Below are 55,775 nucleotides of genomic sequence, written 5' to 3' on the forward strand. Positions count from 1 at the left end.
GGGCGGCGTTGGTGTATTTGGCCGAGTTGCGGATGCCGATCAGTATCGAACTGCCCACGATGAACCGGGACATGACCCAACCACACCGCTGACCCCGGGCGAGCGCGAGGCCGTTCCCGGACGAGTCTCCGGGCCGGTCCTCGGCCGGTCGGCGAGGAAGCGCACGCCGGCGGGCGCCGACGCGCTCTCGAATCGCCTCTCGAGCGCGCCGGCGGTAGCGATGAGGAGTCCCGCGCCATAAGCGCCGGTAGCGCGGCTGGGCACTGCGGGATGTGAGCAGTGCATTCCGTCCTGAGTGATGAGGAGTTCGGCAAGCATGAGCCATAGGACGCTCGGTCCGCCGCATGGCTCGACCGCGAAGCGATCGATGTCCGGAACTGGAGCGGGGTACGCCGTGTCGATGCCGCCCACGGATCGAACAGTGCTGTCGATATGACAACCCCCCAGCACTTCCGGCATATCCACATCGAATCGGGAGCCTTGGTCCTGGACTACCAAGCGTGCGCGGAACAGGCCAGGAGCGTAGCCGCCAACTTGGCACAGAGCCATCCGGAGCTGATCGTCACCATCGATGACGACGTCCACGTCGGGTTGCCGACGCTGCCCTGCGGCGATTTGTGGAAGTGAATCCCGCCGGCGCGGACTCGCCCGAGCAGGCCATCGAGGCAGCGGCGAGACAGCGGAGCCGATCGCGCCCGGGCGGTCGGTCCGAGGATCGTCGCGGCCGGAGTCGCTGTCTACGTGAATACGCGTAGGTAAACGGCGATCGGCTGCGTCGGTCGTCGTAGCCGATCGCGCGCTCGCGCGGGAGCGCGCGAACTCGGGGATGCCGTACCCTCACGGCATGGTTCTGCGGGCGGTGTCGCGACGGTTGTCTGCCTGGATTTCGCGTCGGCCCGCCTGGTTCCCGGATGTCCTGCTGGCGCTGTTCGTCACCGTGATCCAGGTGCAGAGCGCCGCGATCCCGGTGCCGCTCGAGCCGGCCTACACACCGGTGTCGAGTTTCGGATACGCCCTGCTGATCGTCAGCGGCCTGGCCGTCGCCGCGCGTCGCAGCCAGCCGGTCGCGGTGTTCGTGATCACGGGGCTGGCGAGTGTCGTCTATTTCGGTCTCGGCTTCCCCGACCGGCTTTCCTATCTGGGCCTCTTCGTCGCCCTGTACACCCTCGCCGCGTATGGCGACGGGCGGCGATCGCTGCTGGTCGCCGGTGCGGGCATCACGGTGCTGGCCCTCGGCTGGCTGATCGCCGCGGCGGACATCCAGCCGCTGGTGGCCATCGGGTGGGTGTTCTTCCGGATCGGCGCGTCGGTGATCAGCACGATCCTCGGCGAGTCGGTCCGATCCCGCCGGGTCATCGCCGCCGATGCGCAACAGCGCGCAGAATTGGCCGAAAGGTCCCGCGACGAGGAAGCCAGGGCGCGGGTCGACGCCGAGCGGCTGCGGATCGCACGCGAAGTCCACGACACCGTCGCGCACGCGATCGCCATCATCAACGTGCAGTCCGGCGTCACCGCCCATGTGCTCGACAAGCGACCGGAACAGGCCCGCGAAGCACTGCGCACCATCGAACAGACCAGTTCGCGGGCGCTGCGGGAGATGCGAGCCATTCTCGGCGTCCTGCGCGACGGCGACGAACGTGAGCCCTACCCCGGTCTCGGCCAGATCGATGAACTGGTCGGCAAGGCCCGCGACGCCGGGCTCGACATCGCGTTCGAGCAGACCACCCCGGTGACGCCGCTCCCCAGCGCCGTGGGCAGCGCCGCGTACCGCATCGTGCAGGAATCGATCACCAACGTGATCCGGCACGTCGGCCCGACCAGGGTGACGGTGGCGCTCGAACCCGCCATCGACGCCTTGCGGATACGAGTGATCGACGAAGGCCGCGGCGACGCGGCGCGCGTCCCGGCGCACGCGGGCGGCTCGGACCCGACCGGCCGCGGCATCCTCGGGATGCGGGAACGCTGCCGGTTGCTCGGCGGTGAACTCGACGCGACGCCGCGTCCCGGCGGCGGGTTCGAGGTCACGGCCCGATTGCCGCTGACTCCGGTCGGATCGCGCTTGTGAACTCGACGCCTCCGATCAAGGTTCTGCTCGCCGACGACGAACGCCTGGTCCGCTCCGGTTTCAAGGTCCTGCTCGACCTGGAGGACGACATCATGGTGGTCGGTGAAGCCACCACCGGCGCGGAAGCTGTCGAACTCGCCCGTGCCACTCGCCCCGACGTCGTCCTGATGGACATCCGCATGCCCCGACTGGACGGGATCCGCGCCACCGCCCAGATCGCGCAGGCCACCGGGATGGAGCGGGTCAAGGTGCTCATCCTCACCACCTACGACACCGACGAGAACGTCTTCGACGCCTTGCAGGCGGGCGCGAGCGGATTCTTGCTCAAGGACGCGGGCCCCGCCGAGCTCTTGCACGCCATCCGAGTGATCGCCGCCGGTGACGCGTTGCTCGCACCGCGGATCACCCGCCGCCTGATCGGCCAGTTCACCGCGCAGCGCAGGGCTGCGAAGTCCGCGCAGGACCGGCTCGCCGTGCTGACCGACCGTGAGCGCGAAGTGCTGGCCCTGGTGGGGCAGGGCATGAGCAACGACGAGATCGGCGCCGCGCTGTTTCTCAGTCCCGCCACCGCGCGCACCCATGTCAGCCGCGCGATGGTGAAACTGGGTGCGCGCGACCGCGCGCAGCTGGTCGTGATCGCCTACCAGACCGGGCTGAGCGGTCCCACCTCTTAGGGATCGGGTTCCTCCGCGTCCGAGTGCCGGCGCGGCCCACGGGCAACGAGCGGTGCGTGCATGAGATCCCCGCGATTCGTCGGGTGGTTGTCGCGGTACATCGTGGCCGCGGTGAGTGATTCGTGAACCGGATGCGCGCTCGGCTACGACGACCGACGCAGCCGATCGCTATTCGTATACGCGCATTCACGTAGACAGCGACTCCCGTCGCCGGAAGCCGAGCATGCCCGGCGAGCGCGACGATCGACGGCATGATCTTGGATCCCGAACTCGAAGCAGCTGTCTCGTTCTTCCCCCCGGCCGACCTGAGCGACCCCGTCACCGCCCGCAAACGCCTCGCTGAACTGGCCGCCGCGATCCCGGTACCGGCCACCGCGCACCTGCGGATCGAAGATCGCACGGTGCCCGGCGACGTCGATGTGCCGATACGGATCTATCGGCCACGCGGGGCGCGAGGCGCGATGATCTGGCTGCACGGCGGCGGATTCGTGATGGGTGATCTGGACACCGAACATCCGTGGGCCACGATGCTCGCCGAGAATTCCGGCGCGACGGTGATCTCGGTGGGCTTCCGCTTGGCGCCGGAACATCCGTTCCCCGCCGCCCATGACGACGTCTACGCGGTGCTGGCCTGGACGGCCGAGCACGCGGCCGAACTCGGCATCGACCCGGCGCGGATCGCGATCGGAGGCCACAGCGCCGGCGCGGGACTCGCGACCGCGGTCGCGTTGCGGGCGCGTGACCAGCAAGGGCCGCCGATCCGGTTCCAGCTGCTCAACCAACCCGTCCTCGATGACCGCCAGCAGGCGTGGTCGGCGCGTAATTTCACCGATACGCCCTTCGTGACTCGGGCGAAGGTGGCTCAGATGTGGCAGCACTACCTGGGTTGCACGCCTGCCACACCGTACGCCGCGCCCGCGCGGGCCACGGATCTATCCGGTCTGCCACCCGCCTACATCGCCACCGCCGAGTTCTGCCCGAATCGCGACGAAGACATCGACTACGCGCTGCGCCTGCTGCGGGCGGGCGTGCCGGTCGAGCTGCATCAGTGGCCCGGCACATTCCACGGGTCGCAGGCGATCCTGTCCGCCGAGGTGTCCCAGCGCCAGAGCGCCGAACTCGCCGCTGTCCTGCGCCGCGCCCTGGCCGATGCCTCGACCGGCTCGCAAAAGCATTCAGCCGCACAGTGATCGATGAAGGCCGGAGAACGATGAGCACCATCGACCTCGCCGAGGCGAGGAAGCAGTCCATCCCACCCCCATCGGCTGCCGAACCCTCGGCGCAGCGGAGCGCGACGGAGTTGCTGCGCCCATACCTCGGGGGTTTCGCCGCCGTCGTCGTCCTCCAGATCGTCGGCGCCGTCGCTGGTCTGGCGCCGTTGCTCGCGGTGGTCGAACTGGGCCGAACGCTGTTGTCGCCGCACCCGATCGATCACGGACATATCCGGATGATCGTGCTCGCGGGTGCGGCCGGACTGTTCGTCCGGCTGCTGTGCACGGCCGCGTCGTCCGGACTCGGGCATCTTCTCGACAGCCGGGTGCAGCTGTCGTTGCGCAGGCAACTGGCCGCACGACTGGGCCGGGTCCCGATCGGATGGTTCTCCCGCCGCCGCACCGGCGAGCTGGCGACCATCGTGGGCAAGGACGTCGACGCCGTGCACCCGCTCATCGCCCACACCCCTGGCGATCTGGTCGCGGCCTTCGTCGTGCCGCTGGTGTCTCTGATCTACTTGTTCACCGTCGACTGGCGCCTGACGTTGATCACGCTGATACCGGTGGTGCTGGCAGTCGCGCTGGTCCCCCTCATGATGACCCCCGCCCGGCTGCACGCACAGAAGGAGTTCGACGCGGGGATGGGCCGGATCGCGAATGCGACCGTCGAGTTCGTGCAGGGCATCTCGGTGGTCAAGGCGTTCGGCTCCGGCGAGCGTGCCCACCGGAGATTCCGCACGGCCACAGACGATTTCGCGGACTCCTTTCTGCGCATGGTGCACGGTCTCGCCGGCATCGGCGCGGCGATGCAGGTGGTGCTGTCGCCGCCGTTCGTGCTGCTGGTCGTGCTGATCGGCGGCACGGTCCTGATCCAGGGCGGCTCCCTGGCTCCGGCGGATCTCCTGCCGTTCCTGCTGCTGGGGCTCGGCCTGACCGCTCCGGTCGCGGCACTGGGTCACGGCTTCGACGATCTACAGGCCGCGCGGCGCGCGGTCGGCCGGATCCGGGACGTGCTCGCGGTGCCGTCGCTACCGGAGCCCGCGCTCCCGGTCGCACCGCAAGGGAACCGGGTGGAACTGCGTGACGTCCGATTCGGCTACGACGCCGATCACGAGGTGCTGCGCGGGATCGACCTGGTGCTCGAGCCGGGTACGGTCACCGCCATCGTCGGGCCGTCGGGAAGCGGGAAATCCACCCTGGTGCGGCTGTTGCCCCGATTCTTCGACCCGACCCACGGTTCGGTCCTGCTGGGCGGTGTCGACCTGCGCCGACTCGGCAGCCGGGAGCTCTACCGGATGGTCTCCTTCGTCTTCCAGGACGTTCGCCTGCTGCGCGCGTCGGTCGCGGACAACATCGCGCTGGCGGTACCGCGGGCCGACCTCGACGACGTGGTGCGCGCGGCCCGGCTGGCGAACATCCACGACCGGATTCTCGAGCTGCCGCACGGCTACGACACGGTGCTCGGCGCCGATGCCGGTTTGTCCGGCGGTGAGGCGCAGCGGATCTCGATCGCCCGCGCGCTACTGGCCGACGCACCCGTTCTCGTGCTCGACGAGGCGACCGCCTTCGCCGACCCGCAGACCGAACAGGCCGTGCGCCGAGCCATGACGACACTGAAGGGCGATCGCACGATCCTGGTCATCGCGCATCGTCTCGAGACCATCGCCGACGCCGACACCGTCGTGATGGTGGAGAACGGATCGATCGTCGAACGCGGCACGCCCGCCGAACTGCTGGCACAGAACGGGAAGTTCGCCGAATTCCGGCGATCGCACCGAGCCGCGCGCACCGATGTGGTCGAAACCCTCGGCGGCGTGCTACGGCGCGAGCTCGGGCCACGGAGCGGGCAGTGGAACGCGACCACGCGGCGGCCCGCGGACGTCGCCGATCAGACATCGCAAGGAGGCGAGCCCCGATGATTCGCATGCTGCTGCGCGTGCTGGGACGCGAGTACGCGCGGCCCGTACGTCGCACCGTGGTCATGATGACGGCCACCTCGATAGCGGAAGGCCTGTCCTACGCACTTCTGGTTCCGCTGTTGCGGGCGCTGTTCGGCGACACGCCCACGGACGCCTGGCCCTGGCTGATCGCCTTCGGCGCGGCGATCGCGGGCTACGCGGCGCTGCGCTATCGCAGCGATCTGTCCGGATTCCTCGTCGGGACCACGCTGCTGCGCGGTGTCTATCGCCGATTCGGCGATCACCTGGCTCGATTGCCCCTCGGCTGGTTCACCGCCCGCCGCGTCGGGGAGGTCTCGGTGCTCGCGAGCGAGGGTGTGCTGCAGGCGATGAGCGTGATCGCGCATCTGCTCGCACCGATGATCTCCGCGAGTGTGACGCCGCTGACGATCGTCGCCGTGATGCTCGCCTACGACTGGCGCATGGGGCTGGCCGCGCTGGCCGCCGTACCGGTCGTGGCGGTGATCCAGCTCTGGACGGGACGCTCGATGGCCGCCGCGGACGCGGACCGGAGCGAACGCGTGAAGGAGGCGACGGGGAGAGTCATCGAATTCCTTCAGGCGCAGCCGGTCCTGCGTGCCGGCGGCCGGACCGCCGAACGATTCCGGATGCTCGACGATTCGTTGTCGGCGCTCGAACGCGCCTCCCGCCGCGCCATGCTGTCGGCGCTGCCCGGCATCGTCGGCCTGACGCTCACGGTCCAAGCGATGTTCACCGCGCTGCTGGCCCTCGGCGCCTACCTGGCGCTCGGCGGGCACATCGGTGCGGCGGAGATCCTGACCCTCCTGGTGCTGGCCGCCCGCTGCGCGGATCCGCTGCTGTCGCTGTCGGAGATCGGCGGCAAACTCCGCGGCGCGCGTTCCGTGCTGGCCGGTCTCGACACGGTGTTGCGCACCGAGCCGCTGCCGGAACCTCGCAGGCCGATCCCGCCGACCGGTCACGACTTGGCGTTCGAGTCCGTCGTCTTCCGGCACGGCGGCCGCACCGTGATCGACGACGTGTCGCTGTCGGTACCCGAGGGACAGCGGGTCGCGATCGTCGGACCGTCCGGTGCGGGGAAGAGCACACTGCTGCAACTGCTCGCACGGTTCTACGACGTGGACGACGGCACGGTGCGTGTGGGAGGCGTCGACGTGCGCGCGATCGGCACGGATGTGTTGATGCGGCGGTTCGCCATCGTCTTTCAGGACGTCTATCTCTTCGACGGCACCATCGAGGAGAACGTGCGCCTCGGCCGTCCCGATGCCGACGACGCCGAGGTGCGGGCCGCGGCGGCCGCCGCCCGGCTGGACGAGGTGATCGAGCGGCTGCCCGGCGGCTGGGCGACGAATGTCGGCGAGGGCGGAGCGCTGCTGTCCGGCGGTGAGCGGCAACGGGTTTCGATCGCACGCGCGTTGCTGAAGAACGCGCCCATCGTGCTGCTGGACGAGGTGACCTCCGCGCTGGACCCGGTGAACGAGGCGGCTGTGCACGACGGTATCGAACGCCTGATGGCGGGCCGGACGGTGGTGCTGGTCGCGCACCGGCTGCGGACCGTCCAGCGCGCCGATCACATCGTCTTTCTGGACAACGGCCGGATCGTCGAAGAGGGCAGTCACGACCAGTTGGTGCGCCGGGGTGGCCGGTACGCCGATTTCTGGGCGATGTCCATGGCAACGGCAGCGAGCGAATGAGCCGGGATGTCGTCACCGCGGCCGGGATCAGCGGCGGTGACGAGATCCCGGCTCCACCCCGGGCGGCCCGGTCACGCGGTCGGCGGTGCGGCCGGGCCACGCGTGCGCTTCGTCCAGCGGTGCAATCCGCCCGGCCTGCGCAGCATCAGGACACCGATGGCGGCGATGGCGATGCCGCGCGGCGCCTCGTAGATGAATCCGGACAGCCCCTGGGTGGCGGGGATGGGAAGGAAGAAGCCGGCCATGCCGAGCAGCGTGAGCACCGCGATCCATCGCGGAACGGTGTGGTGGCGCAGCAAACTCGCGCCCAGCAGGCCCATTCCGGCCAGCATGACCAGACCGCCGATCGAGTTGAACAGCGCGAACGCGGTCGTGTCGATCATGTTGTCGTTGCCCGCGATCAGGTGCGCGGTCGCGGGATCGGACGCGAAAGGGTAGGCGACGAACAATTCGACGGTGAGATGTCCGGTCGCCGTGACGATATTGCCGAGCAGATAGGCGACCGTGCCGACGAACCCGGCCGCGCCCAGTCGCGGGCGCAGCCACGCGTACATGCCAGGCAGTCCGCACACCAGCAGGACGGTTCCGATGCCGAGCAGGATCTGCGCGATCGGCGTACCCGGACTGGTGAGCGCTTCGACCGAATGGCCCTTGCCCGCGACGATCGGGTGCAGTGAGCCGCCCGCGATGCACAGGGCGCCGCCGATGGTCAGCGCGGCGCCGCACATCCGCGTTACAGTCTCGCGAGAGGGGCCGGCGACGGTCCCATCGTCGCCGGTGGCCGGGGTTGGCAGGAGTGCTTGCGTGTGTGTCATGAGCCAAGAGTCGACGAGGGCGCTGGTGTGACGCTGGTGCGCGGCGGGTCCGGCGACGACTCACCCGCCATCGCGGTGCTCGGTCCGCTGGAGGTGCGCGGCCCGGACGGCGACCGCATCGCCATCCCGGCGCGCAAACACGCCGATCTCCTGGTCATCCTCGCGGCCGAGCGCACCGCCCGCAGCGCGCACTATCTGTGCGAATTGCTCTGGCGCGGAAAACCGCCCGACAGCGCCCTGGTCACCCTCCAGGGTTATGTGTCACGGTTGCGCCGGGCGCTGCGGACACTCCCCGACGTCCGGATCGAGACGGGCCCCAACGGCTACGCGCTGCGGTGCGGCGGTTCGGGCACCGACCTCGACCTGCTCGACGTGCTGTCCAGGGACGCGAGGGCGGCGCACGCCGATGGTGACATCGAACGCGCCGTGGCTCTACTCGAGCGCGCGTTGCGCCTGTGGCGCGGCGACGCGCTGCCGGATGTCGGCGACATCGCCGAACTCGCTCCCGAGCGCACGCGTCTGGACGAGTTGCGATCGGAACTGGTCGAGTTGTGCGCCGAGGGATTGATCGTGCTGGGCCGGGCCCGGCACGCGGTCACCCTGCTCACCGATGAGCGCGAGCGGCATCCGCATCGGGAAGGCACGGCACGGCTGCTGGCGCTGGCGCTGCGCGACTGCGGACGGATCCCGGAGGCGCTCGACGTGCTCACCCGGTTGCGGCGCTCGCTGCGCGAAGAGTTGGGGCTCGATCCCGCGCCCGACACCACCCGGATCGAGCACGAGATCCGCAACCCGCCGACGCTCTCGCCGCCGGGGCGCTCGGCACTCGTCGGACGTGACGACATCGCCGCAGTCCTCGACCGCGCCCGCGAGCGGTCACAGCGGGGATTGACCGTCGTAACCGTGCGCGGCGCACCCGGCATCGGCAAGACAGCCGTCATCGAGGACACCGTGCGACGCCACGGCGACGCGGCCTTCTTCACCGCGGGCAGCAGCGGGATGGGTTCCCCGGCTCTGGCGACGCTCACGCCGTGGCTGGATCAGGCGGCGCTGGCCGGGCGCGCGGTTCCCGAGATCCCGACACCGCGGGCGCTCGCCGCGCTCTTCGCGGAGGTGATACGGGAGACCGGCCGGATCGTCGCGATCATCGACGACGTGCAATGGGCCGATCCCGACTCGGTGCGGATGATCGCGGCGGCCATGCGCGTACTGCGCGGCCATCCGGTCCTGCTGTTGCTCACGGTGCGGCCCGAGCCGCTCCCGGCCGAGGTGGACGCCGCGGTGCGGTTGCTGCACTCCGCGGGCGCCCATGTCGCGGTGGACCTGCCGCCGTTGTCGGACGCCGCGGTGGACGAATTGGTGCGCGCCGAGGTGAGTTCGGCCGGTCGGCGGGTGCGTGCCCAGATCGTCCAGGTGAGTGGCGGCAGTCCGTTCGTCGCGGCGCAACTGTGCGACCTCGTCCGAACCGGTCGCCGGTTGGATGTCGGTGGGGCGGCAACCGAGATCACGGCGGCGAAGCTGGGCGCCGTTTCGCCTGCGGCGCGGGCGCTCGCCGAGGTGTTGGCCGTCATCGGCCCGGACGCCCCGGTCGGATTGGCCGCCGCCGCCGACGGCGCGCCGCGTTTCGATGAACGGATCGGCGAGCTCGTCGCCGCGCGAGTCGTGTCGGTCGAGGGCGGCGCCGTCGCCTTCGGGCATGAACTCGTGCGCGCCGCCGTGCTGGCCACGATCGGTGAGGTACGCACCGCACTGTTGCACAAACGGATCGCGGACGCGCTGGCCGACCTGCGGCCCGACGCGCTCGCGGCGCGGGCATTGCATCGCAGCGCCGCCGCGCTCGATTCGCTGGATCCCGCCGCGGCGCAGGTTTGTGCCGCCGCGGCGCGGGACGCACTGCGGCGCGACGCGGCTACCGAATGCGCCGAACTCGCCGCACGCGGGATCCGGCACGCGGGATCCGGCGACGTGGAGTTGTCCATCGAATTGGATCGGCTCGCCGGACAGGCGCACAACCGCCTCGGCCACTTCGACGCGGCCGCCGCGTGTTTCGACCGGGCCGGGTGGCGATGCGGTGAGCACGGCGACTGGGCCGGGCTGGCGCGAACCGCGCTGCTGGCCGCGCCCCGCGGCGTCGCCGGGTATTTCTCCGGCTACGGCGTGGTGCAAGCCGGTTCGTCGGGGCTGCGAGCACAGGCATTGGCCCATCGCCTCGATCTCGACGCCGATCTGGTCGCCGAGGTGGAGGCGATCGAGGCCGCCGACCGTGCGATTCACGGTCTCGCGGGCGATCGCGACGTCTTGGCCGACGCGCGGGCGCGCAGCGCACCGGGCAGCCGGTCGTGGCCACAGGTGTTGCTGGCCGAGTTCGTGTGTACCTGGGACCCGACGACCGTCGCCGACCGTCGCAAGATCGCCGAGGAATTGGAAGAACTCGCGGGCCACGACCGCGCCGCGCGGGCGACGGCGGTCCATCTGCGCCGTGTCTGTGCCCTCGAAGCGGGCGATATGCGACTGGTCCGCAGGCTGTCGGCCGAATTCGCCCGGCTCGCTTCCGGCGGCGGCACCGACCTCGCGGCGACCCAGTTGTGGTGGCAGGTGATGCTCGCCGTGCTGCGTGGCGACTACCAGCGGTCCCGGGCGCTGATGACGAAATTCGCCGCCGATCTCGGGACGGTCGACGATCAGGCCCGGTTGCTCGCCGAGGCCTCGGTGCTGACCAGCAGTTCGATCGAACTGTGGCACCGGGGACGCCTCGCCGAGGTGCTGGCCGACGCCGACCGCATGGCCGAGGACTTCGACGAGGACTTCGCGCTGGTGGTCGCGATGGCCGCGGCGGAGATGGGTGACCACGACCGGGCGATGTCGTCGATCGAGTCGGTTGTCGCCCTGCCGGGGAGGTGGCACGGCCCGCGGGTCGTGGTGCGGGTGCCGCTGCTGCTCGAGGCGCTGCTCGCGGTGGGGCAGCGCGCGCCGCGGTGGCGCGGCCGGGTGGCCGAGCTCACCGCCGAACTCGAGCCGCTGACCCAGGGGTGGGGTGAGACGCTGCTCGTGCAATGGCCCGGACTGGTGTGCCTCGGGCCGTCCGGGCTCTATCGCGGTACCGCGCGTGGAATCCTCGGTCTGCCCGGCGCGCACGACGAGGTGGTCGCGGCGCGGCACCGGGCGCGCGCACTCGGTGCGCGGCCCTACGAGTCGCGCGCCGAGGACCGGCTGACCCGCTGGCCGTTCGCCTGAGCGCCACGACTCTTGCGCGACGCGCCGTTCGGTGGGGTAACGGGATTCAGTGCGCTTCGCGGATCCAATCCCGGTAATGCGTCGATGCCAGGTGTGCGTCCGGCCCCGCGGTGAGCACATCTCCGGTGACGGCGGCGAACATGCCCGCGGTGTCGTCGGTGACGACGGTCCGATCGTCGTGCTGGGCGGCCAGGGTGAGCCTGCCGAGTTCGTCGAGGGTGAAGACATCCGGACCCGCGAAGTTACGAACCCCCAGCAAAGGCTCGCCGGTGGCGACCTCGACGACCGCGTCGACGACGTCCGCGGCGGCGATCGGCTGGATCGGGGTGGCGGGCAGGCGGACGGTGTCGCCATCGGCGGTCCAGGACAGCACCGCGTCCATGAACTCGAAGAACTGGGTGACGCGAACGATGGAGTACGGCGTCGGCCCCTGCCGGAGCAGCTCCTCCTGGAGGGTCTTGGCCCGGTAGTAGTCCAGCTGAGGCACCTGGTCGACCCCCACGATCGAGAGGACGACCTGGTGGCGGACACCTGCGGTCTTGCCGGCGGCGAGCAGGTTGTCCATGGAGGTGCGGAAGAAGTCCAGGGACGCCTCGTCGAAGGTCGGCGAGTTCGCCAGGTCGATCACGACTTCGGCGCCTTCCAGTGCCTGGTCCAGGCCTTTCCCGGTGATCAGGTCTACACCGGTGGACATCGCCGCGGGGACGGCCTCGTGCCCGGCAGCGGTCAGCTTCCGAACCACCTGCGAGCCGATCCGCCCGGTTCCGCCGAGCACTGTGAGCCGCATGGTTCCCGCCTTTCCCGTTGTGCCACCGGCCATTCCGGCGGTTCATGGCGGGTGGCCGTGCGCCACGAGCAGTCGACCGACCGTCCGCGGTCGAAGCATTCCACCGGCGACCGGCGGCAGGGCGGCTTTGCCGACCCACACGACAGAACCGTTATCGGTTCGTTCCGGCCGAGAGACCGGAGAGGTGGCAGCTCACCGATCGTCGAGCCGCCCGGGGCAGGTGCGACGGCGCCGGATCATTCCTCGGTTTCCATGTGCGAATCGATCCGCGAGAGGATCTCCTCGATGCTGTCACGCACCCACAGGGCCAGCCGGTCGCTGTTCATGGCGGTGGCGACCGAGGCCGGGTCATCCAGGGGTAATCACAGGCCGGGAGCGGCATGCTGTCCTTCTGTTACTGGTGCGATCGCGGGCGGTGGTGCCACGGGGCGTCGCCGGTGACGTCGCGGCGGCCGTACCCGGAGTGTGGAGCGGGGAGAGTGCGGCCGCCATCGTGGCCGCGCTGGTAGGGGGCGGATCCGGCGCCCCGGTCCGCGAGGCGGCGCTCGCCCTGGTGCGCGCCGCGGAGCGCGGAGAGGCCGGACGCGCCGCGCTCGCAGATGCCTACCTCCAGTTGATCATGGCGGAAGTGGCCGTCGGCGAGTGAGCGGCGCGGGGCGGAGAGCTGCCTCGGCGGCATCTCGCGACTCCTGTCATCAGCGGGAGAGAGCGGTTTCGCGCTGCATACGGGAGAGCTTCTCGGGATTGCGCACGGCGTAGAGCCCGGTGACGAGTCCGTCATCGACGCGCAGCGCCAGGACCGTGTCGATCTCGCCGTTCACCCGGACGATCAGCGCCGGGTAGCCGTTGACCTGTACCGGTTGCCTTGCTGCCGCGGCGAGCCTGCCGAGTCCGGCAGCCAGCACCCGGGCCACATTGTCGGCTCCCATGACGGGCGACAGCGTGGCCTGCACGACGCCGCCGCCGTCTCCGAGCAGGACCACATCCGGTGCGAGGATGTCGAGCAGGTTCTGCAGATCGCCTGTTTCGATCGCTCGCTGGAATGCCTGGAGTGCGTTGCGGGTCTCGGCTGCTGATACGACTCCGCGCGGACGGCGTGCGGCGACGTGCGCGCGCGCCCGGTACGCGAGCTGGCGGACCGCGGCCGGGCTCTTGTCGACGGCCTCGGCGATCTCCTCGTACGCCAGATCGAACACTTCGCGCAGGACGAACACCGCCCGCTCGATCGGCGTCAAAGTCTCCAGTACCAGCAGCATCGCCATCGACACGCTTTCGGCCAGTTCGGCGTCCTCGGCCACATCGGGCGCGGTGAGCAGCGGCTCGGGCAGCCACGGCCCGACATAGGACTCCTTGCGCCTGCCGAGCGCGCGCAGCCGGTCGAGCGCTTGGCGGGTGACGATCCGGACCAGGTACGCGCGCTGATCCTGGACGATGCCGAGATCGACGCCCGCCCACCGCAACCAGGTCTCCTGGAGGACGTCCTCGGCGTCGGCGGCGGAGCCCAGCATCTCGTAGGCGACGGTGAACAGCAGGTTCCGATGGGCGACGAACGCCTCGGTCGCGGGGGCGGGGCGTTCGTCGGTCTCGCCGGGCGTGCGCCGCGATGTACCGGCCATGGTGTGGCTCCTGTTCCGTCTCGACTGACTCACCCACTAGACGCCGGGCCGCGCCGCTTCGTAACAGGGGGAGGCGGTGGCGCACGTCACATCGGTGCGTTGTCGCGAGTTCTGCGGCAGCCTACGTCTCGGCGTCCTCCGGGGCGGCGATCGTGAGGACCGCGTCGGCGATGTGCGGGTTGCGTTCGAGTTCGCGTTCGAGCGCGCGCAGGGTGAGGGCGATGCTGGACTCTGCCGGGTCGCCCACCAGATCGACACTGGCGACCAGGAAGACTTGGCGCGGGCCGACGTATTCCAGACGTACGAAGCGCACCGCGGCGACATCGGGCATGGCCTCGATGCGGGCGGCCGCGGCGGCGCGTAGTCCGGGCGAAGCCGGTTCGCCCGTCAGGAAGCGCCGGTTGCGGTCGATGAGCACCACGGCGATCACCCCGAGAAGCACACCGACGAGCACCGATCCGAGTGCGTCCCAGACCGCCGCGCCGGTGAGCTGGTGCAGTCCCATCCCCGCGAAGGCGATGACGATGCCGATCAGCGCCGCGCTGTCCTCGGCGAAGACCGCGCGCAATGTCGGGTCGGAGGTCTCGAGCACGTATTCGAGGATGTCTCGATCGAGACTCTCGGCCTCGCCGCCGAGCTGGCGGGTGGCCTGTAGCCACGAGGTTCCCTCCAAGACGAACGCGATCCCGAGGACCAGGTAGGCGATCGCATAGTCCTGCTCGCCCTGTCCTTCGTGCAGCAGTTCTGTGATGCCGTGCCACACGGACACCGCGGCACCCGCGACGAAGAGCCCGACCGCCGCGAGCAACGACCAGACGTACGCCTCCCGCCCATACCCGAGGGGCCGCTTCGCATCGGCAGTACGCGCACTTCGACGGTTGGCGACCAGGAGAAAGATCTGATTGCCGGTGTCGGCCCACGAATGAGCGGCCTCGGCGACCATCGACGCCGAGCCGGAGAGGGTCGCGGCGACCGTTTTGGCCACCGCCACCGCGAGATTGGCGCCGAAGGCGACGATCACGGTGCGTGTGCTCTCCCCGCCGGAGGCGGGCGAGGGTTTCTCGTCGTGGAAAGCGTTGGCTCGCTCCATCTACGCCAGTGTGACATGAACCGCGCCGGATCATCGCGAGCGCGCATTGCGGTGGCGGGATCCACGAAGTGTGGAGCGCTCGGCTCCCTGATTCGGTGTGTCGGTGCGTCCGGTTAATCTGCCGACATGGTCGAACCGGACGCGGCGCTGCGCCGACTGACACGCGACGCGCGAAAGCTCGTGCAGCCGTACGGCTTCGAGGGATCGGAGGCCAAGTGGGTGCGGGTGGCGGCGGGCGGCGTGGCCTCGGTCGGCCGCAGCCGGACACTGCGTACCTGGACCGATGGCCGCCAGGAGTTGAGGTTCGGCTTGACTCTGAGTGCCACACCCACCGCTTGGTGGGAGTTCTGTAACTGGCGCAACGCGCAGCGGAGCCTCCCCTCCGCGCCGCTCGAGCAGGCGAGCGGCCCCGGCCTGATCGACGAGCACGGTATGGCGGACGACCTGACCGAATTGTGGTCGCTGCGAGTCGACCCGGCACACCCGGGCCAGGCGCGGCAAGCGGACGTCGACGCCGTCCGCGCCGCACTGCCCCGGCGCGTACACGCCTACGCGCGCCGTGCGCTGCGGCTGCTGGAACCCGGTCGCTACCTGGAGGAACTTCTGGCCTTGCCGGACCCGCGAATCCGAACGTGGGAGGCGATCGTCGTCCTGCTCGCCGACGGCGACCCCGGACCGCGACTGGAAGAAGCGCTCATCCGATTCCGGGCGTGCTTCGCGGAAGGAGACGAGGCAGCCTACGCGGAGGACGTCATCGCATACGCGCGGGGCCGCGCGGCCCGGGTTCGAGCAGGCACGACCATGGTCGGTCCCTTCGGCTGATCGGCGTGGCCCGTCGGCGAGTCCGGCGCTCATAGTCGCTCGTGAGATCGATTCGGCGGCGGGCGTTTCGCCGGGAAATGTCCTGGCACCCACCGTGGATGCCGGCGAACTGTCCGGCGGAAGCGGCACGGACGGCCGGTCGCGGGCCAACTTGGAGCGAACCCTGGTCGGTGGCCGGTGAAGGGATTTAGAGTTATCGGCTATGGGTGGTAGGCATCGGAAAGATCGGGGGCGGAGCAGCATGGACTTCGCGGCGGTCGCCCGTGACGTCGCCGCGGCGTGGCGTGATCCGGAAAGCCCGACCGCGCGCGAAGGATTCGCTGTTCGTGCGCTGGCAGCGCAGCCGCAGGTACCGGGATGGATCGTGTGGCTGTACGAGCACGCGGGCGAGCAGTTGGCGCGGCTGGAGTACCAGATGCATTACCCGCTGGACTACGGCGGTCCGGGAGTTCGCACGAGCGAGGAGTGGCTGATCACCCAGCGCGCCTATCTCGCCGAGCGCTCGGCTCGCGCGGTCGAACGCGCCCGCCGCTTCCACGGTGACCGTCCCGGTGTGGTCTACGCCCACGGCCCGGAGTTGCCCGATGACGAGGATTTCTACGACGCCCTCGAATCGGGCAGGGAATGGACCGGGCATTGGTATTCCCGCGACCCGATCGAGGCGTGGGACTGTCCGGGAGTGCCGGCCTGACCTGATCGGTGCAGGCCGAGCCCACATGAGCCCCTTGCGGGGCCCCGGGGGGTGGAGGGCGCCCACCCCCCGGGTGGGTGGGGCGCCCTCAGGGGGTGGACACCCGCATCCCAATGGGACCGTAGCGGCTTGCGGGCCGGCTCCGTGGTAATTCGACGGCGGCGTCGAGCGGCCACCAGGTTGTCCGCTGCCCACAACGATCAGGAATCGAGAAGCGCCGGTCGCCGAGCGGTAATTAGCGTTATCGCCATGGATACCACCACCGAGCAGCCCACTATCGACTCCGTCATTCTCGAGATGCCCGATCCCGCGGCCGGCGCGAGCTTCTACGCCGCCGCGTTCGAGCTCGGCGACAAGGTGCGCGTGCGCGCCTCGGAGGCGCCGACGAACGGGTTCCGCGGCTTCATCCTCTCGCTCGTGGTGTCGCAGCCGAGCACCGTCGACAGCCTCGTCGGCACCGCGCTCGACGCGGGAGCGACGACGCTGAAGCCGGCCAAGAAGAGCTTCTGGGGGTACGGCGGCGTCGTCCAGGCTCCGGACGGGGCGATCTGGAAAATCGCGACGTCGGCGAAGAAGGACACCGGCCCGGCCACCCGGGAGATCGACGATTTCGTGATTCTGCTCGGGGTGGACAACGTCAAGGCGACCAAGCAGTTCTACGTCGATCGCGGCCTGACCGTGGCGAAGAGTTTCGGCAGCAAATACGTCGAGTTCGATGCCTCGTCGTCGTCGGTCAAGCTGGCGCTCTACGGGCGTCGTGCCGCCGCCAAGGATGCCGGCGTCTCGCCGGAGGGCGCCGGCTCGCACCGGCTCGCCATCGGCAGCGATGTCGGGCCCTTCGCCGACCCCGACGGGTTCGCGTGGGAGGCCGTGGCCTGAGCCCGAGCGAGGCTGTGCGCGCATTTCGGAAGGACGTCGAGAACACTTACCGGAAAAATGTTCCCCACGCCCGGTAGCGGTGCGCGGAGATGGCGGTGAGCGGTTCCGCGGCCAGCGCCCCGGGGGTGACCTGCGCGAAGCTCGACACGTCCCGCGATAGATGGGACTGGTCGGTGTAGCCGCAGGTCGCGGCGACCTCGGCGGCGGGGCGGCCGGCCACCAGCCCTTCCACGGCGTGACGGAATCGGACCAGCATGGCGGCACGCTTGGGCGTCAGCCCGATCTGGGACTCGAACCGCGCCCACAGCCGCTTGCGGCTCCATCCGCACGATGCGGCGAGTTCGCCGACCGTGACCTGTCCGCGGTCGGCGAGGATGCGATTCCAGCCGGCGACTACTTCCGGGTCCGGTGTCCGTGCCGGGTCGGCACATCGCAGCAGAAAAGATCGCGTCAGCGCGAATCGCTGTTCCCATGTCGCCGCATCCGCGAGTTGCTCGCGCAGCCACTGCGCCCGACGTCCGAAGAGGTCTTCCACGCCGACGACCGCCGCGCGGCCCAGCTCCGCCGGTGCGATATCCAGCAACGAATAGGCCCGCGCTGGTGTCAACCGCACCTCGACACACTCGACCCGCTCACCGCGGATACGCATCGTTCCGGGCGGATATCCCGAAACGAACCCGGCGAATGCCCGTCTGCCGCCATTGCTCTCGACGACCAGTTCGCTGCCGCCGAACTCGAACAGCACCGTGACCGCCGGTATCCCGGTGACCCGCAGGTCCAGCTCGCCGCCCCCGCGATCACGGAACCCGATCATCGCCGCCCCACCCGCGTGCTCGCCCGCGGTCGCACGCCCGAAATCCCAACCCGCACCGCGATCCCGCTCGAACCCGACCACTCCCACCCATCCAGGCTAACCGGAGGGGTCGATGAAGATCGGAGTCGGTGAGATCGGGAACCGCAGCGCGCCATGCTCGATCTCGAGCGGCACCTCCGGGCCGAGGACATCCACCGCGTGCGCGCTCGCCTGCCTCAGGTCCGGCCAGTCGGACCGAGGTCGCATCCACCAAAGATCGGACCGTCCCCAACCGGCGTAGGGCGCGACGCCGAGCCGGGTGTTTGTTCCCGTTTGCGGGGTATACGCGGGCTGGGTGAACGGAGGTGGCTCATGCCTGAGATCAATAGCCGTGAGGACCGAGAATGGTCTGCGACGGAGTGGGCGCGTGCGCGGTTCGCGCGACAGATGTTGCAGTCGGTTGCTCGTCCGGACCGGGTCGCGGAGGTCATCGCGGAGATCGTCGGTGAGCGTATCGAGGTGGGCCCGGTTCATGCCGGTCCCGGCGGGCTGGTCGGTGTCGCCGCGACGGGTCGGCCCGGGAAGGTCCGGGCCGAAGTGTGTGACGACGAGGGTTGGGACGTCGCCGTGGAGGTGCCGATCACGCTTCGGCTGCGGACGGACTTCGCCGGAGTCATCGGGTGGTTCGCCGCGGCGGTGCGGGTACGCATGCGAGTGGAGCTGGTGCTGGAGGACCCGTGCGCGGTGTTCGTCCGTACCGAGGAGGTGAGCGAGGAGCAGGTGGACATCAGGGTCCGCGCAGTGGATGCCCCCGCCCGTCTCCTCGGTCGGCTCGGGGATGTGCGTTCCCTGCTCGCCGAGCATGTCGTCGCCTATATCGAGGATCTCCTGGCGAGCCCGGAAATCCGCGCGGTGCGGCGCATCGACGTCGCGCGAGTCATCGAGCGTGCGTGGGAGGCGGGACTGATCGTCGACCCGGTAGCTCGGCCGATGCCCCGCAGCGCCTGAGGCGCGGCACCTGTCGGCAGCGGTCAGCGTCGCCAGAAGACGTGGTGCACCACTCCGCTCGGGCTCGGGATCCGCTCCAGGTGAAACCGGTCGACGAGTTCGTCGGGGCTCGCCCACAGCCTTTCGCCGCGACCGAGTTCTACCGGCGCGACAGCGATATGCATCGTGTCGATGAGATCGGCGTCGAGGAATTCCCGGACGACGGCGACACCTCCGCCGATGCGCACGTCCTTTCCCTCGGCGGCATCGAACGCCTGGGCCAGCGCGTCCTTCGGAGTCGCGTCGAGGAAATGGAACGTGGTGTCTCCCAGCGTGATCGACGGTCGCGGATAATGGGTGAGGACGAACACCGGCGTATGGAACGGTGGTTCGTCCCCCCACCATCCTTGCCAGTCGTAGTTCTCTCATGGTCCGCGCTGCGGGCCGAATTTGTTGCGCCCCATGATCTCGGCGCCGATGTTGTTGTGGTAATCGCGGGTGAAGTAGTCGTCGAGACCGTAGCTGCCGCCCGGATCGGTGCGGTTGGGCCAGTGCGCGGTGGCGCCCGCCCATGACCAGAGCGGCCCCGGATCGGCGTGGCCGAACGGGCGATCCAGGCTTTGCCCTTCCCCTGATCCGTAGCCATCGCTGGACACGTTGAAGTTGTGAACGCGGACCAACTGTGCCATTGGCGCTCCCATCTGGTTGCAATCTGCAATCAGGAGAATCTAGCCGCACTGATCTCATATTGCAATCAGTCGCTCGGTGTTGCGAGTTCCAGGGGCGTGGAGAGGCCGCTGGCAGCGGTCGATACCGGCGCTCGACGACCTTCCGGGAAAGACTCTGCGACACAGCCGATCCGGCGTGCCGGAGGCGAAGAACGCCAGGCCCCGTTTCCATCTCGTTCACGTGGGTAGCTCGGACTGGGAACGCGCGTAAGTTTGCGTGGGTCCTGGACTTCGGTGGTGGGAGGCGATGCGTATGCCGGGTTCGCCGGCTGCGGGTGCGGATCGGGCCGGGTCGTGGGGATTCCGCTCGGCTCGGTTGGAGGAACAATGACTCGTTCACTGCTGAAAGTCGTCGCCGCGGCGGCGCTGGCGTGCGGCCCGGTCTCGGTGGGCGCCGGCGCGGCGGCCGGTGTTCCACAGTTGCCGCTGCCGCCGATCGGGGGTGGATCGGGCATCGCGATCGATGACGAAGCCGAATGCACGCTCACCACCATCGGGCACGACGCGGCCGGCCGGTTGGTCGGTCTGACGGCGGGACATTGCGGCGAACCCGGGGCGCGCGTCACGTCCGTGACCTATCCCAGCTACGGGGTGCTGGGTCGATTCGTCTACGCCGATCACGAACTGGATTACGCGGTCATCGAATTCGATGCCGCACGGGTGGTTCCCGCTCGGGAGGTCGGAGGGTTCCTCATCGACGGGCTCGGCGCTCCCGCGCGGTTTCCCGACGTCGTCTGTAAAAAGGGCCGGACCACCGGCCAGACCTGCGGTGTCGCCTGGGGTGACATGACGGGCGACAGCAGTGACACCTGGACTCAGATGTGTGTGCTCAAAGGCGACTCCGGCGCGCCGGTGGTGATCGGTTCGACTTTGGTCGGGATGGTCAACGCCTACTTGGGCATGGGGTGTCTCGGGCCGGAGGTGGGAACCGACATCAACGCCATTCTCACCGACATCGATTCCCGTAATGACGTAGGCGCCGGTTTCCGGCCCATCTGAGCCGTGGAGGCCGTCGCCGCCCCGACCCGGGGCATGGCGGTGCGCGGCCCGCTCGACGGTGCCGCCAGCGGGCGGGGGGGTCGAGCTCGAAACTGCTGGTGATCGACACCGGGGCCCGCCTCCGAGCGGCTAAAATCCACATATCATGGGGCAACGCAGGCCCACACGCGGAGTCGGTAATCTGCCGTCGTCGGTCACGAGTTTCGTGGGCCGGCAGCGGGAGATCCGCGAGGTCCGGGCACTGCTGGCGACCGCGCGCCTGGTCACCCTGACCGGAGTGGGCGGGGTGGGGAAGACCCGCTTGGCCACCGAGGTCGCCGCTGCGTCCGGCCGCTCGTTTCCGGATGGGTCGTGGCTGGTGGACCTGGCCGCCGTCGATGATCCGCAACTGGTGGCGCGGGCGGTAGGGGCCAGTCTCGGGATCCCGGATCTGTCGCACCGGACCGCGGAGGAGCAGATCGTGGAGCGCCTCGCCGACCGGCGGGTGCTGATCGTGCTGGACAACTGTGAGCACCTGCTGGACGCGTGCCGCGTGCTGTGCCACCAGTTGCTGCGCGCCTGCGCCGGGCTGCGGATCCTCACCACCAGCCGTGCGCTGCTGGGCGAGCCGGGCGAGCATGTCTACCCGGTCCGTCCGCTGTCGATGCCTGCTTCGGACGAGTCCGTGACACCCGTGGCGGTGGCCGGTTTCGACGCGCCCACGCTGTTGGTGGAGCGTGCCAGGGCGGTGCGTCCCGACTTCACGGTCACCGAGCGCAATGCGGACGCGGTGGTGCGGGCCTGTGAGCGGCTGGACGGGATTCCGCTCGCGATCGAACTGGCCGCCTCCCGGCTGCGATCACTGTCCTTACAGACGATTCTGGACCGGCTCGAGGATCGGTTCGCGCTGCTGACGGGAGGCGCCCGCGCCGCGCTGCCACGACAGCGGACGCTGCGCGCTTTGATCGACTGGAGCTACGAGCTGTGCACACCGGCGGAACAGTTGCTGTGGACGCGACTGTCGGTCTTCGCCGGAGTTTTCACCCTGCACGCCGCCGAGGGCGTCTGCGCAGGCCCTGACCTGCCCCGCGAGCAGGTGCTCGACCTGATCGATCACCTCGTCGCGCAATCGGTCGTCGTCCTCGTCGCGGCGGACGACCAGACGCGGTATCGACTGCTGGAAACGATCCGCGAGTACGGATGGCAGCGGCTGACCGAGCGCGACGAGGCCACCGCGCTGCGCGACCGGCACCGCGACTACTACCGCACGCTCGCGGAGCGGATCGCCGGGCAGTGGAACGGGCCCGGCCAGGAGACCGGCCTGGCGGTGTTGCGCGCCGACCGCGCGAACGTCCGGGCCGCGCTGGAGTGGGCGACCAGCACTCCGGCGAGTTCGCGCGAGGCGCTGGCTCTGGTGACGGCGCTGCGCTATCACTGGTGCGCCGATGGGTTCCTCGGCTCGGGACGGCGCTGGGTGGACCGCGCGCTGCGGGTTGCCGTCGACGCCGACCCCGAGCGGATCCACGCGCTCTGGGTAGCGGGGTGGGTGCGGGTTCTGCAAGGTGACCTCGACGCCGCCGACGCGGCGCTCGACGAGTGCGTGGCCCGCGCCACGGAAGCCGGAGATCGCCGCGCGCTCGGCTGGGCGAGTAGCCTGCGCGCTTCCGCCGCGGGCTTCCGCGGCGACCTCGCCGCTGCCGTGACCGGCTTCGAGCGAGTGGTCGCGAGCTTCTCCGAGGATGACGAGCTGGTCCGGCTGACGCTGTTCCAGCTTGCGGTCGCCTACGGCCATGGACGCGATCCGAGGGCGGGCGCGACGGCTCGGCGCGCGATCGAGCTGGCCGACCGGCGCGGCGAGCAGTGGACCAAGTCGTACGCGGTGTGGGCACTCGGCTACGACCAACTCGTTCGCGGCGACTACGACCAGGCGATGGCCTCCGCTCACGCGGCCCTGGAGATTCAGCGCGAGTTCAACGACCATGTGGGGACCGCGCTGATGATCGAGCTGCTGGCCTGGACGGCGGCCGCGCGCGGTGAGCACCGCCATGCGGCCCGGCTGCTGGGCGCGATCCATGCGATGTGGCGGCGAATCGGGACGTCGATCGCCGCGTTCGGGCCGTACATGCCCGAACAGCACACCGCGTGTGAGCGCAGGGTGATGGACGCGCTGCCGGAGACGGTGGTGCGTGCGGAACGGGTGCGTGGCGAAGGGCTCGATCACGACCAGGCGATCACCTACGCGCTCGACCGGAGCGCGAGCGGCCCGCAACCCGCGCAGCTGCGAGCCGGTGTGCTGACGGCACGCGAGCGGCAGGTGGCCGAGCTGGTCGCGCAAGGTTTCAGCAACCGGCAGATCGCCGAGCGGCTCGTCGTATCGCCTCGCACCGTCGACCGGCACGTCGAGAATATCCTCGGCAAACTCGGCTTCTCGTCTCGTACGCAGGTCGCGGCATGGACGGCACGCCCGCGCTGAATCCCGGCTCCGGCGGGCACGGCTCATGCCGCTTCGGGTGCAGCGAACTGCGGAGATGGGTGTAGAAGTGGGTATTTTCACCCATGACCGCGCGGTGCCGGGTCTGTGATGCTCGTCAGATCGGGACGAGCAGGAGGTCGGTTTTGACAGCGGTTGACAGCGGCGTGAACGCCCTCGGCGGTCAGGCGAGTGGTATCACGGGCGGGGAACGACGGGAGCGTGGCAAACGATCAGCCGACCGCGCGGCGCCGGTCGGCGTCCGGTCGATCGACGGTGATCGCCGACCGCGCGTGCGATGGGGGGCCACCGATGGATGAGGTCCGGACCGAAGCCGACGGCCTCGGCGTCACCTGGCGGGTATTGCAGGATCATCTGATCTCCATCGTCGCGGTGCACAGCGCGTCCGATCCCGCGCCGATCGTCTCCTTCGGCCCCGACTCCTATCCGGATCTCGTGCAAGCACGAGAACTGCTTCCGGAGCTGACCAGGTTGTGGGACGCGGTGCGGCACGATTTCTGGGCGAAGCTCATTCCGCCGCCACCCGGATCATCGAGATCACGGCGATGGGCGTGACCGCGGCAGCTCGCGCCGCACGGGCGCTGTCCTACGACGTACCCAGGCGACCGTAGAGCCCTATCGCCGTGTCCAGGCGCCGCGGGCCTCGGCCTCTCGCCCCGAAGCGGCGAGCAGCACGGCGGCGTTCTCGTTGTGCCCACAGCGCTTCGCACCGGGTACGGGGTTGACTCTCCCGCCACGGGAGAGTCCACCATGTCGGCAACGCTCCCTTCGTCGCCCGCCACACGCGCGGCCGCGCCCGTCCGCGCGGCACGTCCCGTCGGGTAGGGAGGAGCCGCGAGATGACCTGATGATCTGCGCTCGGGAAGGCATGGCATGGCATGGCCACGGTGATGAACGTCGACGCGCGCGGTACGCAGCACTGCGAGACGACGGCCCTGGGAGTGCTGCTACGGCATCAGGGAATCGATCTGTCCGAGCCCATGCTGTTCGGCCTCGGCTCCGGTCTGTCCTTCGTCTACTGGGACAGCAAGAACATGGGCTTCCCCTTCCTCGGGGGACGGGTCAAGCCTTTCGACCTCACCAGGAACCTGGCCGCCGCGCTAGGACTGGAACTCTCGGTCGAGGAGACCACGTCCGCCCGCCGCGCTTGGGAGAACGTGGTGGCCCCCATTGATGCCGGCCTCCCCGTAGGACTGCAACTCGACAGCTACTACCTGGACTACTTCAGCTCGAAGGTGCACTTCGGTGGTCACGTCGTCGCTGTGTACGGCTACGACGACCATGACGCCTACCTGGTGGACACCGACCAGCAAGGCGGAGCGGTATCCACCAGCCTGACCGGCCTCGCCCGGGCCAGGGCCGCGCGCGGCCCGATGACCGCCAGGCACCGGTCCTTCACCCTCACCGCTGGGCGGAACCCGCCCTCCCCGCGCAGCCGTATCGTTCCCGCCATCACCGCCTGCGCCGAGGCTTTCCTCAACCCGCCGATCGCCAACCTCGGTCACCGAGGCATCGAGAAGGCGGGCAAGCTGGTGCCCACGTGGCTCCGGCGCACCGACGACCCGCAGCGGGACCTCGCCCAGGCCGCCCGCTTGATGGAGAAGGCCGGCACCGGCGGCGCGCTGTTCCGTAACTTCTACCGCGACTTCCTCGCCGAATGCATCCAGACCCTCGACAGCCGCCACCTGCGCACCGGCCACGGGCTGTACGCCGAGGCAGCCACCCTCTGGACGGAAGTCGCGGCACTGATCGCACAAGCCGGTGAATCGGGCGATGAGCGGCGCCTCGTACAGGCGGGCTCCGTTCTCCGGGATCTTTCGCGGGTCGAGTACGAGGCCATGCAGGCGCTGAACCGCCTGGGACGGTAGCGCTTCGAACGCCGCCCCTGCCTGTCGGCGCCTGACGCGGAGTATCGCTGGTCAGGTGGCTGAGCGGAGTTCTACGCAGCATTCCCCGGCCTTGGGCGCGAGCACCGCGTCGATCGTGTCGGCCTCGAGTCCGGCGAGCACGCCTGTCAGATAGGCGTGGTTGAGCCCGCACACCAGCTCGGGTTCGGCGGCGGCGAGCGGATGGAACGGGCAGTTGCGCAAGCGCAGGCAATCCGGTGCCGCACGGGTGGGTTCGAAGCCCTGTTCGGCGAGCAGCGATCGAAGGACCGTGAGCGCGCGTTCGGCGCCGAGCCGTCCGGGCCGTACCTGCTCTCGGGTGGCCCGGCCGAGAGCCGTGCCACGGTCGGTCGCCACGCGGCGCGCGGCGTCGCGCGCGGTCTCACCGGAGTCATGAGTGAGCACCGCGCCCATCAGTATCTCGGCCAGGACTTCGTGGCGGCGTTCGGGGATGCTCACCCGCACCTCGGTGCCGGAGGGCTCGTACACCTTCGGTGCGCGCCCGACTTTCCGGAGGCCGTCGAGCTGCTGGTAACTCGCCCGCAGCAGTCCGGCGGCGACGAGCTTGTCCAGATGGAAGGCCGCGAGTTTGCGCGAGATGCCGACCTGCTCGGCGGCCTCGTCACGAGTGACCGGACGACCCGCGCGGCGGATGAACCAGTACATGCCCCGCCGCAACTCGTCGTCGAGCGCGGCGACGGCGCCGATCGCCGATTCACTGGTCACCCGGCCATGATAGCGCCCATTGTGTTCGCCGGAACTTCGCAGACACCCTCGTGAGGTGGGTGACTTGACCCACAGCCCAAATAACGCCAATAATCTTTGGTGTAAATAAAGCCAGGGTGGAGGTTGCTATGAGCAGCGACATGCGGCAGGCCAAACGTCCGGTGAGCGCGATGCTCGCCGGGCCCTACGGTCATCCGTTCCATCCGATCCTGGTGACCGTGCCCATCGGAGCCTGGGTGGCGAGTTCGGTGTTCGACATCGCCTCGCACATGGTCGAGGACCCGGCCTTCCTCGCCCGCGGCGCGGTATGGCTGATCGCGCTCGGCGTGCTGGGTGCGCTGGCCGCGGCGGCGATCGGGTTGCTGGATCTGTTCGCCATCCCCACCGGCACCACGACGTTCCGCACCGGGCTGGTGCACATGAGTCTCAACCTGGTCGTCACCGTGGCGTACGCGATCAACTTCTGGTGGCGCCATACCGGCAGCGGTCCGGACGGCGCTGTCCCGGCGGGCCCGCTGCTGCTGTCGATCGTGAGTCTCATGGCACTGGCCGTGTCGGGTTACCTCGGCGGCAAGCTCGCCTACCACTACGGCGTCCGGGTAGCCGACGAAACCACCCAAGCCACCGGCTACCACAGGTGAACCCCTATCCCAACCCTTTCCGTCAGGAGACACCATGGCCATCGCGGCATTGATTCTCTGGCTGCTCACCGCCGTGGGCGGCTTCGTGCTGCTCGGCACCTGGATCGCGAGAGGCGGCGCTCGGCAACCGAACAGCAGCCACCTTCCCGCGCCGGTCGTGTTCGGGCACTTCTTGCTCGCCGTGGCCGGCCTGATCGTGTGGATCGCCTACCTCGCCCTCGATGACGACGCCCTCGCCTGGGTGGCGTTCGTGCTGCTGATTCCGGTGGCACTGCTCGGATTCGCCATGCTGCTGCGATGGCTGCCCGTTTACCGAGCGCGCGCGGCCGCTGAGGCGCCCGAACCGGCCGAGCGGCATTTTCCCGTCGCCGTCGTCGGTGGCCACGGCGTCTTCGCCGTCGCCACCGTGGTTCTGGTGCTGTTGACGGCACTCGGCGTGGGCGGGAGCTAGCCGTGCTACAGCCCGCGCTCCGCGTCGTCCACGAACCCGCTACGCAGGTGGACCTGGCCGCCGCCGAGGACGCCGCCCGGCGATTCCTGACCGCGCTCGGGGTCGGCCTCGACGACGAACACCTGCACGCGACTCCCCGGCGGATGGCCCATGCGTACGCCGAACTGTTCACGCCCCGTCCGTTCGACCTGACCACTTTCCCCAACGACGAGGGCTACGACGAGCTCGTGCTGGCTCGCCGCATCCCGCTGCGATCGGTGTGCGAACACCACCTGCTGCCGTTCGTCGGCGTCGCCCACGTCGGCTACCTGCCGGGCGAACGCATCCTCGGGTTGTCCAAACTCGCCCGTATCGTCGAGCATTTCTCCCACCGGCCCCAAGTGCAGGAACGACTCACCAAGCAGATCGCCGACTGGCTCGCCGAGAATCTGCAACCGATCGGCGTCGGCGTCGTCATCGAAGCCGAACACACCTGCATGACCCTGCGCGGCGTCCAAGCAGCCGGTACCACCACGGTCACCTCGACCTTGCTCGGCACACTGCGGGAAGACGCCCGCTCTCGCCAGGAATTCTTCTCGCTCACCGGGATCATGCCCTGAGCGACCACACCGGGCTCGCTCTCGCTGTCAGACCGTGATTCACCGGGTACGGCGATCGTGGGTCGCGCCGACCGACTCACCCGATCCCCGGATGGTGGATCGCAGGCACCGGAGCTGCCCTCGGCACACCGTCGGTCGTCGCCGCGCTCGCGTGCCGAGCCGCGGCCAGGCGCGTGAGCGCGGCCTCGGTGAAGACCGACAATCCGAGGTCGGGGTTGTATCCGTGAATCTCCTTGACATCGAGTTCGGCCAGGAAATAGAGGATCTCCGTCGAGATCAGCTGCCCCGGGACCAGCACCGGGAAGCCCGGCGGGTAGGGGACGACGAAGGTGGCGGACACCAGCGGCCTTCCCTTGGCGAGCTGTCGCCCCGCGTCGCCGAGCAGAACGTGCTCGCGGTCGGACTCCGCGTACCCGGCGTAGAAGGCCGATCGCATGTCCCCGAACGAGCTGGCGCCGTCGGGACGGAACGCGCTGTCGAACGCGCTGAAGTCGGGCAGCGCAGGCAGATCCTTGGTGATCTCGTCGACCCGGCGCTGTTGCAGGGCGCGATCGGCCTTACCGGCCGCGTTGCGGCCGCTCTCGAAGTCGGTAGCCACCCGGCGCAGCACGTCGAGCAGGTAGTGCACGCTCGACCAGGTGACGCCGATCGTGAAGATCAACAGCACACTGTTGATCGAGGTCTTGTTGATCTGGATGCCGAACCGGTCCATCAGGATCTTCTCGCGGAAGTCGTAACCGTTCATGCCGGTCTCGCCGATGAACAGGGTGACCCGAGTCGGGTCGAGCACGAACTGATCGGACCGCCACGCCTCATTCCACTCCGCCAAGCCACCCTGTCTGACCTGCCGGTACGAGCTGACGGCGGAGGGCCGGAACTCGCCGGGCACCAGGTCGGCCTCGTCGAGGATGCGGAACCACTTGCCGATCAGCCGGTCTTTGCGGACGCGGTGGCGGAACACCAGCGCCATGTCGTAGGCGTGCCGGACCAGCTGGAAACCCTCGATGTCGACCTGCCGACGCGCCAAGTCCAGCGACGCGAGCAGTTGCTGGTTCGGCGAGGTCGAAGTGTGGGTCAGAAACGCCTCGGCGAACGCCTCGCGGACGAGGGCTTTGAAATCCTGGTCGCGGATGTGGATCATCGACGCCTGCCGAAGCGCCGACAGCGACTTGTGGGTGGAATGCGTCGCGTACACGCGTACCCGAGCGCGCTCGGGATCGGGAAGCAGCCGGTGGTCGCTCCACTCGGCCCGGTCGACGCCCCGCATCGACGCACGCCATGCGCGGTACTGCTCGGCGTATCCGGACGACGACAACGCCGATTCCAGTTGCTCGGCGGCGACCATCGCGGTCCGCTGCCGTGCCCACGGCACCGCAGTGGCGAAGGCGTACCACGCCTCGTCCCACAGGAAACAGATGTCCGGCTTGATCGCCAGGACCTCCTCCATCACGCGCCGGGGGTTGTAGACGATGCCGTCGAAGGTGCAGTTGGTCAGCAGCAGCATGCGCACGCGGTCCAGTTGACCGGCCGCCTCGAGGTCGAGCAGCGCCTTCTTGATGGTCCGCAGCGACACCGCTCCGTAGATCGCGAACGGCGCGAGAGGGTAGGCGTCCAGGTACATCGGGTACGCCCCGGCGAGTACCAGGCCGTAGTGGTGCGACTTATGGCAGTTGCGGTCGATCAGAACGATGTCACCCGGCCGGGTCAGGGCCTGCACGACGATCTTGTTCGCGGTGGACGTCCCGTTGGTCACGAAGTAGGTCTGATCGGCGCACCACGTCTTGGCGGCCTTGTCCATCGCCGCCCTGATCGTGCCGTGCGGGTCCAGCAGTGAGTCCAGCCCGCCGGAGGTGGACGAGGTCTCGGCCATGAAGATGTTGCGGCCGTAGAACTCGCCCATGTCCTGGAGCGACTTGGAGTTGAAGATGCTCGCGCCACGCGCGACGGGAAGGGCGTGGAATTGGCCTACCGGCGCGGCCGCATAGGCGCGCAGTGCGTCGAAGAAGGGGGTGGCGAACCGGCTCCGGACACCGGCGAGCACCGTGCTGTAGAGGTCGGTGGCGTCGTTGAGCCGATAGAACGTGCGATCGTAGACGTCCGGCTCTTCCTCGGTCTCGGCGGCGATCGACTCGTCGGTGAGCAGATACAGGTCGATATGCGGCCGCAGCTTCCTGATCCACTCGCCACACTCGACCCAGTCGCGGGTGCGGTCGGTCACGACCACGTCGTCGTTGACGCCGAGCAACGTGGTCATCAACGGCACCCGGTCGCGGGAACGAAGCGGTAGGTCATGCCGGATGATCGCCGCCTGGATCTCGCCGTTCAACGCGACGGCGGTGATGGCGTCCTCGACGCTCGCCACGACGAGCAACTCGAACTGCACGTCGTCCGACGGGTCGCGAAGCGCCCGCAGGCTCTGCGCCAAGCCCTCGGGCGCCTTGGGCGGGGAGTCGTCGCCGAGCAGAACGGTGTAGAACTTCTGCTGTTTGGCCCGCGCCACGAGTTCCTGATCGGCCAACGGCGCGGCGTCGTCGAACATGGCCGCGCGGTCGCCGTACTCGGAGAGCAGGCGTACGGCCAGCGACACTTCCTCGGTGAGCCGCACCGTGGCGAGATCGGCGACATACCCGCGAAACGCCGCCAGCCTGGCCGCGCCCGGGTACAGCCAGTACCGCTCATAGGCGCCGAGACGGTCGAGGAGGCGCCGCACCCGCGCGGCTTCGCGGGTGGTATCCAGGCCGGCGCCGTTGACATCGGCGAGCCTGCGGCACGCGTCGTCGAGCAGATTCCACGTGTCGATTCGCGAGTACGACGGGTTCGCTACCGCCGCCAGCGCGGAAACACTGAGCCCCTTCGGGCGCTCGCCGTCTCGGTGCATGTCGTCAGTTTCGCCCCTCCATCGCCGGGCGAAGTGATCCGTCGAATGCGGCGGATCACGCTGGAACATCTATCCCCTGCGAATATTGTGCTCCGCCGAAGATCGAATTCCTAGCAGGCGAGAAATCCCGCCCCGCCGGTTCGGCCGGCGCGCGTCCACCGATGAGCCGCTCCGGGTGCGATCGGCCGCGCGTCGGCGGTGGCGCTGCCCACACCGCGTCGCCTGAGCCCACCGGAATGTCGGTGGGCTGGAGTAGGCAGAGGCTATGACTCGATCCACCGCAGATCAGGACCCCTTCCGGCCCGCCCCGAGCCCCCGCCTGCTGGACGTCCGTCGCCTGTGGGCCGAACCGGAGGCGCTGGCGAGCCCCCGTGGGCAGCAGGTGCGCGCGCGGTTCCCCGACGCCGAGATCATCACCGTCGCCTCCCACTGGAAGATCGACCAGCTGCACGGCAACGCGGGCAACGTCGACCGCTGGATCCGGGTCAAGACCGAGGACCTCGTGCTCGGGATCAAGAAGTCGCTCACGGCCCGGGCCAACGGCCGTTCCGCCGATTGGATCGCGCCCTCGACGTCCAACGGCTGCGCGATGGCGTGCGCCTACTGCTACGTCCCCCGCCGCAAGGGCTATGCGAACCCGATCACGGTGTTCACGAACATCGACAAGATCGTCGGCTACCTCGAACGGCACGTGCGCAAGCAGGGGCCGAAGACCGTGCCGAACCAGTGCGACCCGCACGCGTGGGTCTACGACCTGGGCGAGAACAGCGACTGCTCGGTCGACGCCCTGGTCAGCGACAACGTCGCCGACCTGATCACCGCGTTCGGCGCGTGGCCCACCGCGAAGGCCTCGTTCGCCACCAAGTACGTCAATCGCGACCTGCTCGACCTCGACCCCCGCGGGCGGACCCGGATCCGTTTCTCGCTCATGCCAGAGGCCGACGCCCGGTTACTCGACCTGCGCACCACACCGATCCGTCAGCGCATCGCCGCGATCGATGACTTCGTGGCAGCGGGCTACGAGGTGCACGTCAACTTTTCTCCCGTCGTCGTCCGCCCCGGCTGGGAGGAGGACTGGGCGGAGCTGCTGGAGGAGCTCTCGGACGGCACGGGCTCCGCCTTCAAGGCCCAGGCCGCTGCGGAGATCATCATGCTCACCCACAACGAGCAACTGCACGAGCTCAACCTCGGCTGGCACCCGAAGTCCGAGGACCTGCTGTGGCGGCCGCCCATTCAACAGGCCAAGCGCTCCCAGTCGGGCATGTGGAACGTACGCTACCGCAACGACGTCAAGGCCGCCGGTGTCGAGACTCTGACGGGACTCATCGCCCAGCGGACGCCCTGGTTGACGGTGCGTTACGCGTTCTGAACCGTCAGGATGCCCGTCGCCGAACGTCGTCCGGGGCGATGGTTGTGAACAGGTGCCAGACGTGCGCCTGCGCTCCGGCCGGTCGATCGGTGAGGATCCCTCAGCTACGCAATGCGATTGACGGCTCACGACCGGGGTATGGCGAGGACAGTCGCTCGCTCGATCAGTGTGCGGGCTCAACTCGACGAATCGGAGAAGAAGATGCTCGGTCTCGGAATCCTCGGTTGGATCATCATCGGCGGTCTGGCCGGCTGGATTGCCAGCAAGTTTATGAAAACCGATGCTCAGCAGGGCATTCTGCTCAACATCGTGGTGGGCGTTGTCGGCGGCCTGCTCGGTGGGTTCCTGCTGAAGCTTCTGGGAGTCGATGTCGAGGGCGGCGGACTGTGGTTCAGCTTCTTCACCTGCCTCGGCGGCGCGGTGGTCCTGCTGTTCCTGGTCGGGTTGGTGACCGGCCGTCGCGGCGCACTGCGCTGAGACCCGCGCTCGGCGGCGTAGAGCCGAACGCGCGCTTCGAACGGCCCGAACCCTTTCGAGGTTCGGGCCGTTCTTCGTGAGAGCGCGGGGACCGGCCACGTGAATGCTTGCGGGGCAGACGATCCGCCACGTGTCGAAGCCGACCCGCGTCACCGGCCGACGCACCATAGTCGATATTCGGCCACCGGAAGGCGGACGCTGGCGTGGCACGATCGTTTGCCCACCAGCGGGTTTCGTGCCCGGCGTCCGCCGTCTCGCCGGATCGGATCAGCAGTTGGTTGCGCGGCCGGCCGGGTCGCTGGTGGTACTACCAGCGCGAGAGCCGGGCTCGAGGCAGCGAGGTAACCAAGGCCGACGACGTCGCGGCCGATCCCCGAAGACGGATGCGAGAAAGCTTGCGCGACAAGCCACGTCCGCGACAATGCTCCGTAGACGACTACGCTCACCGCAATATCGGCATGGGGGCACGTGATCAGCGAGGGGAAGGCGTAATGGAGGATCTCGCCGCGCGATTCGAGGAGCTGGGTCGCCTGGTACCGATCCCCGATCCATGGGACATGACGGAATACATCGCGCGGGTGGCAGCGTACCGGGAACGGCCGATCACGCTGTCCCCGATCGACGTCGGCGCACTTTCGGGGAACGGATGCGGCACCGGAAGCGGCCTGTGGATCGCCCGGGAAGACGACGACGTGATCATGTATGGAGCCGACACCGAATGGCACGCCGATCACATCATCGCGCACGAGATCGGTCACATGCTGCTCGGCCACGGCGGGACCGCGAGCGGTCCCGGTGCCGGTACGGCCGATCTGCCGTTGCGCGAATTGATGCCGTCGCTGTCGCTGGAAACCATCCGCGGCGTACTGCGCCGCCAGGACTACGGCAGTGAGCGCGAGCGCGCCGCCGAAACTTTCGCCGACCTGCTGCTGGTGGAAGCGATGCTGCCGAAGCGGTCGGGGAGCCGGTTCCGCTCGACGTTCTTCCGAAACCGGCACCGATGAGATGACCTCCCCGATCCCGGTTTGGATCACCTGGCCTGTCCTGACAGGTCTCATGTTGGTGCTGGCCGGCCGGTGGTGGCTGTTGGGGGACAGCGTCGTCGACCGGCTCGTCAACCGCGCGCTCGCCGCCGGTATCTGCGAACACCTGTTGCGGGAGGCGCGGTTCGAACAGGCACTGGTCTGGCTGCTGCCCGGAGGTGACAGTGACGTGGTGAACCTCGCCCGGCAGCTCTCGCTGGGAGCGACCGTGTGGGCCGTCTCGAATATCTACGGCATCGCCGAATTGTGGGCGGGCGCCGACCCCGCCCACACGTGGCGCAGGCAGCGGCGTTATTACCTCCTCTCGATCGTCGTCACCGTCGTCATCCTGATCGCAGGGGCGCCCGCCCGCCGCGCTGATCAGTTGATCGACAAAGCCCTCGGCTGGCCGGCTGTCGTGGTCTGGGTCGCGTTTTCCCTGCCGCTCGGCGCTACGGCCCTGCTCGTCGGACGGGTGAGCGTGCGCGAGATGCGCGCGGCGGGGGACATCACCTGGCAGGAACGCGCCCTGTACGCAGTGGTCCTGTGCACCGCCGTGGGCATGGGGATCGTGGCGGTCGTCTACCCGATCGAGACCGCCTGCGATGTCGTGACAGGCCGGCCGTCATTCGATCCAGAGATGCACTGGAAGGCATGGAGCGGCTTCCTTCTCTCGGCCGTCGGCGCTCCCGCCGTGGTCACGGTGCCGCTGATCAGCACCCTGCTCAGCCGCCTCGGATGGGACCGCACCGGCCGATACTGCCGCCGCCTGCAACCGATGTGGGCCGATCTAGCCGCAGCCGTACCCGAAATCGTTCTGGAGACGCGCGACCGCGACGGCCGAACGGACCCGGCCATCCGTCTGCACCGTATGACGGTCGAGATCCGAGACAGCCTGCTGCATCTCAAGCGCTACAGCGACAGCCCCGACGATCTGGCCGCCACCGGCGCTGACCCACATATCCATGCCCGCCGCGTCGCCGAGGCGATTGCCGCCAAAGCTGCCGGGCGCCCCCCGAGCGCGAACCGGATCACGCCCCGACACCAGATCCGTCCGGGCGCGCGGGATCTCACCGCCGAGTTGCGCCGGCTGCTCGCACTCGCCGAGGCATGGCCCCACGTCCGCGGCCTGACCGAGCCGCCGTAACGCCGGTTACGCGGACCGGGACCCGCCTCGACGCCGCTACGCCGCGGTGGGCGCGGTCACGCCGGCCCACCGCCGCACCGCTACGGCACGAGCGCCGGCTGGTCCACGGCCCACAGCCACGACCCGTCCGGCTGGCGACGGGCGATCTCGACCGTCACCTCGCCGGTGGTCAGCGTGGACGCTGTCAGTGCCAGGTCGCCGCTCACCAACGCTGGATGTTGCCTACCGGGCGAGAGCACCGGCGCGGCCGCGACGAATTGTTCGTACACCTTGCGGATCTCCGCATGTCCGGTCGCGAGGTTGCCAGGTGGGAACGCCAGCACAGCGTTCGGCTCATACAACGCCACCAGCCCATCGACGTCGCCCGCATTGGCGCGCTCGATGAAGTACCTGCCCAGATCGTTGGGGTCGGTGGCCACATTCTCGATTGTCATGGTGATCAGCCTCCCAATAAATCACGACATCCTCTGTCGTGTATTCCGGTAAGTTTTCCGGATGCGCGCCGACCGATTGGTCTCGCTGGTGTTGCTGCTGCGTCAGCGCGGTCGGTTGACCGCTGACACGCTCGCCCGCGAGCTGGAGGTATCCACCCGCACCGTGCTGCGCGACATCGAAGCCCTCTCCGCGGCCGGCGTCCCGGTCTATGCCGAACGCGGACGGCACGGCGGTTTCGCATTGCTGCCCGGTTTCCAGACCGAGCTCATCGGGCTGAACCACGACGAGGCGCTCGCCCTGCTCGTCGCCGGATCACGGCGCGGCGCACAGGCATTCGGACTCGGCTCCGCGCTCGCCTCGGCCATGCGCAAGGTGGTCGACGCGCTACCGGAAAGCTATCGGGCCACCGCGACAGGCGCGGCCCAGCGATTGCTCGTCGACCCGGAGACCGACCTCCTCGCACGCCGGCTGGTCCGCGAAGAGGTTCCCGACACCATAGTGAGCGAGATCCGCCGCGCGGTGTTCGCCGGACACAAGCTGCGCATCCACTACGCGGCTGTGGCCCAGACCCCGAAGTGGCGAACGGTGGACCCGATCGGCCTGGTCACCGCACGCGGCCAGGGCTACTTGCTGGCCACGATGTCCGGCGCGGACCGCACCTACCGGCTGTCGCGGGTGCTGGCCGCCGAGGAACTTCCCGAACCCGCGCAGCGACCGGAACGAGTCGATCTGGACCGCGCCTGGCAGGAACGCAGCACGCAGTTCCGGACCGGCGGCGACCGAGTCACCGTGCTGGTCCGGGTAGACCCGGCACGACGGGAAGACCTGGTGCGCACCGCACTCGCCGTCCGCGCCGAAGAAGCCGACGCAGACGGCCGGCTGCGGCTCGAGGTGAGCTTCCAAGATCGCAGACACGCCGAATGGGCGCTGTGGCAGCTCGCCACGGGCGCCGAAGCCCTCACCCCGCAGTGGTTGCGCACCTCCCTGCGCGACCGCGCCGCGGCAATCGCCACCTGCTACGGAGAGTCGTCCGGCCGAACCGGAACAACGTGAGTCGTCCTCCTGCATGGCCGGACACCGGCTCTCGACCGCCTGCAGGCGTTTTCAGATCTCTGGTGCGGACTCCAGCCCGCCGGGCCGTGGCGTTCCCGATGCCTTCAGGGCGCGGGCTATGACTGTCGATCCGTGTTCGACGAATTCGGTGAGTCGCCGACCTGGGCCGCACACCTCGGCTTCGCCGACCAAGCACACCTGACCCGCACCGTCCGCGAGCACCTCGGCCATACCCGGACCGCCCTGCGCCGACTCGTGCGTGCCATTTGCGGGGAGTGGATCGTCGAGGGATCTCGGCCTGGCGGTCACCGGCGGATCGCGGCTATATTCCCGACGTCCGGGTCGAGCCCCGCTACCGGGCGGCCCAGTGGTGCGACCATGTCGCTCCAGCTGCGGAACGCGGTATCCCAGCCGATTTCGTCAAGCCATTGCTCGACATCCTCGCCGAGGCCGCCGGCTGCGCGCGGAGGGGCCGCATCGCCGGAGACGAGGCGGCGCAACTCGGGATACGGGCCTGCCGTGGCGTCGACCTGGAATCGGCTGACGCCGAAACGACTTCCTCGACAGGACAATTCGGTAAGTGTCCGAACGACTCGACGGTTCTGCGCCGGCGGCATGTAGGCAAGCGCGCCCTCGTCCACCCAATACGTCGGGATATCGGGACGGAAACCGTGCTTCCTCAGCGGCGTTGCCCAATCCTCCGCCAGATCCATGGCGATGACCTGGCGTCGACATGTCGGGGTGGAACCGGCCCGGGTCAGTACAGGCTCCTTGAACGCGAACAGCTCGGGCAGGTCTATCTCGAAGACGTGTATGGACTCCGGCAACTCCATCCGGAAGGCACGAGTGTCCAAGCCGGCGCCGAGCAAGACGATCTGGCGACAACCGGCGTCGATCGCCTCACGTACCCGATCATCGACCAACCGCACACCGAGGCTGCGCCCGGGATAGAACTGCTCCGCGACCGTCTCCAGCCGGGCCCAGCGCTCGGGTTCGAAATCCGACCGGGCGGCGGCGACGAACTGCTTCGCCAACGGGTCGTCGTACAGCCGATCCGGCCGCTCGGATTCGCGTGCCCGGATCATCGCGACCCCGATCGCGGTCATGGCCACGCCCATGACGGGTGCCTTCTCTGCCTGTTCGGTCATCGGTTCTCTCCACAGCTTCGATTTAACTTGCCGACCGGCTAGTTACTTGGGCTAGGAGGAGACGTTATGCTTCACCTAGCCGGTCGTCAAGCAAAATCGAGGACTCCCATGGATAGGCGTCGCAGCGACACCAGGGAACGAATTCGTTCCGTCGCCATGGAACTGTTCTCCGAACGCGGTTATGAGAAGACGTCGTTACGGGAGATCGCCGAACGCCTCGGCATCACCAAAGCCGCGCTGTACTACCACTTCCGCACCAAGGAAGACATCGTCGCAAGCCTCTCGGAGGATCTGCGCCGCGGCATCGACGACATCGTCGAGTGGGCCGAATCCGCACCACCGGGCCCCGAACGCGCCCGGCAGATCGTCACTCGCTACGGCGGACTGCTACACGGGCTCGGCAAGGACATGATCCGCTTCTGGGCCGAAAACCAGCCCGCCTTCCGTGACCTCGGCTTCGGGACCAGCCTGCGCTATCAGTTCCGAGTCCTCGCCGGCCTGATGACCCAGCCCGACTCCTCGCCGCTGGCGGAATTCCACGCCCGCCAAGCCCTGCTGGCCATCAGTTGGAGCCTGTCCATGATGGGCGACCTCGACATCAGCGACGAGGTCAGCTACCAAGCCGCCACGGGTATCGCCTCGAGCATCGTCGACCGCATGGGACAGCGGTGATCGGGCGCCGTCGACGGCCGCCGGCTTCGGGGAGGGTGAACCGCGGTCCCGCACCGCGAACACCACTCGATCCGTTCGCCGCGGTGGGTTTCAGCGCACTGCTGTGCCGGCGTTGCGTAATACTCCGCCTGTTGTGATCAGCGCGGCACGGCCGCATGCGCTGCGGCCCGTGTCACCGCCCGACGAGCCGCCATTCGCGCGAAGCACACCGAAGCACCGGATGTCGAAGCAGGCCGGTATCCGATCACGCGCCGGTCGATTCGTCTTCACCAGGGCACTGGGCCGTCCTCGCTGAACATGCCCGCTGTCGGCCCGTCGGCGCCGAGCGTGGCCAGGCGCACCAGGACCGCGGCTCCCTGTGCGACCGTCAGGAACCCGGTGTGATTGTTGCTGTCGGTGCCGACGTAGCCGGGGCAGGCGGCATTCACGAGGAATCCGTCCTTGCGCAATTCGTTGGCGTAGTTGACGGTCAGCGCGGCCAGAGCGGATTTCGAAGGGTTGTAGGCGGCCGACGGAAGCAACCCCGCGAAGGGGCCGTTCGGGTCGCTGATCAGGGTGAGTGAAGCGGCGTGGCTGCTGACGTTCACGATGCGCGGCGCCGGCGACCGCCGCAACAGTGGCAGCATCGCGTTGGTCACCGCGATCACGCCGAAAACGTTGGTCTCAAACACCGCCCGGACCATCTGCAGGTCGACGGTACTGGGAACCTGATCGTGCGCATCCTGCGGCGAAACCTGTCCGGAGCCGGTGATTCCGGCGTTGTTGATCAGCGCGTCGAGTTGTCCGAAACGCTCCTCGATCCGCTTCGCCGCCTCCTCGATGGTGACCGGGTCGGTGACATCCAGGACGATGGCGTGCGCGTCGCCGCCTGCCGAGCGCAGTGCCGCCGCGGCTTGCTCTCCACGCAGCGGATCCCTGGCTCCGAGCAGGACGGTCGTACCCAGTGCCGCGAGTTGTTCGGCGGCCCCGCGGCCGATCCCTTTGTTCGCCCCGGTGATCAGCGCGACTTTCCTGTGTGTGGTGTGCCCGCTCATGGTCGGCTCCTAGCTGCTCGTCGTGTATCGGACGAACACAAGACGCCGGCGACCCGAGCGCCATAACAAGGGCGGGCATGTGTCGTGCATCACCGGTGGTGGAACGAATCAGGCGGAGCCTGCCGCGCCGGCCACGGCGTCATGCAGCGGCACGAGGCCCGCGACGAGCAGTTGCAGGCCGAAGCGGAATTCGCTTTCCAGAGTTTGCCTCGGCAGGCAATCGGAGACGGCGATCGTGGCGGGGAATCGCACCGGATCGAGCTGACGATAAAGCGTGGTGATTGTCGCGGGGTTTATGTTGGCTTCGGTGTCGTGGCCTTGGAGCTGCGCGGCGAAGCCGACGACATAGCGGGCAAGGGTGGCGTAGACGAGTGCCGCGGACTCCGGGGGAAACCCGTTGGCGAGCAGTGTAGTCAGGACTCGCTCGCGCAAGACCAGCGAATTGGGTCCGATCGGCACCTGCTCGATGAGCAGGGGCGCGATCCCGCGATGACGGTGCAGGACCGCGAAGATGGCCTCCGCGGCGGTGACGCATGCGCGCTGCCAGTCGCCGGCGGGTGTGTCGTCGATTTCGATCTCGCCGAGGACCGAGTCGACCACGTGGGCGATGAGTTCGGCACGATTGGCGACCGCTCGGTAGAGCACGGCGGTGCCGGTTTCGAGACGTTGCGCGAGCGTTCGCATCGACAGCGCGTCGGCGCCTTCCTCGTCGATGATGCGCAGTGCGGTCGTCACGATCCGCTCGAAGGGGACCCGTGGACGGCCGGGGGAGCGGCGAGCCGGGGTCTCGACGGCGTCTGAGTCGGCAGTGGTCACACTCGCATTGTTGCGCATCGCCAAGTTGGACACATGACCAGAACGCGCGCATCCGCAAGCACACCGGCGACAAGCGCGTCCGGCTGTCGCACATCGGCCGGACAACGGTATTTCGCCCCGACATTCGCCTGGCGGACCGGTACCGGACGGGACGGGTATTCATTGCCGGTGCCGCCGCTCATGTCCATCTCCCCGCGGGCGCACCGGACAGTCTGCTCGATACCTACGAGGCCGAGCGGCAGCCGATCACGGCCGGAGTCTTGGGCTTGTCGACCAAGAAGTACGAGGGCCTGGCCGAACTCGACCCGTCTTCGATCAAACGCGGCGACGACGACCCGGGCTAGGCCTTGCCAATTTCTGTTTTCGCCGCCGAACGAGCAGGATCCCGCGCCCATATCTGAAACGCCGGACGGTCCGGTCCGGGGTGCCGCGACGAAGTAGCCCGTCGTCGTGGAGTGCTCCGAGTGGGCTCGACGCCATTCACGAAGCTGGTCATATGGGTCGGGGGTACACTGAATTCGCGACAGGTTGTCGGCGGATTTCTGAAACGATCCGCGCTCGCACCGGTGGCGGGCATTGTCCGGCCGCGTTCTTGCCGACTGGAACTTGACCGGGATATTCGCCCGCCGACGATAGCGCCGACTCTCGACTGTTGGCCTGGCTGAATAAACCGGTGTGGGGCCACCCGCTCGGGCGGGGTCGGAATGTAATCACCGTTTGCCAGTCGGGTGGTCATGGGACGGCGCAATGGATGACACATTGATGGGTGGCGGGGATGCCACGAGGGATTCAGCCGAGGCGTTCGGACGCTATCGGCTTCTGTCGCTGCTGGGGCAGGGTGGCATGGGCCAGGTGTGGCGGGCGCACGATTCGCTGACCAACCGGGTGGTGGCGCTCAAGGTGCTGCCCGAGCGCTTCGCCGATGACGAGCAGCTGCGCGAGCGGTTCCGTCGGGAGTGCCGGGCGGTGGCACAGTTGAACGAGCCGCACGTGATCCCCATCCACGACTTCGGCGATATCGACGGTCGGCTCTATTTGAATATGCGCTTGATCGAGGGCACCGACCTACGCACGGTGATCACCCGGGAAGGGGCCCTGTCGCCGCGGCGGGCAGCGGCAATCACTGCACAGGTGGCCGGCGCGCTACAGGCGGCCCACGACGCCGGGCTTGTCCACCGCGATGTCAAACCCTCCAACATCCTGCTGAGCGACGACGAGTTCGCCTCCCTGATCGACTTCGGAATCGCCCACGCCGCCGACGACCGTACGCTGACCACTCTCGGCGAGACCATCGGAACCGTCGCCTACATGGCGCCGGAGGAGATCAGCACCGAGCTCAAGGCCGATGGCCGAGTGGACGTATACGCGTTGACGTGCGTGCTGTATGAGTGCCTGACCGGCCGCCCGCCGTTTGTGAGCGCATCGGGACCGCAGGGTGTGATCGCCCATCACCTGCACAGCCCGCCGCCACGTCCCAGCGCCAGTACTCCCGATGTACCGACCGCGTTCGATGCGGTCATCGCCAAAGGAATGGCCAAAAACCCGGACGATCGTTACCAGACCGTGCGCGAGCTGGCCACGGCGGCCTGCGCCGCGGTGGACGGTGTCGTGGCCGGCGACACCGGGGGCGCGGCTGCGCGCCGTCGGCGGCGAATCGGATTGTCGCCCAAGACCGCTAAGCTGGTCGCCGCCATGGTCGCGGTGACGGTGGTGGCCGTCGCGGCTGTCGTCGCCGGTGTCCAACTGGGCTCGGGCGGCGGTGGCAACTCGCCCACATCCGACGGCTCGGCTCAGACTCCGCTGCCGTTCGCCGACGTCGGCCTGCCCACCGATGTGGCGGTCGACGCGGCCGGCAACCTATATGTCACCGACATGGGCAACGATCGGGTGTTGAGGTTGGCGGCGGGCGCGTCGACGTCGACGCCGCTGCCGTTCACCGGCCTGAATAATCCCCAGGGTGTGGCAGTCGACACGGCGGGCAACATCTACGTGACCGACACGAGTAACGATCGGGTGTTGAGGTTGGCGGCGGGCGCGTCGACGCCGGCCCCGCTGCCGTTCACCGGCCTGAAGAATCCTCAGGGTGTGGCAGTCGACACGGCGGGACACGTATACGTCGCCGACTGGGGTAATGATCGGGTGTTGAGGTTGGAGGCGGGCGCGTCGGCACCGACGACGCTACCGTTCACGGGGCTGCGAGATCCCCAGGGTGTGGCGGTAGACGCTGCGGGCAACGTATATGTCACCGAATTGGGCACTGAGCGGGTGTTGACGTTGGCGCCGGGCGCGCCTGCGCCGACCACGTTGCCCTTCATCGGGCTCAAAGATCCCCAGGGTGTGGCCGTCGACGGGGCGGGAGACCTGTACGTCGTCGACTGGGGTAACAAATGGGTGGTGAGGTTGGCGGCGGGCGCGTCGACGCCGACGCCGCTGCCGTTCACGGGCCTGAAGAATCCCCAGGGGGTGGCGGTCGACACCGCGGGCAACGTATACGTCACCGACCTGGGCCCCGATGCGGTGGTGAAACTCCCGGTCGGCTGAACGCCCGTTCCGCTCGATTCGGGGGATCCGGACATCTGCCCCAGCACAATTCGAGAACCCGCCGACCGACCGGTGAGCGCGCTGACTCGGCCTGCGGTGCACCGATCTTGCGTTTCGGCCGAGGCTGCTACTTCGACAGCATCAACCGATGCCACCGCGAGGTGGTTGTCGAGCGTCATAGAGGACTCGAGGGGCTCTGAATTCGTTGCAGCTTGGTCCAGCCGGCCCAGCCTCGCTTCGTCAGCAGTTCGATGAGTCGGCGGGCCGGCGGTGCGTTGTCGAACGCCCGCGTGTCCAGCAGCTCGACCAGCGATGGCTCGAGTTCGATGTCGTCGACATACCATTCGCCCCGCTCGTCTGCCATCTGCGTGATGTATGCGGCGATCTGGTCGGCCAGCACGACCAGCTTCGGGTCGTCGTCGGTCCGGTCGAGTGCCTGGCTCAGGGTGAGATAGAACTCGACTAGTTGTCGATCGCCGATCTGCTCTCGCTTACGCGTCATCCACTCGGGGACTCGTTCGGGTGAGTGCGCGGCCAGTACGATCCAGCCGTCGCGTTCGACCTGGACAATCCGCTCGTCGACCCCCAGCGCTCGCAGTCGGTCCAGAAACTCGACGACTTCTGATGGCAGTGCCAGGTTGTCTCCAGCGGCGAGGTGGGCGATCCGCTCACGGTGCCGCTGTCGCTCACGGATCTCCGCCCGCAGCCGCTCGTCGATATCCGCGACCGCCGCGGCGAGCTCCTGTTCGTTGGCCCGGAGTAGTTCTTGCACGCGTGCCAGTGGAACCCCGGCCTCGGCGAGGGTCCGGATCTTGATCAGTTCGACCACGGCTCCAGCGTCGTATCTCCGATAACCGGAGTGGTCGCGCTCTGGCTCCGGCAGCAGCCCCTTGGCGTGATAGTGCCGTACTGCGCGCACTGTCACGCCGGCATGAGAGGCTAGCTCGCCGATGGTCAGCATCAGACCAGTGTGCCTGGACCCGGGGTGGTTACGAAGTGGTCTGGCTCGCTGGAGCTTGTGTGCTCCGGATGATCTGGGCGATGTCCAGGGCATGGGTGATGACCAGGCGGTGATCGGCGTCGAGCCAGGACGTGGAGATGTCCGGCCGCTCGTGGACGAGCCGTTCGATGCCGGCGCGCCAGTTCCCGTTGCGCCATGTTGCGTGCGCTTCGCCGCTGTCGCCTGCCATCGAGGCCGACATGATCATGCTGATCGGACGATTGATCTTCCGGTAACTGTCGAGGATCGCGGAGCGCATCGCATCCACCTCTACATTCAGGTCGAGGATTTCTTGTGCGGTGAGCAATATCTGACGTGCGGTGCCGTTGGCGCGCTGGACCTCTTGCCGCAGATTTTCCGCCATTGCCGCGAATTCCGGCAGGTCTGCCTCGGTGATGAATGGTTCGGGCACCGGGTTCGCCCCGTCGATGAGGACGAGTTCGGCGACGGTGTCGCCATGCTCGGCGGCGTAGTGCACGATCAGGTCCGCGCCCAGCGAGTGGCCCACGAGCACGGGCGCCGAAGGCAGGCCGAGACGCCCGAGCTCCGCCATCACGGTGATGAAGTCGCCGAGGAATGCTTCGAAGGTGTACCGGTCGGCGGCCGATGCGAGGCCGTGGCCCCGGAGGTCGAAGGTCACTACGTCGTGGTCGCACCGCAGCAGTGTGGTCAGCTCGTGCAGATCGTCCTGGGTCGACAGCAGTCCGGGACACAGGACCAGCGGTCGTCCCCGGCCTCCGCGAGATACCGGGATCGTGACACCGTCGTGGTAAACGGTGAAGTGCTGCATTACATCGGATTCCGCTGGCATGCCGATCATGATGCGGGGTTGCCCCTGCGTCAAAGTCAACCTCGGGCCGACACATTCTCCTCACCCGGCAACCAACCACCAGCCCGTGAACAACCGACACGATGATCAAACCTGCGCCGGGTCGGTAGCAGAACGCCGGACCTTCGCTCGGGACAGTGGCATTGCGGCAGAGGGCAGATGTCTCCGGACTATTCGGCGGCTGAGGCACACCGGCCTGACGTGGTCCGCCGACGCGGGGGTGCCGTTGCATCGGCTCCAGAAGATCGCCGGGCACCGGGATCCTCGGATCACCGAGCGCTACTTACATCCGGACATCAAGTCCTCGCAGGATTACGGCAGACTGCTCTCCCAGCATCTACGGTCCCACGGAGTCCCCAACTCCGCGTGGTCGGCCAATGAAGAAAGCCCCTCCGACGCTGGTCAGAGGGGCTTTCTCGTCTGTCGGGGGTGGTGGTCATGTCGGTCTCCTCAAAGATTGAGCGTGGTCCCATGTGGTTGGCACCGGTGCCGGGAATGAGGTCGGTCGATCGCGACCGCGTGCCCGGGCACCGATGTTGTCAGCGGCTGGGTTGGGACACATGGCAGTTGGTCACCTTGGGATCGACCCCGGCATAGTTCAGTGGCCCCGCCAACACGGTCACCACGATGGTCCCGACCCCCGCGCAGTTCTGTTCGGCGTGGGAGATGTATCCGCGTTGCCGCGGCGGCGATCGCGCCGATGATCAGCCATACCAGCACCAGCGGTGTCAGCCACCGCATCACTCGCCTCCTGGAGTCGGCGGATGAACCGAGACCGGGCGTCAGAAGTAGTGGCGTCGCCCGCCGACGGCGCGGCCCATCGACCCCAAGGCCAGGAGCACCAGACCGATGATGAGGACCACGATCCCGATGACCCAGAGGATCTGGATTTTCAGCAGGAAACCGACGACGAGAAGAATGATTCCGAGAATGATCATGGTCGATACCTGGTTTCGGTGGGAGAGTGACGGGGCGCGGGGCTGTGCGGTGAGCCACCCCGTTGGTCGCGTGGGGAATCAGTGTTTGAAGGCGTCCTTCATCTTTGCTCCGGCCTGCTTGGTATCGCCCTTGGCCTGACCGATGCGACCCTCGGTCCGCAGGCGAGTGTTGCCGGTGCCCCGGCCGACCAGTTTCTTGGCGACGCCCTTGGCGGCTTCGGCCTTGTGCGCGATCTTCTTACTTATGCTCATGATGGTGGTCCCTTTCGCGTGTGCTGTTGTCGCGGATGCGGCGAACATCTATTGCGGGTGGCGTCAGCCGCGCCCCGAGTGCGGGTTGCCGGCGGCGTGGCGGTCCCTGGATCGGTTGCCTAATCCGGAAAGGTGGAATCGGTCGCGACGCGCAGCACCGTCGGCTCCGGTATCTCGAGTGTCGTCGGGGCGGGGGATGCAGTGGCGCGCCGCCGTTGCTCGTCTAGGTGGCGCTGCCGGTCCGCGAGGTCGGCGGTCCCGGCTCACCGCGGTGGTCTCGCGGCGCGATACCTCGAGTTCACCGCGCGCGGTGCGGTCGCGGCGAGCGGTGCGCCGAGCACCGGCCAACAGCAGACTCGGCCCGACCAGTCCGACCGCGATGCCGTAGAGAAACAACAGGTCGGTCGAGCCGGTCACGTGGTGGCCGAACACGGCGAAATTGTCGGTCATTGCGTAGTTGACACTCCCGTTGGCCAACACCCCCGCGAACCCGACCATGACGGCCGCGACCAGAACGACCAATCCGATGATGACGATCATTGCGCTACCCACCAGATCCACGCTGTAGTACTCACTCAACCACCGCACACCCACTGAGTCAACAACGTAGAGCTACACTTCATGGTCGCCCGATTTGCACCGACGTGAGCGCCAACTCCGCACCGAAGCAGGGATGCACTGGACACGACTTCGAGGAATCACCGAAGGCGGCTTCGAAAGCTGGCACATCCCCGAACTGGGAAAATGAGCGATCAGACACCCGAGCCGACCCGGCCCCGTATCTACCGCCTCCAGGGAAGGCGGGGCTAGGATGACTGCACGGCACAGCCGCGCAACGGACACCTTTCGGACCCTTAGACAACCCCGCCATCGGGTGGGTTCTCGGGACAACGGCCCCGGCCCGACAGTAGCCGGCCTCGGGACCGTGCTGCGCACCCCGCAGACCGGCCCTCGCACCCCGGCGGAGCTTTTCACCACCACGGATACGGGGCGAGCACCATGCCTGACAACAATCCGTCCTCAACGTCGGCCGGCGCATCGCCGTCGGCATCGTCTGGCAACTCGTCCTCGATAGCGGGCCGGGTGGCCCAGAACAGCATCTTCGAACGCTTCGCCCGCGCCGGCTTCGTTGTCAGTGGCATCGTGCACCTGATCATCGGCTACATCGCCATCCGGATCGCCCTCGGCGGCGCAACCGGCACCGCCGACCAATCCGGAGCCATGACCGAACTCGCCTCCAAGCCCGGCGGCGTCCTCGCCCTGTGGGTGGGCGTCGTCACGTTCGTACTGATGGCGCTGTGGCGGCTCGCCGAAGCCGCACTCGGCAGCGCGTCCAAACCCCAAGCCGACAACAAGAAATCCGAAACGATCGATCGCGTCAAGGCGTTCTCACTGGCGGTGGTCTACTTCGCATTCGCATTCTCCGCGTTCGGATTTGCCCGCGGCAGCGGCAAGTCCAGCAGCGGCCAGAGCGCAGGAATCACCGCCCGCATGATGCAAACCACCGCCGGCACGATCGCCCTCATCGCAGGCGCGCTGGTCATCATCGCGATCGGCGGCTACCACATCTACAAAGGAGCCAGCCAGAACTTCCTCCAAGACCTCGAGGGCACCACCAGTGACCTGGTACGACGGCTGGGCACGGTCGGATACATCGCGAAGGGGCTGGCCATCGCCGCCATCGGATTGCTGGTAATACTCGCCGTCAACCAATCCGAGCCCGACAAAGCCGCAGGCCTCGACGGTGCCTTCAAGACTCTCGGGGCCCAACCCTACGGAGCAGCGCTCCTCATCGCGGCCGGCCTGGGCATCATCACCTATGGCCTCTACAGCTTCGCCATGGCCCGATACACCAAGATGTAGTCCCGGAGCAATCTTGCGAAAAACAACGACAATGGCTTGACCAGTGGTGACTCCCGCCGGGTTTGGTGCTCACCTTCTTCGTTGGGAAGGCTGGGCAGACGATGTCATCGAAGTACGACGAAGCGGCCGAGGCAGATCGGGGAAGCGCAGCCGTCGTCGACGAGGCGCAGCGATTCTGCAACGGCCTCCGAAACCCCATAATGGCGCAAACCCGCGCAAATCCCGGCCGCCTGCCCATGGCTTTGCCCAGACTGGGAATGTTGGGTCTGGCGGGCGGCTGCAGGTGCCAGCTACTGCCAGGCCCAACGCCACGACAACTCTCGCGACACGCGTGAACCCCAGCTTCCAGGCACACCGGATGCGCGAGATCTAACATGCCTGCTGTCACAAGCACTTCCGTGATTCGTGACAGCGCAGAGGACAGATGTCGCGCCCGGCTGATTTCGGCTGGCGTTGACAACAGCTACGCACCGTAAGGCCTCGCTCGGCACTTCCCTCGCCGAGCAAAGTCTGCGGGTGTCCGCCGATGCGAACCCCCGTGATCCACACATTCACACGGTGATGGCCAGGCCCGCCCAACCTCGCGACTCTCCTAGGGCGGGCCTTCACCGTGCTCCGTGTGGGAGTGTCAAAACTCTTGTGGGTGAAGGCGATTGGTTCCACTTTCGGGGTGGTCGGTGTGGTCGGTGATGCGGTCGCCGTAGTTCAGGGCGAACTGCTGTAGGGCTCGTTTCCAGCCGGGGGTGTGGCCGCCGACGTTGGGCCGGTTCTTGCGGCGGTCGCGGATGACCAGGTAGAGCACCTTCAACGCGGACTGGTCGGTCGGGAAGTGCCCGCGGCGGCGCACCGCTTGCCGGAACCGGGCGCCCCGCGATTCGATCATGTTTGGTCGTGTAGACGACCCGCCGGATCTCCGACGGGAACTGCAGAAACGTGGTGAAGTGCTCCCAGGAACCGCGCCAGGTCTTGACGATCATCGGGTAGCGATCGTCCCATTCGGCGGCGAACTCGGCGAACCGCTGTTCGGCCGCCTGCGCCGTCGGGGCGGTATAGACCTGGCGCAACTGCTTGCTGATCGTCCCCCAGTGCTGTTTACCAGCGTATTTGATCTAGCCGGTGGACTCCGGTAGTCCCTTCAATCCGTCGCAACAGACGATGCGCACATCTTCGACGCCTCGGTTACGCAACTCGGCGAGCACCGCCATCCAATGCTTGGCGCCTTCACCACCGTGGTCGACCCAGAGCCCGAGCACGTCACGGGCACCGTCGATGCCGATGCCGATGCCGATGCCGACGGCGACGTAGACCGGGCGCGAGGCGACCTGACCATCGCGGATCTTGACCCAGATACAGTCGATCATCACCACCGCGTACCCGCGATCGAGCGGACGAGACTGCCATTCGGTCAGCTCGTCGGCCACGGCGTCGGTGATCTTCGGGATCGTCTCCCGTGAGATATCGGCGCCATATATCTCGCCCAGATGCGCACGAATCTCACGGGTCGTCAGTCCCTTGGCACACAGGCTGACCACCGCCTCGTCGAACCCGGCCACGCGGCCGGCATACTTGGGCACGATCCGCGGCTCGAACCCTCCGGTGCGGTCCCGGGGCACACCCACGGTGACCTGCCCGATGTCGGTATGCACCCTCTTGCGGCTGGTGTCGTTGCGATAATTGCCGCCCTCGGTTTCGGCTGCCGCCGCACGATCGCCTCTGGCGTATCCGAGGTGCTCGGTCATCTCCGCTTCCAAAGCGGCCTCGATGACCCGGCGGGTCACCGCCGTCAGCAGACCATCGGCGCCGGTCAGCGACAGCCCCTCGCTGCGGGCCTGCTCCACCAGCTCGTGCGCGATCCGGACACCCAGCCCACCCCCAACAGCGCGAGTTGTGTTGTCGTTCAGAGTGATCCTTCCTCGCCGAAGCGGCAGCAGGCTACTTCAGCACCCGTTCGGATTCACCTCCACCCCCAAAGTTCCTGACGGTCCCCCTTTCGTGACCACACCCCATAGGTCTTGGGGCTTTCGGGCCACGGAGAGGTGCTCGTAGCGTTCCCGGTATTCGATGTGGTCGGGGAGTAGCCACTCAAGGGAGGATTTCTTGAAACGCTGTTTCGTCTCGGCAGTGGTGCTGGTCTCGCTCGCCATGCCGACCTATCTCGCCCCCGCGGCGTCCGCTTCGACGTACGCTTCAACCGAGTTCGTGGCGCTTGGTTCAGCCGCGGTCGGTCGCGCCGAAATGAGTTGCAGCTCAAAGACTGTAATGTCGCCGGCCGCCGACGCGCTAGCCGCCGCCTCGGCAAATCCGAAAGCCGTTTCGGATGAAGCGCAGGAATGGGATGGTGACCATACTGCGATCGATGTCCAACTCTGTCTGGACACCGGGGGCTCCCTGGACGGATCGATCTGTGTCGGGGGCCCCTACAGCGGATACATCACGCAGTAGCGTGTCCGCTCACGTCGCTCGAATTCCTGTAATCGGAGGGCCGGGCCGTTGGTCGACTAGTGAAAGCGTGACCGGTTTGCGTTGCGCGGCAGCACATCGTATGAGGATCATGATGACTGACCGCGGTTTTGAGTCGTCCACCCACCGAGCGGTGGTAGGTGCCGGGTTGTTGTGCCTGCTGCTGTTGGCCGGCTGCCGAACGGAGAAGGACCACATACCGGATCTTCCCCACCGGATGGTCTCATCGACCGGGCAGGCCTCACCATCGGCGGGGGCATCCGGTGACTTTCAACAGCTTCCTGATACACCAGCGCCCACGGAGGGAAGCGGCAAGCGGTGAACAAGGAATGGTTCTTTGCCTTGATTCCTTTCGGGCTCGGGATGGTGTTTTTTACGGTCGGCTTGATCTTTGTACGCCGCACTCGTGCGCTGCGGCGTTCCGGTGCCAAGGCGTATGGGCATGTGGTCCGCTTGTCGACCAGTGCTGGCGGACACGGCACGCTATACCATCCTGTCGTCCGGTGGATCACCTCCGACGGGCATACCGTCGAGCAGACAGCCGCGGTGGGTAAGTCGTGGATCGTCCACTTTCGCCCGGGCACACGAGTCCTCATTCATTATGATCCGCGCGACCCGGGCCGCATGATCATCGAGGGCTACAGCGGCGGCTCCGAGTGGCTGTTCTGTCTGCTCGGGGGGTCGGTCATGGTCGTGACAATCACGGTGTGCGTGGTGGCGGCCTTCTGACTGTGCGCGCTCGAGGCCTTTCGGGGTCGTCGATCCTCGCGGCATAGTCAGCTGTTGGTGGCGTGCAACTCGGCGCGCAGACCGTGCTGCATCTTTGCTACGGAGATTACCGGCACAAAGAGCTTCTCGCCCCGCGTAGTCTCGCGCTGGCGGTGACTTTGTAGAAACGCCGTCGCACGAGAAGTTGCGTGCTCGTGCGGTGCCGCTGCCACCCGCGCACATCCCTTGTGCCTACGGCGCTCACCCGGTTCCCGGTGGATCCGGCGTTCTACCGGCCGCTGCGCCGTGGACCCGGACTGGCGCGTCATCGCCGGGGTCGTGTCGCCGGAGGGCGACGTCATCGACCGGGGGTGGGGGTGCGTTCATCGGCGCAAGGTGCCGGTGGTGATGAGTGCGTTCAGCGGGTTGGTCGCCGCGGTGATGGTGGCGCTGTGGGTGCTGCTGGCGAGAATGCCGTGACGGGCGCGGTCGGGGAGGGTGCTTAACACCTCTCGCGTGTTTCGCGGGGAATCGAGCACCAGGGCGCCGGTCGCGCGGTGGGGCTTGCGGCAAGATCCGGTTCATGCCGCAGAATTGCCCGGCTACGCCAGAATCTGTGGAAAGAGGGAATGTCCGAATGTCGGATTTCGACGTGATCATTGTGGGTGCCGGTCCGGCCGGTCTGACCCTGGCTACTGAACTGAGCCTGGCCGGTGTGCGGCCCGTGGTGCTGGAGAAGCACCTGGTGCCCCGGGAAACCCAGAAGGCCAGCGGAATCGGCGGGCGGATCCTGGACGTGCTGCGCTACCGCGGGCTGCTGGAGCGCTTCGAAGCGGCCAGCAGCGACCCGAATATCGCGCCCCGGTTCCCGTTCGGCACGCTGCAGCTGGACTTCACGCAACTCGCCGATCCGCCGATGCGCGCGATGCCGATCCCGCAGCACGTCATCGAGCGATTGCTCGACGAACGCGCTCGCGAACTCGGCACCGAGATCCGCCGTGGACACGAGGTGCTCGGCGTTACCCAGGACGCGGCCGAGGTCACCGCGGAGGTCCGTGGTCCGGAGGGGACGTACCAGGTGCGCGCCAGCTACCTGGTCGGTTGCGACGGCGGCCGCAGCCGGATCCGCGACCTGGCCGGAATTCCGTTCCCCGGCACCACCTATCCGGAGGTCAACCGGCTGGGCCAGGTCCGGTTGGGCGCCGCGGTCACCGTGCTCGACAACGGCGATATCGACGTGCCCGGGCTGGGCCGGGTCGCCGCGGGCTTCACCCGCAACGACCGGGGGGTGTTCGCGTTCGCGATCGACCCCGAATCCGGGACGACGAGCCTGATGGCCACCGAGAACGAGACCACCGAATACGACGACGAGGAGCCGCTGACCCTGGCCGAGCTGAGCGCCAGCGTGCGCCGGGTGCTCGGCGTCGACCTCCCGATGACGGACCCGAAGCGGCTCTCGCGCTTCACCTTCAAGGATCGGCAGGCCGAGCGGTATCGCGACGGCCGGATCCTGCTGGCCGGCGATGCGGCACACCTGCTGCCCGCCACCGGCACGGCGCTCAATGTCGGCATGCTCGATTCGGTGAACCTGGGCTGGAAGCTGGCGGCGGCCGTGCGGGGCCGGGCGCCGGAAGGCCTGGTGGACAGCTATCACGACGAGCGGCACATGGCCGGTGGCCGGGCCCGGCTGCAGACCCGGGCGCAGGTGGCGCTGCGGCGCGGCCGCGACGACGCCGACGAAGCGCTGCGGCAGGTCGTGCAGGAGTTGCTGCTCGACGAGCCGGCGCTGCGCCGGATGGGTGGACTCATCGGCCACAGCGACATTCGCTATCCGATGCCGGGCGTCGAACACCCGTTGGCCGGGACCTTCGCGCCCGATCTCGCCCTGCACACCGAAGCGGGCGCCACCAGTGTCGCGGAACTCATGCACAACGCGCGGCCGGTGTTTCTCGATCTCGCCGACCGGCCGGAGTTGCGCGCGATCGCCCAGGAGTGGAGTGATGTCGTCGAGATCCACAGCGGGAAAGCCGAAGACCAGCCCGCCGACGCCCTGCTGATCCGTCCGGACGGTCACCTGGCCTGGGCGGCGGCGATCGGCGAACCAGCCGCCACCGCCGCGGACACGCTGCGCGCGGCGCTCACGCACTGGTTCGGTTCACCGGCCGGTGCGACGTTGGGCGCTGCAAGCGAAACATGTTGATGTCAGCGGTATCTGGCATATTCGATATATGACGACGGGGGCACAGGATCGGCGCGGCAGTTTGTGAACCGGGGACGACTACCAGGCTCTGTTCGCCGCGTTGGCGACTTCAATCCCCGATCGCGAGATCGCGGCGCAACTGGCCGGTCACTCGACGGGTTGCGCGGGCGGGCGAAGTTTCTGCTGTTGGACAGCTATTCGTCTGCGGTGGCCATTGCGCAAGCTGCGCAGATGGCTTCGGAGCCGGGTTTCGGCTGGGAGACCCTCGCCCGCGGCGCGCACGCCTTCGCGAACAAGCCCTACAGGTCGGATTCGAAACGTCACTGGCGATCTGAAGCTGTTGGTACAGCAGGCTGTTGGCGGTTACGTGGCGCCGAATGTTGGTGAGACCGGCGGCACGCTCAGTTGGCCTTGGCGCGGGCGTAGGCGCGGGCGGCGCGAGCGCGGTCGCCGCAGCGCGTCGAGCACCACTGACGGCGGCCGTGGCGGATCAGATAGCGGTTGCACGGGGCGGAGTCGCAAGTGGTCAGGAAATCGGCGTCGGAACTGGTGAGCAGGTCGGCGGTGTCTGCGGCGAGCGTTGCGAGTGCGCGGTCGAGGATCTCGTTGGGTGGACAGACCGCAGCGCGATAGGGCCCGTTCGTCTCATCCCATTTCAGCAGCGGGGCTGTCGGGGTTCTGCTCATCGCGTCGTTGACGGCGGCCAGTGCTGCCGGGAGTGCAGGCTGGCGCCCGACGCGGGCAGCGAACAATGCCCTGATGTGTTCGCGTAGTGCGCGCAGCTGCGTCGCGCACATCTCCTGCACTCCCGCATCGGAGGGGGCGAGGCCACGTTCGGCGAGCCACCGATTCGTCGAGGTGGGAGTGCCGAGCAGGTCGATGAAGTGCCCACCGGGGAGCGCATAGGCACTGTCGGCGAAATCGAGGGCGAGGTACTGCCCGGCCCCAGGTGCGGGCGGCAAGGCGGCCTCGTTGGTCGTCTCTCGCGCTACTCTCACAACTCTCATGTTACGGCTTGCTTTTATCCGTGAGAACCACCTATCTTCTTCTCACGTATAAGTGGTGTTTTATCCGTGAGGAGTTCGTTGTGGCATCCCCCGCAGGCGTAACCGACCAGCATGTCCGCGTCCGCATCTTCGGCGGCCCGACCGCCCTGTTCGAATACGGCGGACTGAAATTCCTCACCGACCCGACCTTCGACGCGCCCCGCAGCTACCAGCAGCCCGGCGGCCTGCTGACCAAGACCGCGCCGGCCGCAGCCACCCCGGCCGACCTCGGCCACGTCGACGTGGTTCTGCTCTCACACGACGAGCACCCCGACAACCTCGACGACTCCGGCCGCGCCCTGCTCGCCGACGTGCCGCTCACCCTCACTACGCCGGGTGGCGAGCAACGCCTCGGGAATGGGGCCAAAGGCTTGGCGGACTGGGAGTCGATCGAGCTGGCTCGCCCGGGCGGCGGCAGAATCGCCGTGACCGGCGTGCCTGCGATCCACGGGCCGGGCACACGCGAGGAGGTCGAACGCGTCACCGGCCAGGTCGTCGGATTCGTACTGACCGGGGAAGGCCTGCCTACCGTCTATGTCAGCGGCGACAACGCCTCACTCGCTGCGGTCGAGCAGATCGCCGAGCGTTTCGCGCCGGTCGACACCGCCATCCTCTTCGCCGGAGCGCCCCGCTTCTCCGTTCTCTTCGACGGCCTGCCGATCGTCCTCGACAGTGCCCAGGCCGCCGCGGCCGCCGAGATCCTCAGTGCGCGTCAGGTTGTTCCCGTTCACTACGACGGTTGGGCCCACTTCACCGAAGGCCAGGCCGAATTGGTCGCGGCTTTCACCGCCGCCGGACTCCGCGACCTCCTCGACCTCGGCGAGAGGGGCTGAGTCCGTCGTGACGACTTCGGTACCTGCCCACCTCGGTGACGTCCCCGGCTCTCAGGCCCAGCGTCGCACCCTGTTCGTCCTTGTCGCCGCGCAGGCGCTGAGTGGTGCGGGGCTGGCGGCGGGCCTAACTGTGGGTGCACTGCTGGCGCAGGACATGCTCGGCTCGACCAGCCTGGCCGGTCTGCCCAGTGCGCTCGGCACCGCGGGCTCCGCACTGGCGGCCGTGACCGTCGGACGAATCTCACAAGCCCGCGGCCGCCGCCCCGGCCTGGTCGCCGGCTACCTGGCCGGCGCCGTCGGCAGCGTCGGAATCATCGCGGCCGCTGTCGCGGACAATCCGATCCTGCTGTTCGTCGCGCTGTTCGTCTACGGCGCCGGCACCTCGACCAATCTGCAAGCCCGGTATGCCGGAGCAGATCTGGCCGACCCCGCGCATCGCGCCAGTGCCGTATCCACCGTGCTGGTCGCCACCACACTCGGCGGCGTGGCCGGCCCCAACCTCACCGCGCCGACCAGCGATCTGGCACACGAACTCGGCATTCCGCAACTGGCCGGGCCGTTTCTGCTCGCCAGCGCCGCATACACGTTGGCAGCAGTGGTACTGGCCATCTGGCTGCGCCCCGACCCGCTGCTACTCGCCCGCACTCTCGAGGCCCAACGCGTCGCCGCGCAGCCTGATAATGCCGGCGTTCTGCCGCGTCCAGCGGTCGAAAAGCGCGGCTGCGGCGTGTGGGTGGGTGTGATTGTCATGGTGCTCACCCAGTTCGTGATGGTCGCGGTCATGACAATGACACCCGTTCACATGCGCGACCACGGCCACAGCGCCACCGCCACCGGTCTCGTCATCTCCATCCATATCGGCGCGATGTACTTGCCATCGCCGCTGACGGGCCGGCTCGTAGATCGCTACGGCCGCTCGACCATCGCAGCGGCCTCAGGGTTGACCCTGTTCGGCGCCGGAACAGTCGCCGCCGGTGCCCCCCACGACTCCGTCACCCTGTTGACGGCCGCACTCACCCTGCTCGGGCTCGGCTGGAATCTCGGCCTCGTCGCAGGCACCGCGATCATCACCGACGCCGCGCCGCTGGCGACCCGCGCCAGCACCCAAGGCATTGCCGACGTCACCATCGCAATCGCCGGCGCCACCGGCGGCATGACATCAGGACTGGTCGTCGCCGCTGCGGACTACCCCACGCTGGCCATCATCGGCGGCATTCTGGGACTGGCCATCGTGCCCATGATCGTCGCCACAGCACGCA

54 protein-coding genes and 3 pseudogenes (1 of these 57 running past the window's edge) are annotated in these 55,775 nt (G+C 68.1%); 35 read left to right on the forward strand and 22 right to left on the reverse strand.

Annotated elements, in window-relative coordinates; translation table 11 throughout:
* Positions 1-432: 432 nt before the first annotated feature.
* The 6 genes from ACGF7Y_RS30220 (at position 433) to ACGF7Y_RS30245 (ending at position 7,581) form a co-directional block, all read left to right on the forward strand.
* A complete protein-coding gene (locus ACGF7Y_RS30220) occupies positions 433-627 on the forward strand; it encodes a hypothetical protein (RefSeq protein ID WP_393239722.1) in 195 nt (64 codons plus the stop codon).
* Positions 628-844: 217 nt separating this feature from the next.
* Positions 845-2,065 carry a sensor histidine kinase gene (locus ACGF7Y_RS30225; RefSeq protein ID WP_393239725.1) on the forward strand — a complete coding sequence of 407 codons (1,221 nt, stop codon included), beginning with the start codon at positions 845-847 and terminating at the stop codon, positions 2,063-2,065.
* Complete coding sequence (locus ACGF7Y_RS30230) at positions 2,062-2,739, forward strand: response regulator (protein ID WP_393239728.1); 678 nt, start codon at positions 2,062-2,064, stop codon at positions 2,737-2,739. The genes ACGF7Y_RS30225 and ACGF7Y_RS30230 overlap by 4 nt, the downstream gene beginning before the upstream one ends.
* Before the next feature lie 251 nt (positions 2,740-2,990).
* A complete protein-coding gene (locus ACGF7Y_RS30235; RefSeq protein ID WP_393239731.1) occupies positions 2,991-3,929 on the forward strand; it encodes an alpha/beta hydrolase in 939 nt (312 codons plus the stop codon).
* A 20-nt stretch (positions 3,930-3,949) separates the two neighbouring features.
* Positions 3,950-5,869, forward strand: coding sequence for an ABC transporter ATP-binding protein (locus tag ACGF7Y_RS30240; RefSeq protein WP_393239734.1), 1,920 nt, complete (start codon positions 3,950-3,952; stop codon positions 5,867-5,869).
* Positions 5,866-7,581, forward strand: a complete 1,716-nt coding sequence (locus ACGF7Y_RS30245; RefSeq protein ID WP_393239737.1) for an ABC transporter ATP-binding protein — start codon at positions 5,866-5,868, stop codon at positions 7,579-7,581. Before ACGF7Y_RS30240 ends, ACGF7Y_RS30245 begins: the two co-directional genes overlap by 4 nt.
* Before the next feature lie 71 nt (positions 7,582-7,652).
* On the opposite strand, the gene ACGF7Y_RS30250 is transcribed toward ACGF7Y_RS30245, so the two are convergent.
* Positions 7,653-8,309, reverse strand: a complete 657-nt coding sequence (locus tag ACGF7Y_RS30250) for a hypothetical protein (RefSeq protein ID WP_393239739.1) — start codon at positions 8,307-8,309, stop codon at positions 7,653-7,655.
* Between the two features lie 114 nt (positions 8,310-8,423).
* On the opposite strand from ACGF7Y_RS30250, the gene ACGF7Y_RS30255 reads away from it, so the two are divergent.
* Positions 8,424-11,630, forward strand: coding sequence for a BTAD domain-containing putative transcriptional regulator (locus ACGF7Y_RS30255; protein ID WP_393239742.1), 3,207 nt, complete (start codon positions 8,424-8,426; stop codon positions 11,628-11,630).
* Positions 11,631-11,676: 46 nt separating this feature from the next.
* On the opposite strand, the gene ACGF7Y_RS30260 is transcribed toward ACGF7Y_RS30255, so the two are convergent.
* Positions 11,677-12,417, reverse strand: coding sequence for an SDR family oxidoreductase (locus ACGF7Y_RS30260; protein ID WP_393239745.1), 741 nt, complete (start codon positions 12,415-12,417; stop codon positions 11,677-11,679).
* Between the two features lie 400 nt (positions 12,418-12,817).
* On the opposite strand from ACGF7Y_RS30260, the gene ACGF7Y_RS30265 reads away from it, so the two are divergent.
* Positions 12,818-13,063: a hypothetical protein gene (locus tag ACGF7Y_RS30265; RefSeq protein ID WP_393239748.1), complete on the forward strand. Its 246-nt coding sequence runs from the start codon at positions 12,818-12,820 to the stop codon at positions 13,061-13,063.
* A 49-nt stretch (positions 13,064-13,112) separates the two neighbouring features.
* Here ACGF7Y_RS30265 and ACGF7Y_RS30270 read toward each other — a convergent pair whose 3' ends face one another.
* Both ACGF7Y_RS30270 and ACGF7Y_RS30275 read right to left on the reverse strand, forming a co-directional pair.
* Positions 13,113-14,033 carry an RNA polymerase sigma-70 factor gene (locus ACGF7Y_RS30270; RefSeq protein WP_393239751.1) on the reverse strand — a complete coding sequence of 307 codons (921 nt, stop codon included), beginning with the start codon at positions 14,031-14,033 and terminating at the stop codon, positions 13,113-13,115.
* 121 nt (positions 14,034-14,154) lie between these two features.
* Entirely contained in the window at positions 14,155-15,123 is a 969-nt protein-coding gene (locus ACGF7Y_RS30275) for a cation diffusion facilitator family transporter (RefSeq protein WP_393239754.1), read from the reverse strand.
* A gap of 126 nt (positions 15,124-15,249) precedes the next feature.
* On the opposite strand from ACGF7Y_RS30275, the gene ACGF7Y_RS30280 reads away from it, so the two are divergent.
* The 3 genes from ACGF7Y_RS30280 to ACGF7Y_RS30290 all read left to right on the forward strand — a co-directional run bounded on the left by ACGF7Y_RS30280 (position 15,250) and on the right by ACGF7Y_RS30290 (position 17,515).
* The gene (locus tag ACGF7Y_RS30280) at positions 15,250-15,945 is read left to right on the forward strand and encodes a hypothetical protein (protein ID WP_393239757.1); all 696 of its coding nucleotides are present in this window, start codon (positions 15,250-15,252) and stop codon (positions 15,943-15,945) included.
* A gap of 241 nt (positions 15,946-16,186) precedes the next feature.
* Positions 16,187-16,636, forward strand: a complete 450-nt coding sequence (locus ACGF7Y_RS30285) for a hypothetical protein (RefSeq protein WP_393239760.1) — start codon at positions 16,187-16,189, stop codon at positions 16,634-16,636.
* A 249-nt stretch (positions 16,637-16,885) separates the two neighbouring features.
* Positions 16,886-17,515 carry a glyoxalase gene (locus ACGF7Y_RS30290; protein ID WP_393239763.1) on the forward strand — a complete coding sequence of 210 codons (630 nt, stop codon included), beginning with the start codon at positions 16,886-16,888 and terminating at the stop codon, positions 17,513-17,515.
* Between the two features lie 46 nt (positions 17,516-17,561).
* On the opposite strand, the gene ACGF7Y_RS30295 is transcribed toward ACGF7Y_RS30290, so the two are convergent.
* Together ACGF7Y_RS30295 and ACGF7Y_RS30300 are read right to left on the reverse strand one after the other, a co-directional pair.
* Positions 17,562-18,416, reverse strand: a complete 855-nt coding sequence (locus tag ACGF7Y_RS30295) for a helix-turn-helix domain-containing protein (RefSeq protein WP_393239766.1) — start codon at positions 18,414-18,416, stop codon at positions 17,562-17,564.
* 9 nt (positions 18,417-18,425) lie between these two features.
* On the reverse strand, positions 18,426-18,575 hold the full coding sequence (locus tag ACGF7Y_RS30300) for a hypothetical protein (RefSeq protein ID WP_393239768.1): 150 nt from the start codon (positions 18,573-18,575) through the stop codon (positions 18,426-18,428).
* 105 nt (positions 18,576-18,680) lie between these two features.
* Between ACGF7Y_RS30300 and ACGF7Y_RS30305 the strand changes: the two genes are divergently transcribed.
* Entirely contained in the window at positions 18,681-19,316 is a 636-nt protein-coding gene (locus ACGF7Y_RS30305; RefSeq protein WP_393239771.1) for a hypothetical protein, read from the forward strand.
* Positions 19,317-19,339: 23 nt separating this feature from the next.
* On the opposite strand, the pseudogene ACGF7Y_RS30310 reads toward ACGF7Y_RS30305, so the two are convergent.
* Positions 19,340-19,984 (reverse strand): annotated as a pseudogene (locus ACGF7Y_RS30310) (dihydrofolate reductase family protein).
* Positions 19,985-20,350: 366 nt separating this feature from the next.
* On the opposite strand from ACGF7Y_RS30310, the gene ACGF7Y_RS30315 reads away from it, so the two are divergent.
* The 4 genes from ACGF7Y_RS30315 to ACGF7Y_RS30330 all read left to right on the forward strand — a co-directional run bounded on the left by ACGF7Y_RS30315 (position 20,351) and on the right by ACGF7Y_RS30330 (position 25,360).
* A complete protein-coding gene (locus ACGF7Y_RS30315) occupies positions 20,351-21,022 on the forward strand; it encodes a serine protease (RefSeq protein WP_393239774.1) in 672 nt (223 codons plus the stop codon).
* A 145-nt stretch (positions 21,023-21,167) separates the two neighbouring features.
* Positions 21,168-23,474, forward strand: coding sequence for an ATP-binding protein (locus ACGF7Y_RS30320; protein ID WP_393239777.1), 2,307 nt, complete (start codon positions 21,168-21,170; stop codon positions 23,472-23,474).
* Positions 23,475-23,783: 309 nt separating this feature from the next.
* Positions 23,784-24,047 (forward strand): hypothetical protein, encoded by a 264-nt coding sequence (locus ACGF7Y_RS30325; RefSeq protein ID WP_393239780.1) that lies wholly within the window; start codon positions 23,784-23,786, stop codon positions 24,045-24,047.
* A 323-nt stretch (positions 24,048-24,370) separates the two neighbouring features.
* Positions 24,371-25,360: a BtrH N-terminal domain-containing protein gene (locus ACGF7Y_RS30330; protein WP_393239783.1), complete on the forward strand. Its 990-nt coding sequence runs from the start codon at positions 24,371-24,373 to the stop codon at positions 25,358-25,360.
* 51 nt (positions 25,361-25,411) lie between these two features.
* Here the strand turns inward: ACGF7Y_RS30330 and ACGF7Y_RS30335 are convergent, their stop codons facing one another.
* Positions 25,412-26,104 (reverse strand): helix-turn-helix transcriptional regulator, encoded by a 693-nt coding sequence (locus ACGF7Y_RS30335; RefSeq protein WP_393239786.1) that lies wholly within the window; start codon positions 26,102-26,104, stop codon positions 25,412-25,414.
* A 128-nt stretch (positions 26,105-26,232) separates the two neighbouring features.
* On the opposite strand from ACGF7Y_RS30335, the gene ACGF7Y_RS30340 reads away from it, so the two are divergent.
* Genes ACGF7Y_RS30340 through folE form a run of 3 tightly spaced genes read left to right on the forward strand, consistent with a single transcriptional unit; the run spans position 26,233 to position 27,795 of the window.
* Positions 26,233-26,745, forward strand: coding sequence for a DUF2231 domain-containing protein (locus ACGF7Y_RS30340; RefSeq protein WP_393239789.1), 513 nt, complete (start codon positions 26,233-26,235; stop codon positions 26,743-26,745).
* Positions 26,746-26,779: 34 nt separating this feature from the next.
* Positions 26,780-27,196 carry a hypothetical protein gene (locus tag ACGF7Y_RS30345; protein ID WP_393239792.1) on the forward strand — a complete coding sequence of 139 codons (417 nt, stop codon included), beginning with the start codon at positions 26,780-26,782 and terminating at the stop codon, positions 27,194-27,196.
* Between the two features lie 2 nt (positions 27,197-27,198).
* Positions 27,199-27,795: a GTP cyclohydrolase I FolE gene (folE, locus tag ACGF7Y_RS30350; RefSeq protein WP_393239794.1), complete on the forward strand. Its 597-nt coding sequence runs from the start codon at positions 27,199-27,201 to the stop codon at positions 27,793-27,795.
* Positions 27,796-27,871: 76 nt separating this feature from the next.
* Here the strand turns inward: folE and ACGF7Y_RS30355 are convergent, their stop codons facing one another.
* The gene (locus ACGF7Y_RS30355) at positions 27,872-30,673 is read right to left on the reverse strand and encodes an aminotransferase class I/II-fold pyridoxal phosphate-dependent enzyme (protein WP_393239797.1); all 2,802 of its coding nucleotides are present in this window, start codon (positions 30,671-30,673) and stop codon (positions 27,872-27,874) included.
* A gap of 265 nt (positions 30,674-30,938) precedes the next feature.
* Between ACGF7Y_RS30355 and ACGF7Y_RS30360 the strand changes: the two genes are divergently transcribed.
* The 4 genes from ACGF7Y_RS30360 to ACGF7Y_RS30375 all read left to right on the forward strand — a co-directional run bounded on the left by ACGF7Y_RS30360 (position 30,939) and on the right by ACGF7Y_RS30375 (position 34,688).
* A complete protein-coding gene (locus ACGF7Y_RS30360) occupies positions 30,939-32,042 on the forward strand; it encodes a spore photoproduct lyase family protein (protein ID WP_393239800.1) in 1,104 nt (367 codons plus the stop codon).
* Between the two features lie 201 nt (positions 32,043-32,243).
* Complete coding sequence (locus tag ACGF7Y_RS30365) at positions 32,244-32,519, forward strand: GlsB/YeaQ/YmgE family stress response membrane protein (protein WP_063050060.1); 276 nt, start codon at positions 32,244-32,246, stop codon at positions 32,517-32,519.
* Positions 32,520-33,010: 491 nt separating this feature from the next.
* Positions 33,011-33,523, forward strand: a complete 513-nt coding sequence (locus tag ACGF7Y_RS30370) for a hypothetical protein (protein ID WP_393239803.1) — start codon at positions 33,011-33,013, stop codon at positions 33,521-33,523.
* Between the two features lie 52 nt (positions 33,524-33,575).
* Positions 33,576-34,688: an MAB_1171c family putative transporter gene (locus ACGF7Y_RS30375; RefSeq protein WP_393239806.1), complete on the forward strand. Its 1,113-nt coding sequence runs from the start codon at positions 33,576-33,578 to the stop codon at positions 34,686-34,688.
* An 80-nt stretch (positions 34,689-34,768) separates the two neighbouring features.
* Here the strand turns inward: ACGF7Y_RS30375 and ACGF7Y_RS30380 are convergent, their stop codons facing one another.
* Entirely contained in the window at positions 34,769-35,122 is a 354-nt protein-coding gene (locus ACGF7Y_RS30380) for a YybH family protein (RefSeq protein ID WP_393239809.1), read from the reverse strand.
* Between the two features lie 61 nt (positions 35,123-35,183).
* On the opposite strand from ACGF7Y_RS30380, the gene ACGF7Y_RS30385 reads away from it, so the two are divergent.
* Positions 35,184-36,176 (forward strand): helix-turn-helix transcriptional regulator, encoded by a 993-nt coding sequence (locus ACGF7Y_RS30385; protein ID WP_393239812.1) that lies wholly within the window; start codon positions 35,184-35,186, stop codon positions 36,174-36,176.
* Positions 36,177-36,481: 305 nt separating this feature from the next.
* Here the strand turns inward: ACGF7Y_RS30385 and ACGF7Y_RS30390 are convergent, their stop codons facing one another.
* Entirely contained in the window at positions 36,482-37,324 is an 843-nt protein-coding gene (locus ACGF7Y_RS30390; RefSeq protein ID WP_393239815.1) for an SAM-dependent methyltransferase, read from the reverse strand.
* 108 nt (positions 37,325-37,432) lie between these two features.
* Between ACGF7Y_RS30390 and ACGF7Y_RS30395 the strand changes: the two genes are divergently transcribed.
* The gene (locus ACGF7Y_RS30395; protein ID WP_393239818.1) at positions 37,433-37,996 is read left to right on the forward strand and encodes a TetR/AcrR family transcriptional regulator; all 564 of its coding nucleotides are present in this window, start codon (positions 37,433-37,435) and stop codon (positions 37,994-37,996) included.
* A 266-nt stretch (positions 37,997-38,262) separates the two neighbouring features.
* Here ACGF7Y_RS30395 and ACGF7Y_RS30400 read toward each other — a convergent pair whose 3' ends face one another.
* Positions 38,263-39,030 carry an SDR family oxidoreductase gene (locus ACGF7Y_RS30400; RefSeq protein WP_393239820.1) on the reverse strand — a complete coding sequence of 256 codons (768 nt, stop codon included), beginning with the start codon at positions 39,028-39,030 and terminating at the stop codon, positions 38,263-38,265.
* Positions 39,031-39,138: 108 nt separating this feature from the next.
* A complete protein-coding gene (locus ACGF7Y_RS30405; RefSeq protein WP_393239822.1) occupies positions 39,139-39,846 on the reverse strand; it encodes a TetR/AcrR family transcriptional regulator in 708 nt (235 codons plus the stop codon).
* Here ACGF7Y_RS30405 and ACGF7Y_RS30410 point away from each other — a divergent pair.
* Complete coding sequence (locus tag ACGF7Y_RS30410) at positions 39,786-40,190, forward strand: FAD-dependent monooxygenase (protein ID WP_393239825.1); 405 nt, start codon at positions 39,786-39,788, stop codon at positions 40,188-40,190. The two genes, ACGF7Y_RS30405 and ACGF7Y_RS30410, sit on opposite strands and share 61 nt — an antisense overlap.
* A gap of 403 nt (positions 40,191-40,593) precedes the next feature.
* Positions 40,594-42,387, forward strand: coding sequence for a serine/threonine-protein kinase PknD (locus tag ACGF7Y_RS30415; protein ID WP_393239828.1), 1,794 nt, complete (start codon positions 40,594-40,596; stop codon positions 42,385-42,387).
* Positions 42,388-42,562: 175 nt separating this feature from the next.
* Here ACGF7Y_RS30415 and ACGF7Y_RS30420 read toward each other — a convergent pair whose 3' ends face one another.
* Together ACGF7Y_RS30420 and ACGF7Y_RS30425 are read right to left on the reverse strand one after the other, a co-directional pair.
* On the reverse strand, positions 42,563-43,348 hold the full coding sequence (locus tag ACGF7Y_RS30420) for a MerR family transcriptional regulator (RefSeq protein ID WP_393239831.1): 786 nt from the start codon (positions 43,346-43,348) through the stop codon (positions 42,563-42,565).
* A 28-nt stretch (positions 43,349-43,376) separates the two neighbouring features.
* Positions 43,377-44,198, reverse strand: a complete 822-nt coding sequence (locus ACGF7Y_RS30425; protein WP_393239834.1) for an alpha/beta fold hydrolase — start codon at positions 44,196-44,198, stop codon at positions 43,377-43,379.
* Between the two features lie 10 nt (positions 44,199-44,208).
* On the opposite strand from ACGF7Y_RS30425, the gene ACGF7Y_RS30430 reads away from it, so the two are divergent.
* On the forward strand, positions 44,209-44,715 hold the full coding sequence (locus tag ACGF7Y_RS30430) for a site-specific integrase (RefSeq protein ID WP_393240033.1): 507 nt from the start codon (positions 44,209-44,211) through the stop codon (positions 44,713-44,715).
* Between the two features lie 40 nt (positions 44,716-44,755).
* Here ACGF7Y_RS30430 and ACGF7Y_RS30435 read toward each other — a convergent pair.
* The 4 genes and pseudogenes from ACGF7Y_RS30435 to ACGF7Y_RS30450 form a co-directional block, all read right to left on the reverse strand.
* Positions 44,756-44,957 (reverse strand): annotated as a pseudogene (locus ACGF7Y_RS30435) (hypothetical protein).
* A 41-nt stretch (positions 44,958-44,998) separates the two neighbouring features.
* Entirely contained in the window at positions 44,999-45,154 is a 156-nt protein-coding gene (locus tag ACGF7Y_RS30440) for a DUF6131 family protein (RefSeq protein ID WP_195154064.1), read from the reverse strand.
* A 78-nt stretch (positions 45,155-45,232) separates the two neighbouring features.
* On the reverse strand, positions 45,233-45,406 hold the full coding sequence (locus tag ACGF7Y_RS30445) for a CsbD family protein (protein WP_195154065.1): 174 nt from the start codon (positions 45,404-45,406) through the stop codon (positions 45,233-45,235).
* 63 nt (positions 45,407-45,469) lie between these two features.
* Entirely contained in the window at positions 45,470-45,994 is a 525-nt protein-coding gene (locus ACGF7Y_RS30450) for a hypothetical protein (RefSeq protein WP_393239837.1), read from the reverse strand.
* 411 nt (positions 45,995-46,405) lie between these two features.
* On the opposite strand from ACGF7Y_RS30450, the gene ACGF7Y_RS30455 reads away from it, so the two are divergent.
* Positions 46,406-47,269, forward strand: coding sequence for a DUF1206 domain-containing protein (locus ACGF7Y_RS30455; RefSeq protein ID WP_393239840.1), 864 nt, complete (start codon positions 46,406-46,408; stop codon positions 47,267-47,269).
* Between the two features lie 628 nt (positions 47,270-47,897).
* On the opposite strand, the gene ACGF7Y_RS30460 is transcribed toward ACGF7Y_RS30455, so the two are convergent.
* Both ACGF7Y_RS30460 and ACGF7Y_RS30465 read right to left on the reverse strand, forming a co-directional pair.
* Entirely contained in the window at positions 47,898-48,152 is a 255-nt protein-coding gene (locus ACGF7Y_RS30460; protein WP_393240036.1) for a hypothetical protein, read from the reverse strand.
* Positions 48,153-48,213: 61 nt separating this feature from the next.
* Positions 48,214-49,107: pseudogene (locus tag ACGF7Y_RS30465) on the reverse strand (IS256 family transposase); the annotation flags it as partial.
* 259 nt (positions 49,108-49,366) lie between these two features.
* Here ACGF7Y_RS30465 and ACGF7Y_RS30470 point away from each other — a divergent pair.
* From ACGF7Y_RS30470 to ACGF7Y_RS30485, 4 genes are all read left to right on the forward strand, one after another.
* Entirely contained in the window at positions 49,367-49,711 is a 345-nt protein-coding gene (locus ACGF7Y_RS30470) for a hypothetical protein (RefSeq protein ID WP_393239843.1), read from the forward strand.
* Between the two features lie 336 nt (positions 49,712-50,047).
* Complete coding sequence (locus ACGF7Y_RS30475) at positions 50,048-50,458, forward strand: DUF3592 domain-containing protein (protein ID WP_393239846.1); 411 nt, start codon at positions 50,048-50,050, stop codon at positions 50,456-50,458.
* A gap of 285 nt (positions 50,459-50,743) precedes the next feature.
* Complete coding sequence (locus ACGF7Y_RS30480; protein ID WP_393239849.1) at positions 50,744-50,917, forward strand: hypothetical protein; 174 nt, start codon at positions 50,744-50,746, stop codon at positions 50,915-50,917.
* 157 nt (positions 50,918-51,074) lie between these two features.
* Complete coding sequence (locus tag ACGF7Y_RS30485; protein WP_393239852.1) at positions 51,075-52,637, forward strand: FAD-dependent monooxygenase; 1,563 nt, start codon at positions 51,075-51,077, stop codon at positions 52,635-52,637.
* Positions 52,638-53,038: 401 nt separating this feature from the next.
* On the opposite strand, the gene ACGF7Y_RS30490 is transcribed toward ACGF7Y_RS30485, so the two are convergent.
* On the reverse strand, positions 53,039-53,635 hold the full coding sequence (locus tag ACGF7Y_RS30490) for an ABATE domain-containing protein (RefSeq protein WP_393239855.1): 597 nt from the start codon (positions 53,633-53,635) through the stop codon (positions 53,039-53,041).
* Between the two features lie 89 nt (positions 53,636-53,724).
* On the opposite strand from ACGF7Y_RS30490, the gene ACGF7Y_RS30495 reads away from it, so the two are divergent.
* Together ACGF7Y_RS30495 and ACGF7Y_RS30500 are read left to right on the forward strand one after the other, a co-directional pair.
* Positions 53,725-54,516, forward strand: coding sequence for an MBL fold metallo-hydrolase (locus ACGF7Y_RS30495; protein WP_393239858.1), 792 nt, complete (start codon positions 53,725-53,727; stop codon positions 54,514-54,516).
* Between the two features lie 7 nt (positions 54,517-54,523).
* On the forward strand, positions 54,524-55,775 hold the 5' portion of the coding sequence (locus ACGF7Y_RS30500; RefSeq protein ID WP_393239861.1) for an MFS transporter. 17 nt of this gene lie beyond the right edge of the window; the window shows 1,252 of its 1,269 coding nt (coding positions 1-1,252); its start codon is at positions 54,524-54,526; the stop codon falls past the right edge of the window.

Origin of the sequence: Nocardia sp. NPDC047654, from assembly GCF_043205035.1 — a bacterium.
In the GTDB taxonomy this organism is placed as follows: Bacteria; Actinomycetota; Actinomycetes; order Mycobacteriales; family Mycobacteriaceae; genus Nocardia.

Bases quoted from the DNA above. Each gene is read 5' to 3' on its own strand.
- ACGF7Y_RS30360 (WP_393239800.1), top strand. From the start codon at position 30,939: ATGACTCGATCCACCGCAGATCAGGACCCCTTCCGGCCCGCCCCGAGC.
- ACGF7Y_RS30355 (WP_393239797.1), bottom strand. From the start codon at position 30,673: ATGCACCGAGACGGCGAGCGCCCGAAGGGGCTCAGTGTTTCCGCGCTG.
- ACGF7Y_RS30385 (WP_393239812.1), top strand. From the start codon at position 35,184: ATGCGCGCCGACCGATTGGTCTCGCTGGTGTTGCTGCTGCGTCAGCGC.
- ACGF7Y_RS30325 (WP_393239780.1), top strand. From the start codon at position 23,784: ATGGATGAGGTCCGGACCGAAGCCGACGGCCTCGGCGTCACCTGGCGG.
- ACGF7Y_RS30420 (WP_393239831.1), bottom strand. From the start codon at position 43,348: ATGCTGACCATCGGCGAGCTAGCCTCTCATGCCGGCGTGACAGTGCGC.
- ACGF7Y_RS30365 (WP_063050060.1), top strand. From the start codon at position 32,244: ATGCTCGGTCTCGGAATCCTCGGTTGGATCATCATCGGCGGTCTGGCC.
- ACGF7Y_RS30280 (WP_393239757.1), top strand. From the start codon at position 15,250: ATGGTCGAACCGGACGCGGCGCTGCGCCGACTGACACGCGACGCGCGA.
- ACGF7Y_RS30250 (WP_393239739.1), bottom strand. From the start codon at position 8,309: ATGTGCGGCGCCGCGCTGACCATCGGCGGCGCCCTGTGCATCGCGGGC.
- ACGF7Y_RS30340 (WP_393239789.1), top strand. From the start codon at position 26,233: ATGAGCAGCGACATGCGGCAGGCCAAACGTCCGGTGAGCGCGATGCTC.
- ACGF7Y_RS30390 (WP_393239815.1), bottom strand. From the start codon at position 37,324: ATGACCGAACAGGCAGAGAAGGCACCCGTCATGGGCGTGGCCATGACC.
- ACGF7Y_RS30245 (WP_393239737.1), top strand. From the start codon at position 5,866: ATGATTCGCATGCTGCTGCGCGTGCTGGGACGCGAGTACGCGCGGCCC.
- ACGF7Y_RS30330 (WP_393239783.1), top strand. From the start codon at position 24,371: ATGGCCACGGTGATGAACGTCGACGCGCGCGGTACGCAGCACTGCGAG.
- ACGF7Y_RS30380 (WP_393239809.1), bottom strand. From the start codon at position 35,122: ATGACAATCGAGAATGTGGCCACCGACCCCAACGATCTGGGCAGGTAC.
- ACGF7Y_RS30395 (WP_393239818.1), top strand. From the start codon at position 37,433: ATGGATAGGCGTCGCAGCGACACCAGGGAACGAATTCGTTCCGTCGCC.
- ACGF7Y_RS30425 (WP_393239834.1), bottom strand. From the start codon at position 44,198: ATGCCAGCGGAATCCGATGTAATGCAGCACTTCACCGTTTACCACGAC.
- ACGF7Y_RS30485 (WP_393239852.1), top strand. From the start codon at position 51,075: ATGTCGGATTTCGACGTGATCATTGTGGGTGCCGGTCCGGCCGGTCTG.
- ACGF7Y_RS30225 (WP_393239725.1), top strand. From the start codon at position 845: ATGGTTCTGCGGGCGGTGTCGCGACGGTTGTCTGCCTGGATTTCGCGT.
- ACGF7Y_RS30460 (WP_393240036.1), bottom strand. From the start codon at position 48,152: ATGATCGAATCGCGGGGCGCCCGGTTCCGGCAAGCGGTGCGCCGCCGC.
- ACGF7Y_RS30305 (WP_393239771.1), top strand. From the start codon at position 18,681: ATGCCTGAGATCAATAGCCGTGAGGACCGAGAATGGTCTGCGACGGAG.
- ACGF7Y_RS30430 (WP_393240033.1), top strand. From the start codon at position 44,209: ATGCGGGGTTGCCCCTGCGTCAAAGTCAACCTCGGGCCGACACATTCT.
- ACGF7Y_RS30240 (WP_393239734.1), top strand. From the start codon at position 3,950: ATGAGCACCATCGACCTCGCCGAGGCGAGGAAGCAGTCCATCCCACCC.
- ACGF7Y_RS30270 (WP_393239751.1), bottom strand. From the start codon at position 14,033: ATGGCCGGTACATCGCGGCGCACGCCCGGCGAGACCGACGAACGCCCC.
- ACGF7Y_RS30300 (WP_393239768.1), bottom strand. From the start codon at position 18,575: ATGCGACCTCGGTCCGACTGGCCGGACCTGAGGCAGGCGAGCGCGCAC.
- ACGF7Y_RS30315 (WP_393239774.1), top strand. From the start codon at position 20,351: ATGACTCGTTCACTGCTGAAAGTCGTCGCCGCGGCGGCGCTGGCGTGC.
- ACGF7Y_RS30320 (WP_393239777.1), top strand. From the start codon at position 21,168: ATGGGGCAACGCAGGCCCACACGCGGAGTCGGTAATCTGCCGTCGTCG.
- ACGF7Y_RS30445 (WP_195154065.1), bottom strand. From the start codon at position 45,406: ATGAGCATAAGTAAGAAGATCGCGCACAAGGCCGAAGCCGCCAAGGGC.
- ACGF7Y_RS30345 (WP_393239792.1), top strand. From the start codon at position 26,780: ATGGCCATCGCGGCATTGATTCTCTGGCTGCTCACCGCCGTGGGCGGC.
- ACGF7Y_RS30400 (WP_393239820.1), bottom strand. From the start codon at position 39,030: ATGAGCGGGCACACCACACACAGGAAAGTCGCGCTGATCACCGGGGCG.
- ACGF7Y_RS30370 (WP_393239803.1), top strand. From the start codon at position 33,011: ATGGAGGATCTCGCCGCGCGATTCGAGGAGCTGGGTCGCCTGGTACCG.
- ACGF7Y_RS30415 (WP_393239828.1), top strand. From the start codon at position 40,594: ATGGATGACACATTGATGGGTGGCGGGGATGCCACGAGGGATTCAGCC.
- ACGF7Y_RS30440 (WP_195154064.1), bottom strand. From the start codon at position 45,154: ATGATCATTCTCGGAATCATTCTTCTCGTCGTCGGTTTCCTGCTGAAA.
- ACGF7Y_RS30260 (WP_393239745.1), bottom strand. From the start codon at position 12,417: ATGCGGCTCACAGTGCTCGGCGGAACCGGGCGGATCGGCTCGCAGGTG.
- ACGF7Y_RS30235 (WP_393239731.1), top strand. From the start codon at position 2,991: ATGATCTTGGATCCCGAACTCGAAGCAGCTGTCTCGTTCTTCCCCCCG.
- ACGF7Y_RS30290 (WP_393239763.1), top strand. From the start codon at position 16,886: ATGGATACCACCACCGAGCAGCCCACTATCGACTCCGTCATTCTCGAG.
- ACGF7Y_RS30285 (WP_393239760.1), top strand. From the start codon at position 16,187: ATGGACTTCGCGGCGGTCGCCCGTGACGTCGCCGCGGCGTGGCGTGAT.
- ACGF7Y_RS30275 (WP_393239754.1), bottom strand. From the start codon at position 15,123: ATGGAGCGAGCCAACGCTTTCCACGACGAGAAACCCTCGCCCGCCTCC.
- ACGF7Y_RS30220 (WP_393239722.1), top strand. From the start codon at position 433: ATGACAACCCCCCAGCACTTCCGGCATATCCACATCGAATCGGGAGCC.
- ACGF7Y_RS30375 (WP_393239806.1), top strand. From the start codon at position 33,576: ATGTTGGTGCTGGCCGGCCGGTGGTGGCTGTTGGGGGACAGCGTCGTC.
- ACGF7Y_RS30455 (WP_393239840.1), top strand. From the start codon at position 46,406: ATGCCTGACAACAATCCGTCCTCAACGTCGGCCGGCGCATCGCCGTCG.